Raw genomic sequence first — 57,671 nt, forward strand, 5'->3', positions numbered from 1 at the left:
GCCCTCGGCGGCAAGCTCGAACAGGTCATCCGCACTCGCATGTACGTCACCGACGTCAGCCAGTGGGAAGAGGTCGCCCGCGAACACGGCCGCGTGTTCGGCGACATCCGCCCCGCGACGACGATCGTCGAAGTCGCCCGGTTGATCGACGATGCGGCCCTGATTGAGATCGAAGCCGACGCGATTGTGGAGTGACGGGCGTCGATCGCGTTGACGCGAGCGTACGACTCCGGCGAAGCAGCCGGCTACTGCAGCGGCCATTCGGCAAGGGGGATCACTGACGCCTGGTCGGCCGCCGAACTCGGGCAAGACCCAGGGGTCGCCGTGACGGCGATCGTCAACCGCCCGTTCGCTGGCGCCAAGACTTCGGCCACGATCATTCGGACCCCCTGATTGGGAGAATCCCACTCGTTGCGGGGCTGCGAGACGTCGATTGCGTCCCAGGTCGCCCCTGCGGGCATGAGAAGTCGCAACGAGAGGGTCTCGCCCTCCTGGCGCAGCTCGACGCGGTCGGCGCCCAACTCGTGCGGCTCGGCGCGGGTGATCATCCCCCACCGGACGCGGCTGCCGGGACGCAACCCCGAGAGCTCGTCCTGGACGACGACTTCCCGCGACGGCAGCAGCGCGACCCCGCGACGGGCCGAGGCGAGTTGGTCGCGATACACGCCGGTCAGATCGAGGATCGTGCCAGGGCGTCGCGGATCGGCCGAGAAGTTCGCCAGCGTCGCACGTCCGGCGGCGTGCTGCATTTGGTCGTCGACGACCAGCGTGCCGTGCCCGAAGTTGCTCAGCCGAAAGATCCTCCAGCGATCGGAATCCTGGGCGCTGCTCCATAGGTTCATGCCGCGCGACTCGATCGGGAAGTACTCTTCGCGCCCCAACTCGACCGCCCAGCGGACTCCGTCGGCCTCGAGCACGAACGCGCCTGCGTCCATATGCCCGTGACTGTCCGACGGCGAGCCCCCCTTGATCCCGACGAAGGTCGCCCGCGGGTCGGTCCAACTGCTGCGGTGGAGCGAGACGGGGACCTTCCCGCCGCTGTTCCAGTGGAGCGGCAGCGACGTCTCCTCGCCGCCTGGGTCGTCGACCCGCCACAGCAGCATCAAGGGCGCCAGTCGCAGCGGCGCCGCGCGGCCTAGTTGCGACTCGGCAAGCAGATCCTCCCACCGGCGTCGTTCCCCGCGCAGCCAGTCGCCTCGGTCGAAGCGCTGAGCAAACCACGCGAGGATCGGCTCGGGGAAGTGGCGATCGCCGCTGTCGGAATAGTTGTAGAACTCGCCCGTCGGGCCGCAGGCAAGCGCCAGGAAGCCTCCTGTCTCGGCGAAGCCGGGAGCGGCCGACAATGCGAAATCCGTCTTCAAGGCGCTTTCCAGCGCGTCAATCAACAGCGCGTTGAAGCTCGCCCCGTAGCCCCAGTAATGGGGCCCCTCGGGGTAACCGCCGTGGGGGGCGAATTGCTCCATCGCCGGCACGACGTTCCGAAGGGCGTTGTGCACGGTGCGGGCCGCCAGCTCGGGTTCGTCTTCGCAGACCGCCAGGGCGCCCGCCGTCATCCCCGCGTGGCACACTTGGCCCCAGTTATTCGCCAATCGGGTCCAGCCGTTGTGCCGCGAGTCCAACGCAAGCTTCACCCCTTTGTCGACGATCGCGGTGCGTAACTCGCGTCGCGACTCTTCGTCGAGGCGGTCGTAGAGCCAGTCGTACCCCACGGCCAACGCCAGAGTCATTTCGGCCGTATCGAGAAAGTGAGACGGGTTCCAGTCGCTGAATCGGGCCGCGGCGAGCATCTCGTCGCGGCACCGGTCGACGTACCGCTGCTCGCCGCTGAGATGGTATGCCGTCGCCAACGCCAGCACGCGGCCCAAGCACAACTGCGACTCGTGGAGCAAACGCTTCCCCCGCAAGCGATGCACGACCGGCTTTGCCGCCAGCACCTCGTCGGCGTACCGAATGACCGCGTCGGCGAGTCGGCGTCGCAACGGGTCGCTCTGCGACGATTCGCGCAATTGAGCCAGTTCGGCGCCGCTGGCGAACAAGCGGGGGTGCGTCGGCGGGCAGGCGTCCACCAACTGCCGCACGTCGGCGAGCGAGGCCTGCGGGGGGAACGTTTCGCGGTCGACGGTCGCCGACGTGCAGGGGGGCGCCACGAAGATCGCTCCCGCCAAGGGCCCCAGGATCAGGGCGGCAACGGCGGCGAAGCGGCGTAGGGAGCGATTCATGGCGGCGCCCTCGATCGGTGACACGAGACGCGTCGCAGTGTACCGCAACGACGGTCGCTCGTCCTCAGCCGGCGACCACGATCCACCCGTTCGTTCGCAGGGCGGGAAACAACCACGGGCGCGTCAGTTCATGCCGCCGGGCCGCGTCGAGCCGTAGACGGCGTTCGATGCGGAAGCCGGCGGCGGTCAGGTCGGCCGCCAGTTCACGCCAGCGAAACACGTGGAGGTACATGCTCGGCAAGCCGCGGTAGGGGAACCACTTGTCGCCGACCTCGACGGCGCCCGACCACGGGGCGGTGCAGACGTTTTTGACCAACCACCACGGTCCGTCGGGATCGCGGAGATTGAACCAGTAGTTGTGAACGTGCAGCACCAGCCGCCCCCCGGGACGCAGAATGCGGCGCATGTGCCTCAGAGCCTGTCGCCGGTTCGCCCGGCCGCGGATCATTCCCAGCGTGCTGAACAAGCACATCGCCCAATCGACCGAGGCGTCGCGCACGGCGTCGAGTTCGACGAGGTTGGCCAGCAGACAGTCGATCGGAAGCGACTCGGTCGCGGACTTCTCGCGGACGATCCGCAACATGTGGAGCGAAAGATCGATCGCCAGTCCACGGTGCCCGCCCCGCACCAGCGGCACGAGCGCTCGGCCGGTGCCGCAGCCCAGATCGGCGACGAGCCCCGGTCGATCGAACGCCTCGGCGAGCACCCGCTGGTCGGTTTCGAACAGCGTGTTGAACTCGAATTCGGCGTCGTAACCCTCGGCGATCTGCGGGGCGTGGACATAGTCCCAAGTCCCCCGCGGCACCCCGGCCGGCAGTTGCCACGAAGGTCGATCGGAAGAGGGCATGAGCGGGGCGAGTCGTTCCTGCAGCCGGCCGGCCTCACGGGCGGAGCGGCGCGCATCAATGCACGGAGATTCCTCATGAACTACGCGACCGACGAGCCGATTCACGCCCAGGCGTTGAGCCCTGGTCCCGGCGTCACGAGACCGCGACGTCGGCGTCAGCCTCAGCGTCGGTCGCTTCCTCGGCCGGGCTCGCATCGGCGTCGAGCTTGTCGTCGGCTTCGGCTTCTGCGGCCGCATTCTCGACCTCCGGGGCCGAGGTCTCGCCGGCCGAGGGACCGGTTTCCTCGACGATGGCCGAGCTCTTCGCCTTGTCGGGATCGAAATTGCGACGCTCCACCTTCTTCCCTGCGGCGAGCTGATGGGCCCGATCGGCGATCGCGATTGCGGCCTGCATCTCGTCGCGGCTGAAGTAGGGAGCCCGAACCAGATTGCGCTCGGTGCCCGTCAGCTTTGCGGCCAACTCGTCCCAACTGACGCCGCTGTTGAGATGCCAGACGGCGGCCTGGGCGGCCGCGGCGGGGAGTTCGCCGTCGGCGAAGCCGCGCACCACCTCGATGACCGCCGCTTGTTCGATGAAGTCTTCAATCGGACGGATCACGTACGGTTTGCTTGCCGCGGGATCGCGCAGTCCGTGATCGAGGCAGAGAAGCGGGACGTCGACCAGAACGGTCTTCTCCGGAGGGACGTTGAAGCCGCCGCGACCGCCGCCGCGACCGCCGCCGCCGAATCCGCCGCCGCGACCGCCGCCGCCGCCGCGACCGCCGCCGCGACCGCCACCGCCGCCGCCGCCGACGGCTTGGTTTCCTCCTCCTCCCATCCCGCCGCCCATGCCGCCGCCGCCGAACTGAGCAAGCTGCGCCGGCACGCCGATAAAGGCGTCGGGAATCTGCACGTTGACGGGCTTGTCCGTCGGATTCGACAGGATGATCCGACCGTTGGAAGCGCTGCGGGCGATGAACTTGGCATCAATCTGCCCTTGCTCCATCGCGTCAAACAGGTCGACCGACGGCGCGACGGCTTCGGCCGGGGATGCGGCGCGGGCGGTGAGCGCGGGGGCGAGGAGTTCGGCAGCGAGGTAACTCGCCGCCCAGGCGAGGGCCAAAGTGCGTTTCATGGGGGCGCCGCTTCTCGATATGGCGTTGTAGGGAACGGGACCGAACCTGGACCGCGGGCGTCGGTTCCGACGGGTCGCCCGGGAGATCGGCAGGCTTCAGCATAAACTGCCGAGTCGCGAAATCCAAGAAAAACGGCCCGGTCCCCTGGCGGCCCCGGTGCAATAATTGGGGAGACTGCGGCAAGACGCCGGTTGGCGACCGGCAGTCGCCGGGCGGCCCCCGCCCGGTCGCGGGACCCCCGCGTTTTCCCGGACCATTTGTCGTCCGCGCGCTGTCGCCACGCCCGACCCTCTCCCGCCTCGCGAAGATGTCGACCGTCGCCCCCCCGCTCGCTCGTCGCCCGTGGATCGTCGGCCCCTGGTGGGATCTGGCGTATCTGGTCGTAACGCCGTTGGCGATCGTGCCGGTCGTGCTGATTCTCGTGCGGCAGTGGCTGACCCCCGAGCAAGTCTCGCTCGCAGTCATCGCGTTCGCGTCGTTGGGACATCACCTGCCCGGGTTCATGCGAGCCTACGGCGACCAGGAGCTGTTCGCCCGCTTTCGCCGGCGGTTTCTGCTCGCGCCGCCGCTCTTGTTGGCCGGGGCGCTGTTGTTCACTCCCCCCACGGTGGTGCGCAATGCGCTGGGGATCTCGTGGACGCACCTGCACGGGCTCGAGTTGATCTTGCTCGTGTGGGGGACGTGGCACGGACTGATGCAGACGTTCGGCTTCATGCGGATCTACGACATTCGCCGCGGCGTCAACGACCGCTGGACGGCGCGACTCGACCACTGGCTCTGCCTGGCGATCTTCGTCTGCGGCGTCGTGTTCAGCGACGCGCGGGTCTACGGCGTCGCCAACGGGATGATGCAAGCAGGACTGCCGGAATTCGGGCCCGAGTCGCTCGCCGCCATGCGCATCGCGGTCGCCGGGGCCAGTGCGATCGTCGCCCTCCTCTACGTCGCCAACCTGATCGCCACGGTCCGTCGCGGCGACGGGGTGAATTGGATCAAGCTGTTGTTGGCGGCGATGACCGGCTGGTTCTATTGGTACTGCGGGCGGTTGTCGACGAATCTCATCATCGGCATCGCGATGTTCGAGATCTATCACGCCGTCCAGTACGACGCGATCGTGTGGATTTACAACCGCCGGCTCCTGGCGCGCGCGGGCGAGCGATTCGGCCCTTTGGGCTTTCTGTTCCGCGATCGGTGGACGACGCTCAGTCTCTATTTGGCGGCGATTGCCGCGTACAGCGCCGCTCGCCTCATCTCTGTCGACACGGCCGACTACGTGTTCCGCGGCGGGCCGGACGTGCACCAGTGGCTGGTGGCGCTCTTCGCCACGTCGACGCTGTTGCACTTTTACTACGACGGATTCATCTGGAAGGTCAGCGAGCGACGCACGCAGGAAAACCTCGTCGACGACCCGAGATCGATTCACGCGTTCGAGCATCTTGTGCCAGGGCTCAAGCACGCGGCCAAGTGGAGCCTGCTGACGGCGGCGGCCGCGTGGTTCATCGTCGCTGAGATCCGTATGCCGCAGACCGACGAAGTCGAGCGCGATCGCCGGCGACTGGCCGCGCTCTGGCGACTCGTTCCCGATTTGCCCGAGTTGCAGCTTGTCGCCAGTCGTGCCCGACTGGAAGACGGCGCCGCCGCCGAGGCGATCGCGCTCGCCCGCGAGGCCGTGGCGTTGCGCCCCGAGTCGCACGAGGCGAAGGGGGACTTGGCCTACGCGTTGATGTCCGATCGCCAGTACGCAGAAGCGCGCCCGCTGTTGGCGGCGGCCCGCGCCGCCGAGCCGCGCCGTTGGCGGTACGCCACCGATTTGGGGATCACGCTCGCAGCATTGGGCGAACCTGCGTCGGCCGAGCGTCAATTGCGCACCGGCGTCGCGCTGGCTCCCGCCGAGTTGGAACCGCGGATGCGGTTGGCCGAGTTCCTGCTGGCTCACGGTCAGCCCGCTGCGGCCGTTGAGCAGTTGGAGGCCGCGAGCCGACTCGGGGACGACGATCCGACGACGCAAATCGTGCTGGGCGCCGCGCTGTCGGCGGCCGGCGCCTACGACCGCGCGGCTGAGACGCTGCAGGCCGCCGCGACGGCGAGCCCCGACTCCGTGGACGCGAATTATCAGCTCGGGCTCTTGCGGTTGCGGCAGAACCAGCCAAACCGGGCCGTGGCCCCGCTCAGACGGGCGGTCGCCCTGGCCCCCGATGACTTCGCCAGCCGCATGCAGCTAGGCGATGCGTTCTTCGCCCTCGGCAAGTGGCAGCTTGCGCTGGACGCCTATCTCGAAGCCGCGGCGATCGACCCCGACAGCGCCGACGCGCTGCTGAACATGGGGAGCGCGCTTGTGCAGACCGGCCGACTCGCCGAGGCCGAGGAGGCGTACCGCCGCGGGTTGGAGTTGGCGCCGGAGTCCAAGCCGCTGCGCTACAACCTGGGGATGTTGCTCAACGCGACGGGGCGGACTGACGAGGGTCGGACGCTGCTGGAGCCGTTTTCGTCGAACGGGGCCCTGTAAGTTCCAAGAGCGCGATTTCGGGCGGGCAGCGCCATCGCAGCGGCGTCTTGCCGGCCACGCCGCGAGTGACGTGCAACACCGTCGCCCCGCGGCGAAAGACGCCGCAGGCGTACCGAGCGCCATGCCGACTGGGGCTGGCGATCGGTCCCAGCAGCGGCAACTGCACTTGGCCGCCGTGCGTGTGACCGGCCAGGGCCAGATCGACGTCGGCTCGCTCGCTCCAGCCGAACTGGTCGGGCGTGTGGAGCAGCGCAAGCCGAAACTGCGGGTCCTCGCCCCGCGGCGCGAGCGTCGCCAGATCTGGCGCCGGGGGGAGCCAGGGAGACTCGTTCCCGAACAGCACGACCGGGACGCCGTTCCACTCGGATCGCAGCGTGCGGCCGCTGAGGCATACGAGCCCCGCCTCGGCGAGGATCCGCCGCGTTTGGTTCGGATCGACGAACTCGTCGTGGTTCCCGAGGATGAAGTACACCCCCAAGGGAGCGGTCAACTGGCCGAGAGTCGGCGCCAGCCACGGCCAGCATGCCTCGACCTCGACAATGTCGCCAGTGATGGCGACCACGTCGGGGCGCAGGGCGTCGACATGCTCGACGACCTTCTCGTAAAAGCCGAGCCCGATCTGGCCCGTCATGTGGAGATCGCTCAAGTGGGCGATCGTCAGCCGTTCCAACTCCGGGGGAAGCCGGGGGATCTCGAGCTGCCGGAGGTCGACCGACAGCGTCAACGCCTCATTCCAGGGGAAGACGTCGCAAATCTCGGCCCTGAGGCCTGACAAGGGACGATGGCCCAGCGCGGCGGCGACGTCGGTCGTCTCGCTGGTGTGGGCCCGCTGGACGCGCGGGTCGTAACGGCGAGTTTCCAACAGCGGCTTCACGGCCAACGTCGCGGCGCCGATCACGAGGCAGCCCCAGGCGTACCAGCCGGCCCAGGTCGCGGGCGTAGCCCAGAGTTCCGGCAACTGCCGCGAGCCTGGCCACAACTCCCACGCGGTCGCCAGCGGCAACGTCGCTGCGGCCAGAAAACTCCCCAGCGTCAGCCCGTCGACGACGGGCCGAGGCCCTGCCCACGAATGGATGCGGTTGACGACCCCGAACCAGAAGATGCCGTGACCGACCAGCGCAATCACCACGGCAAGCGCAACGACAATCGGCGACATACTCGTTCAGCGGCGAAACAAGACGGACGATTGGGCAGGCGGCGACGCATTGCGATCGGGCGTATGCCGAACTGCAAGTATCCTACCATCGGCCGCCGAAAAAAACTTCGGCAAGCAAGGGTCGGCCCCATTTCGATCGTCGTCGGTCTCAGCCTGCCGCTCGCAGCCGAGCCTGTTCCAATACGCTTTGGCACGCAGCGGCGACCGCATTGACGCTGATCGCTCGCATTGCGGCGTTGTCGGCCGTGCGGCGCTGGCGCGACGTGCCGTCCTGGTAGTAGGCCTGCACGACGGCGTTCGTAGGGCCGTAGGCTCCGCACCATTCGCCGCGGCTGGGGCCGTGGAGGCTGACCGAGGGAACGTCCGCCGCGACGGCCAGATGCAGGGGGCCCGTGTCGGATCCGACGAACAGCCGCGCTCGGCGCGTGACGGCAGCGAGCTGGGCGACGGTGGTCGCCGGGGCGAGTCGAGCCGCTCCTCCCGAGGTCGCCACGATTTCCTCGGCCATGGTCCGTTCTGACGCCGGTCCCCACACGGCGAGGCTCGGCAGGGCGTACTCGCTCTGCAGCCACCGAGCCAAGGCGCCATATCGATCGGCGGGCCAGATCTTCGAACCCCATCCGGCGCCTGGGTTAAGCACGGCGAATCCGCGGGGGCTCAACCCGGCTGCTCGCACCATGCGATCGGCCAGGGCGCCGTCCTCGCGTCGTTCGGGCAAGTCGAATCGCACCGCGGGGTTCGTCACGCCGAGCGGCGCCAAGATCCCCAAGTAGTGGTCGACGACATGGCCGGCGCGGACCGGGGTCAGCTCGTTGTTGAACCATTTGCTGAGTTCGCGTCCGTCGGTCCCGGCGACCCCGAGCCGCCGCTTGGCGCCGCTGAGGTAGGCGACGACGGCGCTCTTGGTCAGGCACTGCAGGTCGACGGCGATCTCGAAGCGGTGCTCGCGGAGGCGTCGTCGCAGATCGAGCACGGCCGAGGCGCTCTTAAGCCAGCCCCGTTTCAGTTCGATGACGTGATCGACCGCCGCGTGCCCCGCGACGACCTCGGCGTGCCGTCCTTCGACGGCCCAACCGATCGTTGCATCGGGGAAGGCGTCGCGCAGCGCGCAGGCGACGGGGAGCCCGTGGACAACGTCCCCCAGGGCCGAGAGCCGGACGATCAGAATTCGCGGATTCGGGCCCGGCGGAATCGCCGACGGCGCAAGCGAGAGGGCGGACATAGCAGGGTCGGGGAGGAGAGACTCGGGTGCGGGCCGATGCGGGGGCGAGAAAAGTAGCATGCCGTCGCCGCTGCGGCAACGCCGGCCCCGAGGCCGCGGTTGCTAGCACGACGCCGACGAAGCATGATGGCGGGACAGTCCGCCGCTCGCCGCCGCGTGCGGGGGCGAGCCGCCCGGTTTCGATTGGCTTGGCTCGTCGGTCGTCGTCCCTTCCTTTCTTTCGATCGTGATTCCATGCCCCGCCGCGTCGCCGTCTTGATGGGGACTCGTCCCGAGGCCGTGAAAATGGCCCCCGTCGCCGCCGCCGTGCGGGCTCACCCCGAGCTTGAGGCCGTGGTGATCAACACCGGGCAGCATCGGGAAATGATCCAGCAGGTGATCGACCTGTTCGGGATCGCCGTGGACGACACGCTCGAGGTGATGCGTCCCGATCAGACGCTCGCGGGGCTCTCGGCGCGGTTGCTCGAGCGGATCGACGAGGCGCTCGCAAAATGGCAGCCCGAGTTCGTCCTGGCCCAAGGGGATACGACGACAGTGCTGTGCGCGACGTTGGCGAGCTTCTACCGCGGCATTCCCACGGGCCACGTCGAAGCGGGGCTGCGAACCGGGAATCTCCGTTCGCCGTTTCCCGAGGAAGCGAACCGCCGTCTGGTGAGCCGGATCGCCGATTTGCACTTTGCCCCCACTGCGGCGGCGCGCGATGCGCTGCTCGCCGAAGGGACCCCCGCTGATCGCGTCCTGCTGACCGGCAACACGGTGATCGACGCGCTGCACTTGGAACTGCAACGTCAGCAGCGCCCGGAAGCGGCTCGATCGCTGCAAAGCGAGCTATCGGAATTGGTCGGCGTCGGATTCGGCGCCCGGCCGTTGGTGCTCGTGACCGGCCACCGGCGGGAGAACATCGGCCGCGGGTTCGACGAGATTTGCACGGCGCTCGCCACGCTGGCCGCCCGGTTTCGCGACGTGCTGTGGGTCTACCCCGTGCACTTGAATCCGCGGGTGAAGGACGTCGTCCACGCCCGCCTGGGAGAGCTTGAGAACGTCCGGCTGATCGCGCCGCTTCCCTACTCGCAGTTCATCGCCCTGGCCGCGGCGAGTCGGCTGATTCTCACCGACTCGGGCGGAGTGCAGGAAGAAGCGCCGACGCTCGGCAAGCCGGTGCTCGTGATGCGCGACACGACCGAGCGCCCCGAGGGGGTTGCCGCAGGCGCCGTGCGCTTGGTCGGCGCCGAGGCCGCGACGATCATCGCCGCGACCAGCGAGCTGCTCGCCGACGAAGCGGCTTACCTCCGCATGACCGGCATCGCCAACCCCTACGGCGACGGCCGAGCGGCGGATCGGATCGCGGCGGCGGCGGCGGAGTTTCTGGCACGCTGAATCGGACGTTGCCTCGGGCCGCGGCTCGTTCCTGGAATCCGTATTCATCCCCCCGAGTGCGAGCTACAATTCCTACGCGTTCGTCGCGCCCCTGGCGAAAGTCTCGCCGGTCCGAGCCGAAGCTCCGGTCGGCGAGTCCGGCAATACGCATCTCACTTGGAGCCTCCGCCCGTGCATCGTCCCATCGCTGACGTCGTTTACCCCGAACGCCGATTCGGCGGCTACTCGCTTCGCGACGGGACGGTTGAGTTTTACGGGCGCGTGCAGGCCCTGCTTGGCGAGACGGACCGGGTTCTCGACGTCGGTTGCGGCCGCGGAAAATACCACGAGGACCAGTGCCGCTATCGGCGCTCGTTGTGCACGTTGCAAGGTCCCGGTCGCACCGTGCTGGGGATCGACGTCGACGAGGCGGGCGTCACGAATCCTCTGATCGACGAGTTTCGTTTGATCACGGATCTTGACGCGTGGCCAGTCGAAGATGCTTCGATCGACTTGGCGGTCGCGAATTCGGTCGTTGAACACGTCGAGCGTCCGGAGAAGTTCTTCGCCGAAATGCGTCGCGTCCTCAAGCCGGGCGGATACTTGTGCGTCCGAACGTACAACGTTTGGAACTACGTCGGCGTTGCGGCTCGGCTCATCCCGAACCGGATGCATGCGCGCGTCACCGCCAAGGCGCAGGACGACCGCAAGGAGGAGGACGTGTTCCCGACCGTGTATCGTTGCAACACCCGGCGCAAATTGCAGCGGGCCATGCAAGCCGCGGGATTCGACGCGTACGTCTACACCTATGAAGCGGAGCCGAACTACTTAAGCTTCTCGCGCGTGCTGTATCGCATCGGCGCCGCGGTGCATGCGGTCATGCCGCCCCCGTTTCGTTGGTCGCTGTTGGGCTTTGGTCGGGCCCAATAAGCCGACGCGCGGGCCCCGCATTTCAGCGAGCGACAGCGGCAAGGTCAACGACGCCGCCAATTCGGGGACGAATCAGTACGCCCCGCGGGTGAACAAGACCGTCTTCACGGTCCGCGCCAGCAAGTAACAGTCCAACCACGGCGACCAGTGGTGGATGTAGTAAACGTCCAGTTGGACGCGCTCGTCGTAGGTCGTGTCGTTGCGGCCGCACACCTGCCACAGCCCGGTCATTCCCGGCAGGACGCTGCAGAAGGTCTCGAAGTGTTCGCCGTACTTGACGATCTCGTCCTCGACGATCGGCCGGGGGCCGACGACGCTCATGTCGCCGCGGATGACATTCCACACCTGGGGCAGTTCGTCGATGCTCCACTTGCGCATCCATTTGCCCAGCTTGGTGACGCGCGGGTCGTTCTTGAGTTTATGGTCCTGCTCCCATTCCGCGCGCAGTTCCGGGTGCTTGTCGAGGTAGTCGTGGATGACCTTGTCGGCGTTGGACACCATGGTGCGGAATTTCCACGCCTTGAAGCGAGTGTTTCCGCGCCCCACTCGTTCGTGCCCGTAGAAGATCGGCCCTGGCGAAGTGAGTTTAATGGCGATGCTCAGCCCGAGGAACAGGGGCGCCAGCATGACGGCGGCTGCCCCCGCGACGAGCAGATCGGTGGCTCGCTTGACCATCGCCGGGATGGGCAACTGCAGCACTTGGTCGATTTGGAACCCGGCGAGCCCCTCGTTCATTTCGTGTCGATTCCAATGGTCGGGGATTCCCGTGACCTTGGACACGACGAACACATGGGGGACGTTCCCCAGGTGCTCCTCGACGCGGCTCATAATGCGCGAGCCGTCTTCGCTGGTGTCGACGAAGATCGCCCAGAACGCGTGATCGCGTTCGGCGATCGTTCGCGCTTCGCTCCATGGGCCGAGAAAGTCGGTCGTTTCGCGATCGACTTCCAACGCGTGCGGGTCCGTGATCACCCCCAGCGAGCGCAGGCCCAGACGACGGTTGTCGGCGAGCCATTGATGGACTCCGAACGCCGCGGCATCGTCCCCGCAAATCAGCGTCGGGAACCCCCACCATGTTCGCTTGGAAGCCCACTTGCGAGTCAGACTGCGAAATACGGGCGCCGCCAGCAATGCGATGGCGAACGCACATGCCAGGAATACGACGCGCCCGCTGAAATGATCGGAAGTCGGACGCAGCCGAACGGCGTTTATCAACGCGACCATTGTGAGCGACGTGACCAGCCGGCGAATCTCGTCGACGGCCCCCAGCCGCGTTCCCGGATACAGCCCGAGAACGCAGTTAATCAATATGAACGAGGTCGCGACCGCCGGATACCAAACGATGAGCTGCGACGACGGGTCAGCCGGATTGAGCCATTGCAGACCCATTAATCCGCACATGCTGATCGCGAACGCCAGCAGCAACAAGTCTGCGGCCAACAGCGGCAGCGACGTCAGAACGACTTGGCGCAGGTATTCCCGAGAACCGTCGTTGCGAGGTTCCGGCATCTGGACCCGACCGCGCACGCGCTCTCCGTACTTGGGCGTTCGAGACTGTCGACGAAGCGTGCCGCGGAGCATGATCGCTGATTCGGAAAGTCGATCGACGGGCGAGGTCGCGGCGACGGGCGGGTCGACGACAGGGGCGTGGGTGCGATGAGAGCCTGTCTGGCCGTGATCGCTGGTAACATCCTCGGAAACCGGCATGGCTGCAATTCCGTCCTAGGTGCGTCAATCAGAAGGTGAAACGTCAAAGCGAGCCGGCAAGAGCAAGCGTGGTCGTCGGGGGCGAGAGTCAAGCAGGTTCTAAGAGGACAAGTCGCTTCAGTGCGGCGGGGACGCTCATGGCAGAGTGTCGAACAGCAAGCAGCGTACCAACGAACTCGGCTGCCGATGAGTCGTGCGGGATTGCCTGCGATTTCCACTTAAGGGCAATTCACGTACCGTTGCAACGGATCGCTCTGCGGACAGCGAGCCGACGTCGGCGACGACTCGCTCTGAACAACGCCGCATAAGCCGCATATCTTGTGCAACCGGAAGAGGACCGTCGGGCCGGTGGAAGAGCCGAGGGTGCATGCGGCAGCCTGATCGGTCGGACCGCTTCAAGCGTGTCGTGCTGCCCCGCGTTTCGCAGTCGGCAGAGGACCAAGGCGCCCCGTTTCTCGTCCTCCGGCCGCATCGTATTCGAGCCCTTCTAGGCTGTCAAACTCCTGGAACTGCCGGTCGAGCATCGCTTGCGCATTTCTGCGATTGCCTTCCGCACAATCGTTGCCGTCAATTCGGCCGCGCCATGCAGGTCTTGAGTCGAAGCCCAAGCCTGCGTTGCCGCCGAGTTTGCCACCTCCGGCGCGTCCGACGCCGGTGGTCTTTGGTCGACATCCCGTTGAAGAAATGCCACGTTCCCCTCCCCGCGTCGTAACGGCCTCGGGATGCTGACCTCCGGGGGCGGCAGACGGCGTTCAGGATTGCGCAACACAGGATTCCTGGAGCGCTTGCGCGACAAGTCGCCGGCGACGCCGAGATTTCAGCCCTGTCTGGCATTCGTTCCCGCCGCGAGGTTGCGGGTTATACTGTTTGTTTCGGCCCTCGCTGGCGCCGCTGGCAATGGCGCCCGATTTGCCTTGGCTTACGCTCCGCTTTCCCAATTCGCTGCCTGCTCTGGGACACCCGATGCTGCTTCGAGACGCCCCCATTCTTGTCACCGGCCACCGTGGCATGGTCGGCTCAGCCGTCGTCCGCCGATTGCAGCGGGAGGGGTTCGGGCAGATCCTCGCCGCTCCGCGGACGGAGCTTGACCTGCGCGATCAGGCGGCCGTCGACCGTTGGTTCGACGTCAACCGGCCGCGCTACGTGGTCCACGTTGCGGGCACGGTGGGCGGCATCCACGCCAATGCGACCCGCCCTGCGGAGTTCTTGTACGACAACCTCATGATCCACGCCACCGTGCTGCGTGCTGCATGGCGCACCGGGGTCGAGAAGCTGCTCTATCTCGGCAGCAGTTGCATTTATCCCCGTGATTGTCCGCAGCCGATCCGCGAGGAGTACCTGCTCACCGGGCCGTTGGAACGCACCAACGACGCCTACGCCATCGCGAAGATCGCCGGCCTGATGTCCTGCGACGCCTACCGCCGGCAATACGACTGCAACTTCATCTCGGCGATGCCGACGAACCTGTACGGCCCTCACGACAACTTCGACCTGCAAACGTCGCACGTGCTGCCTGCGTTGATCCGCAAATTCCACGAATGTCGCACCGCGCCGGATCGGATCGTGACGGTGTGGGGCAGCGGTACGCCGCGGCGAGAGTTTCTGCACGTCGACGATCTGGCCGACGCCTGCTTGTTCTTGATGGACAATTACGACGCCGCGACGACAATTAACGTGGGGACCGGAGAGGACCTTTCGATCGCGGAACTCGCCGAGACGATCCGTTCGGTCGTCTGCCCGGAAGCCGCCCTGGAGTTCGACCGCAGCATGCCCGACGGCACGCCGCGAAAACTGCTCGACGTGAGCAAGTTGCACCGCCTCGGCTGGCGGCATCGGATCGGCCTCCGCGAGGGGATCGAATCGACTTACGCTTGGTTCGGCGAACACGAACCGGCGCTCGCCCGCTGACGCCGTCCTGCGAGCCTGACGTCCTAAACTGCGAATCACTGTGAAAACCGCGAGCGCCGCCGCTCGCCTCGCCCCGAGAGCCCGCCCATGTCGTCTGATTCCGCCCCCCGCAAGAAGGCCCTCATCACCGGCGTCACCGGTCAAGACGGCTCGTATCTCGCCGAACTTCTGCTTGGCAAAGGGTACGAGGTCTGGGGCGTCATTCGCCGCAGCTCGTCGTTCAACACCGGGCGGATCGACCATATCTATCAGGATCCGCACGAATCGGACGTCCGATTGCGGCTCTGCTACGGCGATCTCAGCGACGCCTCCAGCCTCAACAACCTGCTCAAAAAGATTCGCCCCGACGAGATCTACAACCTCGCGGCCCAGTCGCATGTGAAAGTGTCCTTCGACATCCCCGAGTACACGGGCGACGTCACCGGTCTGGGCTGCGTCCGGATCCTCGAGGCGATGCGCGAATTGGATCTCGAAGCCAGATTCTATCAGGCGTCCTCGTCGGAACTGTACGGCAAGGTCGTCGAGACTCCGCAGAAAGAGACGACCCCTTTCTATCCGCGCAGCCCCTACGCCGCCGCCAAGGCCTATGCGTTCTACATCACCAAGAACTACCGCGAGTCGTACGGAATGTTCGCAGTGAACGGCATCCTGTTCAATCACGAATCGCCTCGCCGCGGCGAGACGTTCGTCACGCGCAAGATCAGCCGCGCCGCGGCCCGGATCAAGCTCGGGCTGCAAGAGTGCCTGTACCTCGGCAATCTCGACGCGAAGCGCGATTGGGGGTTCGCCGGCGATTACGTCGAGGCGATGTGGATGATGCTGCAAGCCGACGTGCCCGACGACTACGTCATCGCCACCGGCGAAACGACCTCGGTGCGCGATTTCTGCAACTTCTGCTTCGAGGAGTTGGAGATGCCGTTGCAGTGGTCGGGGACGGGCGACGCGGAAGTCGGCAAAGGTCCCGACGGGCGCGTGGTCGTACGAATCGATCCCCGGTACTACCGACCTGCCGAGGTCGACTTGCTGCTGGGAGACGCCGCGAAGGCCCGCCGCGATCTGGGCTGGGAGCCGCGCGTGCGAATTCGCGAACTCGCGCAGATGATGGTTCGCAGCGATTTGGCCGTCGCAGAATGCGCCCCGGTTTCACGCTCTGCCGAGTGATCCCGGAGCAGCGGAACGACCCCGTCGACCGTCGTGTCTCGTCGACGATTCGCAAACTTACGGCAATCTGCGGGACGAGGTCGAATGGATTCCCAAGGCATCGCGACGTTCCCGTCAAGGTCGCTGTTTCGACGCGTTGCCTCAGGAGGCGGGTGGTCGATTGGAAGTCGCGTGATTTCGATTCCAAGCCTAGTGCTCTTGCACTTGGTTGTCTCAAGGCAGTTGACGAAGGGACAGTACTCTTCCTACCTATTGGCCGCTTCGGCCGTGCCGCTTCTTGCGGCGTTTGCCTCGTTGGGTTGCCCGCACACTTTACTGCGGGCGCTTCGCAGCGGCGGAGCGTCGTGCCGCTTGAACGCGTACACGGTCGCCCGCTCAGGCGCTGCGTTAACGCTCATTGGCATAGCCCTGGCCGCGGCAGGACTCTTTGCGATTGCATGGCGACTTCCCGCCGCCGAGAAGTGGGATGCACTGCGGAGTTCGACCGGCATGGTCGCTGCGTGGTTCAGCTGCGCAGCGGCGTCGCTAGTGATTGCGACAATCCTGCAAGGTCTGGACGATTTCCGGGCCGCGGCATTGGTCGGCGGCCGAAACGGCGGGATCGTCTCTAACGGACTGATGCTTGCGACCGTCGCTGCCCTGGCCTGGTTCGACGCAGTTTCGGTGGAGCGACTGTTGTTGCTTCACTGCTTGGCGGCGGCTGTCGGAACTTTTCTAGGAGCCGCCATCGTCAAGATGCGGATTCGGACCCTTCCGCAGTCGCCCGGGAACGAGCCGGTCTTGAGCGACGGCGCGGAACTGACCCAAGCTTGGTTTTTTCGCGAGAGTCTGCCGAATCTCTTCAACCAGTTAATTGCCCTGGCGATCACGGAATTCGACGTCCTGTGGGTCGGCGTTTTCGCCGATGAAGCGGCGATTGCCGACTACGGCGTCGCCCGGCGTCTAACTTTGTTCGTCACTGCTCCGTTGCTGCTCGCATCCGTGGCTTTGGCGCCGTTTGTCGCCGAGCTTCATTCCCAGGGGCAGCGAGCCCGACTGGAACGCATGCTCCGCGGTACGGCGACGCTTTTGGCGGCGCCGTCCCTGTTGGGGCTCGTCGGGTTGCTCCTGGCGCCCGAAACGATCATTCGCTGGACGTTCGGCGACGCCTACGTCGCGGCCGGTGCGGCGATGCAGATTCTATCGGTCGGATGCATTGTATTCGTCCTGAGCGGCAGCAATGGATTGACGATGACGATGACAGGCCGGCAACGGGAACTCCTGGTGTGCAGCATCTTAAGTTTTGTTCTATACTTACTGACCTTGGCGATCTTGCTGAGGGCCGGATGGGGAGCGGAAGGCGCTGCGTGGGCGTTTACGCTTCAAATGGTTCTTCAAAACACGGCCATGACGTTGCTCGTCAAGCGCCTTGTCGGCGTCTGGACGATCCCGTTCACTTCGATCGCGACGATCCGCCAGGAACTTGGCATGATGATAAATCGCCTCGCGCCGGGCAGGAAGCAATGATGAAGCTTCCGCTTCAACACCGCATACGAAACCGACTGCGGTCGACTTGGCTTCGCGAGGCGGTCGTTTCTTATCGGCACCGCGGGCTGTTGCCGCAAGACGTGTTCTTGGCGTCGTACCCCAAGTCAGGCACGACTTGGATGGCGTTCATGTTGGCGCAGCTTCTGTGGAAGGCCGGCCGAGAACAACGCATCAACGACAACCGCTTCTTGCCGGCAATCGGCCAACAGAGTTCCGCAGAGCGCACTTTGCCCGACGGCGGGCGCCTCGTTCGAACCCATGAGCGATATCGTAGTTGTTATCGCAAGGCCGTCTACGTCGTTCGCGACGGGCGAGACGCGGCGACGTCGATGTACTACCAAGTTCAGCGAGTCATGGGCATGCAGGCGACCTTCAGCGAGTTCTTGCCGATTTATCTTCGAGGGCGCTTGACCGGCGCAGGAGCTTGGCACGATCATGTCAATCAGTGGCGTGACGCACCTCGATTCGCCGGCGGATCGTTGCTGGTCGTTCGATACGAAGACATGAAAAGCGACGTTGCGAACGAGCTGCGTCGGACCGCGGAGTTTCTTGGCGTCGAAGCGACCGAAGCGGAGATTGCCGACGCGATCGAGGCTGGCTCCATGAACGCCATGAAGGGCGTCGAGCAACGCAGCGAGGGGGTCAAGCACAATGAGCAGAACGGTTCCATCCCTGTCGTCAGAAAGGGAGTCGTCGGAGATTGGAGAAACCACTTCTCCGAGGAAGACCTTGTCGAGTTTTACCGATACTCCGCGACGGCCATGGAGAAGTGCGGCTACCCGAGTTCAATAGACGCCGCTCACTACGCACAAATTGACTGACCTCGCCGCTGTTACAGAGACGCAGTTATGCTAGCTGTAGCCAATTCGACTGAAAGCTTGCTGGTCTTCGCCGGGTGGGCGTTCGTCGTCGTGCCGATCATGCTCATCGTCGTGCCCTACTGGCGCGGCAAGGCCGATTTGGTGACGGCCTGGAGCTTCGCGCTGCTAGGTTGCTCGATCTTCATGGGCATTGCCGCCCTTGAGGCCGTTGATCCGCCGGCCCGCGTGTTCGAGAACTACATCTCATTTGAGTTTCCCGACTCGTACTACAAAGCGACGCTCTTACGGAACGTATTCTTTTTTGGGTGCTTGCTGCTGTTCTACTATGCGATGCCAATCGGCAAGAAGTTCGCATCGCGTCGCTTCACTCGCAGCGCACCTTGGTCGTCGATGCTGTTTGGGGTCTTGCTGGTCTTGTGCACAGCGACCGTCGTCACTGCATTCGTGGCGATTGAGGGAAACATTCCCGTCCTACGTGAAGTGTTCTTCAATCTAGGCCATAAGGCGGCGACGTTTGGCGTCGCCTTCGCGTTCTACTCGTGGTATCGCAATCGCACGTCGCCGGTGGCGCTCATAGTGTTTGCCGTCGTTCTGGCGGCCGCCGCCGTGTACGCCATGCGGACCTCGTCCGGACGACGATTGCTGCTGTGCATCGCAGCGGCTCCGATTGTGGTCATGTATTGGACGAATTGGCGCTACCGAAGTTCGGCTCGCGTCATGCTCGTGGGCGCCTTGGCGACAAGCGTCGTCGTCATCGTCGCGCTGTGGTATCAGTGCTTCCGATTTTTCGATCGCGGTCAACTAGGCCAAGAACGGACGCTGGCCAACACGGTCGCAGCAATGAAGCAAGTCACGCTCGCAGACGTTGCCGCCCAGCTCGACTCTTGGAAGCCAAAACTCGCCCAGGGCGTGTTTTTGTATGCAATGGTGACGAAGCGGCTCGTCGAGGATCAGGGGCTCGACGTGCGCCCGCTGAACACGTTGCAGTTTGCGCTGACTTACGCGATTCCCAGAAGGTTTTGGCCCGAAAAGCCGCAGCCGTTTGGCGCTATCATCGTGACTGACGTTTTGAAGCTGCCTCAGAAGACGAATTGGGGCCTCGGTGTCGCCGGGCAAGCCTATTACGAAGGAGATTGGTATGCGCTGCCTGTCTATGCCATTGTTCTGGTCCTGCTCGTGCGCTTGATTGACGAGCCCATCAAGCGCGAACCGAACAATCCGTACTTTATTGCGACGGTAGCTTCCTCAATGATGTTCGTCATTACATGGTTGAGAGGCGATCTGGGCGTCCATACCGTCGAAGTCGTCGAGTGCCTCGTCTTCCTCTGGGTCATTCAGCGACTGAGCGCCCAGGCGGGCGGATCGCGAGTCGGGGCCTATGCCGCCGATTTCGGCAACGCCTTCTCCCAGCGACTTCTTCGCAACCCGAGAACGGCCTGACGGCGTGTTTAGAAAATGAACATCGCAAGCTGACCCCCGACGGTTGGAGGGTTGGGATCGATCCGCAAGTCCGTGCTCCCTTCTACAGGCTAAAATCACTTGATGTTGGCCACGAATCGCAGTGATCTAGGCTGCAGATTGGCAGTGCGCGTTTGTTGATGCGTCAAGCAAAGCTGAGTAAACTGTCAGCATGCCCCGTGCAGCGATAGCTGGGGGAGAACAGTCGATCCGCTTTCTCGCTGAACAATCAACGATGCGCAATCACCCGATGATCCGTAACGTGCTCCGCAGTTTGTACGCGGCGTGCGCTCTGAGTTTTGCGGCGCACGCGTGCGCCGCCAGTCGCCCCAACATCGTCGTCCTTTTTGCCGATGATGCAGGGTACGCAGACTTCGGTTTCATGAACCAATTGACGGGGCAGTCGACGGAGTTCAAGACTCCGCATCTGGACGCCTTTGCGCAGCAAAGCGTCCTCTTCTCCAACGCCTATGTGACTTCGTCCGTATGCGCCGCCTCAAGAGCGGGATTGCTGACCGGACGATATCAACAACGATTCGGGGTCGATTACAACATCGCGAACTCGAATAGCCCAAACGACGGCATCCCCGTATCCGAAGTGTTGCTTCCGCAGGCGATGAAGTCGCTAGGGTATACGACAGGAGTCATCGGCAAGTGGCATATCGGAGCTGAAGTTGCGAAACAACCACAGAGTCGCGGCGTGGACGATTTCTACGGCATCTGGGAGGGAGGGACCGACTACTTTTACGATCCAACTCGCACCACGGGACTCGTCAGGCGCGGGACCGCAGCGATCAATTGGGCGTTGGAGGCTTCGTATAACGGTGTGCCCGACGATCCTGTGAGGGGGCGTCACTTCACTGACGCTCTGGGGGACGAAGCGAGTCGCTTTATTGCCGAACACGCAACGGGGGACGATCCGTTCTTTCTCTACGTTCCCTTCACCTCGCCGCATAGCCCGTACGACTTCGCCAAGTCTGACGACTTGGCTCAGTTCGATTCGACCTCGCTGACTGGCTCGCGTAAGAACGCGGCCGCATTGACTTACGCGCTGGATCGCAATGTCGGCAACATTCTCAGCCGACTGAACGATCCCAACGGCGATGGAGAGTTCGGTGACTCGATCGCCGACAACACGATTGTCGTTTTCTTGAACGACAACGGCGGCGCCCCCCCAGGGGCGGCGGGAATGATCCACAACAACGGCCCGCTGCGCGATTACAAGGGATGGGGCTGGGAGGGCGGGATCCGTGTTCCGATGCTCGTCAAAATGCCTGGCGTCGCGGCCGGGACGTCCAATCAAATGGTCAGTTCTCTCGACCTTTTTCCGACCTTTGTCAGCGTCGCGGGGGGGACCCCCTCTGCCGAGCTTGACGGCGTCGACTTGACGGCGCACTTGACCGGCGTTGAATCCGGCTCGCTCCACGATGCACTCTATTGGCGTGGAGGCCAAAATTACTGGGCGATCCGAAAGGGGGAGTTCAAGTTGGTGAAGGGAGCGATCAACGCTTTTCCGCAGCTTTACAAGCTCAACGCCAACGGGTCGGGAGAATCGACGATCGTCAACAATCAGTTTCCGGACAAAGTCAACGAACTCCTGCGGGACTACGTCGATTGGGAGACGACGCTACAGAAATCCCAGCAAACGACGCTTTTCAACTATTTCAACCGATTTGACGCGTTTCGCCATCGAAACAATGGTCCCGCCAACGACAAGTGGCGCGACAGCGGCGTCTGGCAGAACGACGCCAACCCGACGACCAACGTGACTTTGTCGCGTGAAGACTCCTACGCGAACGCCGTCCTTGTCTTTCAAACCCGCGACGACGCTAGCTACGTCTCCGAGAACAACTTCTCGCGTTCTTCCGGGTTGTCGCCGACCAACATCGATGCTGGACATGCCAATCGACCGGGTTTAGCCGAATTCATGCTCAACCGATTGCGGCTGACCGGAAACTTTCAAGGCACGCAGAACCGAGACGGGACCCTTACAGGTTTCCCGATCATGTTTACCAAGAGCCTGAGCGGCGAGGAGCCGCGATTGTCGCTGGAGGCCACGAAGTCGCCCTCGACCGGCTCGAATTCCTTTGCGTTCAACATCAACATGGACGTCGTGTTGCACGCCGATCTCACAATAGACGGCGACAGCGATCTGACGTACCGGCTCAACGGTCAGATCCGCGACTTCTACGCACCGCGATCGCTCGTCAAAAACGGGTCAAGCAAGGCGACCTTAACGGGGTTCAATACTTACTCTGGGGACACGACGATCGTTGCGGGCGAATTGCGGATCGAAGGAGCTAATGCCGCGTTGGCAAATACTGCGAAGGTCACTGTCGGTCCGGCTGGCAAGATCACGCTCGCCAGCGGGCTGGTAAGAACGCCGATCCTCCAAACCGCGACGGCCGAGAGTTTCAAGTTCACCGGCGGCAGGCTGCAAACTAACGCCGTCAACGGGGACCTGGCTATTGAAGGGGGCGTGTTTGAAGTCGGACTGGGCGTTGCCGGAATCGTCGCCACGGGAGACATAACCCTCGCGTCAGGAGCCATTTCGTTCGAACTTGGGGGGACAACTCCGGGGACCGGGTACGACCAACTCGTCGTGGGAGGCGCCGTCGCGCTCGCCGGAGGCATGAACGTAACGCTGGCCAATCTAGGAGGAGGAACGTTTAGCCCGTCGCTGGGCCAGACGTTCAACATCCTTTCGGCGGCCGAAGGCGTGAGCGGGACGTTCTCATCGTATTCGATGCCAAGCCTAGCCCCTGGACGCCATTGGGTGATTCGCTACGCACCCAAGTCGGTCTCGATTCAGGTCGCGGCTGGTTTGACCGGCGATCTGAACAACGACGGCATCGTCAACGGAGCCGACTTGTCGCTTTGGAAGCAGGCATTCCCTACGAATCCTGCCGGGGACGTCAATCTGGACGGAGTCACCGACGGCCTCGATTTTCTTGCTTGGCAGCGCAACGCAGGAAGTCAACTCGTTCCCAGCGCCGTTGTCGTGATTCAAGTTCCGGAGCCGTCGTCCGCTCTCCTCACGTTGCTTTTTGCAGCCGTGGCAGTGTTCGCCAATCGTCGCACGCAGCATTTCGCGTCAATAACCGCATAAACGGATCAAGCCGTGCATTACTGCATTACGGCGATTCGGTGCGACGATGCAGTCTAGAAGTGCGAGGCGCTTGATTCGCGTAGTACAGGATTCTCGCAATCCTCACGAGAGCGTCGAAGCTGTCCCGTACAGTTGCGTCAACCCGCCTCGGCTGATGCGGCAAGGAGTAAGGCTCTCTCTGGGAGGGGCATGGCGATCTAGCCCCCGGCCGAGGGCGTCTCGCGATCATTTCGGAACTCGTTTTGCAATCCGAGCTTGCTGGGAACGGTTCGCACTCGATATGGCGGCGATCACCCCCGTGCAGTTCATCTCGGCTTGTTGCCATTTCACACACAAGAATGTGCCAGAACTCTGACAATACGCAGGAAGTTCGGCGCAAGAACAAGCCGTCGTGCACTCGTCGCGTATTCGTGGCAGGCGCGCTACCGCCCCCCGTTACCGGCATGACGGCGCTTACGGCCAAGGTCGCTGCCGAGCTTGCCGACAAGTGCGAAACCACGCTCGTCAACTGGTCCGCCGGTCGAGACGTACGCGGTCTTCGATGGAAAGTGGTCAGGTGGAGGGGCGTTCTGAGAACGGTCCGCGCTCTCTTGTCCGGCGGCAGGATCAAGGACGCTGATTTCTACTACGCAGTAAGCTCCGGAAGCGGACTGTTCTACGACATGCTGCTAGTCGGCCTCGCAAGAGCGCTTGGGCATCGTCCGGTCTTGCATCACCACGTCTACTACTACATCGATCGCTTCGATTGGCGGGCGAAGCGGCTCTTTCGCATCGCGGGCGGAGGGGCAATACACGTCGTGCATTGTCCGCTCATGGCCGAGGACCTGAGGCGACGCTATCCGGAGTGTCGGCAATGTCTCACCCTGTCTCCTAACGTTGCATGCGAGATCATTCCCTCGAACGCTCCTCGTCTGCCTCGTCCCTTTACGATAGGTTTTCTCAGTAACTTGACCCGTGCCAAAGGTTTGGACGACGTTGTCGAAACGTTTGCCCGACTCGTCGCCGCCGCACCGCAGGCGAGGTTAGTCCTTGCGGGACCGTGCAATACGGCAGATGCGCAAGAACTCGTGGATCTCGCGCTAAAAAGGTGGCCGGACAATGCCGAGTATCGGGGGCCGGTGTACGGCGAAGCCAAGGAAGGGTTCTTTCGCGGCATTGACGCGTTTGTCTATCCGACACGCAGCGATTCCTGGGGTATCGTCGTTTCCGAGGCCCTAGCGTCCGGCGCCCCGGTTGTTGTACGATCGCGAGGGTGTCTGCCCTACATCGTGCAGGGCAAATGCGGGGTTGTCATCGACATTGACGATGACTTCGCAATCGCCGCCGCTGAAATCCTCGCGAGGTGGTCTCGCGAGCCCGATGTCTTTAACGAGGCGGTCGGCGCAGCGCGGCGCCGCAGCACTGAGCTAGATGCGGAAGCGACCAAGGAACTCCAGAGTTTTGCAGCGCGCTTGCAGAATCTCGCGTAAATCGGCCTGTTCGAAGAGTTCGCCATTTGGACGAGTCTACTTGGTTGTGGATACTGGACTGAAGACGTCTGAGGCGAGTTCTGAGCAGCATCCTTTCATAAGCCGCATCGTGTGCGGAACGTGCGGTTTGTCCCGCCGGTAGAGTGTTAACCTGGGTTCAGCCCGAAAGCTGCATGGCCAATGCGACGGAAGCATGCAATTGCCAGCTGGGCGCTTCATCATCGAAGCGGCGTCGTCCGCAAAGGCGCCGCCTTTGTGCTCAAGGCGCCGAGGGCGTTCGCTCGTATTTGTGCAGACGGCGGAAGCTATCGCAGTCGTCCCCCGGCGCTCGCCAACTCTGTCCCTAAGAGCGGCACGCACCTGCTCGACCAGATTCTCGAAGCACTCCCTGGTCGGCGGAACTTCGGAGAGTTTTTGTCGTCGATGACAAGTTCATTTCAGTTTCGTCGCCGCTCGCCGGACGAATCGAGCGCCGCTCTCCGTACAGCCGTTCCAGGCGAATTGGTGCGCGCGCATTTGTTTTTCGATCCTGCAGTCGCTGCGGCGATCGCCGAGACGCGGTACGTCCACTACTTCATCTACCGAGACCCGCGCGACGTGGTGCTCTCCGAGGCGCACTACCTGCGTTCGTTGAATCGGTGGCACCGTTTGCACCCGTTCTTTCGTGATGCGCCCTCCTTGGACGAAGCGATCGCGATCAGCATCCGCGGGTTGCCGGAACATGCCGAGAAGCTTTACTACCCGCCGATCGGCGAGCGCTTCGAGCAGTACGCCGGTTGGATCGGTCGTGACGACGTGTTCGCCGTGAAGTTCGAGGACCTCATCGGACCGCGGCAGCCGGAACTGATTGCCGCGATGGCAGAGTTTTACGTCCGTCGGAGCGAGACCCCCGTGGACGCTAGCGAACTCGCAATGGCGATGCAGGCGAACGTCGATCCCGGGCGATCCCATACTTACCGCAAGGGACGCTCCGGCGGATGGCGCGAGAGGTTCAGCCCGGCCAACTGCGTCCTGTTCGAGGAGCACGCTGGAGCGGTGCTCGCCAAGTACGGATTCGAGCCTTTTTGACCATCCCCGGCGTGTCAGGCTCGTGCAGCCTCCCATCTCGGCATTATTCACAACCCCCTTGGACTAGGATTGCTATTTGCCGTGCGCCTCTTGATCCACGACTACGGCGGGTATCCGTTCCCGATGCAACTCAGTCGCGAACTCGCGGCGCGGGGACACATTGTGCGCCACGTCTACTGCAGTTCGACCGAAACGCCCCGCGGGAATACAGAAAGGGCGACCGCGGGTAGCGGCGAGTTCTCGCTGCAGGCGATTAACCTGGGGGGCGTCATCCCCAAACGCAGCTACCGTAAACGGATCGCCATGGAGCGACGTTACTCCGGGCTGATTTGCGCCGCTTGCGACGAGTTTCGCCCCGACGCCGTGTTGTCGGCCGACACCCCTTCGATTCCGCAACATCGGCTGGTGCGACGTTGCCGGAAGCGAGGCGTTCGCCACGTGTTCTGGGTGCAAGACCTCTTCGGGGTTGCCGCGCACAAACTGCTCAGTCGTCAGGTTCCGGTGGTGGGGGGAATCGTCGGTCGGTACTTTATGCGGCTCGACCGCGAGTCGGCGCGCGGCAGCGACGCCGTGGTTCTGATTACCGAGGACTTTCTGCCGCTGTTTCGCGAGTGGCGGATCCCGGACGAGCGGATGCACGTGATCCACAACTGGTCTGTGCTTGACGAACTGCCGCTCCGGCCGCGCGACAACGCTTGGTCGATTGAGCAAGGGCTTGGAGCCGGCCCGCGCGTGATGTACACCGGCACTCTCGCCATGAAGCATAACCCGGCGCTGCTGTTGGAGTTGGCCAAACTCCTCGACCAGCGCGAGGCGGGCGAGATGATCGTCCTGTCCGTGGGCCAGGGCATCCAATGGCTACGCGAGGCTGCGGCCCGCGAGGGGATCCGCTCGCTGCGGTGCCTTCCCTTCCAACCGTTCGAGCGAATGGCCGACGTCCTCGGCAGCGCGGACGTGCTTGTGGCGATCCTGGAACCCGACGCCGGCGTCTTCAGCGTTCCCTCCAAGGTCCTCAGCTACATGTGCGCCGGTCGGGCGATTCTCGGGGCGATGCCGGCCGACAATTTGGCGGCGCGGTTGATTGTCGAGAACGGCGCGGGGCTGGTGACCGATCCGAGCGATCTGGCTGCGTTCCGCGCGGCGGCGGCGGCATTGCTTGACGACCCCGATTCGTTGCCGGCCCGGGGCGCCAGCGCCCGCCGCTATGCCGAGGAGAATTTCGACATCCTGCGGATCGCCGACCGATTCGAGGCGATTCTGGCGGGATAGAGCGCCAATGACCAAGCGCCAATGATCAAATCCCAATGACCATTTGTCATGGAGAGCTTTGGCGGGGTCCCGGCCGTCCCGTTCAAAACACCGGCCCCAAGCTCTTTAGCCGGGCCTCGGTCTCGGCCATCAGGGCGTCCTCTGCGGCTTCGTCGGGCGCCTCGTACGTGACGCTGAACCGCAGGAAGGCGCCCGCGTCGTCCCACGGGACCGTGCAGATCGACTGCTTCGTGATGAGGTACTGGCTGCACGCCTCGGCGTTCTCGAATTGCGTGCCGTCGGCCAATCCCCGCGGGCTGGGGGTGTAGAGGAAGTACGATCCCCCCGGCATTTCGCACTGGAACCCGCACCGCTGGAGCGCGGCGACCATCTTGGTCATCCGTCGGCGGTACTTTTCGCGGATGCGGCGCGGAATTTCCGGTTCGTCGAGCGCCGCGGTCGCCGCCATTTGGATCGCCCGAAACTGCCCGCTGTCGCAGTTGTCCTTCACGTCGGCGAACGCCCGCACGATCCGCTCGTTGCCGCAGATCCAGCCGATCCGCCAGCCGATCATGTCGAACCCCTTGGACATCGAGTGCATCTCGACCCCCACCTCCTTGGCGCCGGGGACGGCCAGAAAGCTGTTCGGCTCGCGGTCGAACGACAGCAGTCCGTGGGCCGCGTCCTGGACCACGACCACTTGGTTGTCGTGAGCGAACTGGATCGCGCGTTCGTAGAACTCGCGGCTGGCCGTCTTGCCGGTGGGGCTGTTGGGATAGCAGATCACCAGCAGCTTGGCTTTGGCGCGGACGTCGGCCGGGATGCCGTCTAAGTCGGGGAAGAAGTCGTTCTCCTTGAGCAGCGGCAGCTTGTACACGCTCCCCCCGTAGTACGTGGTCAGCGTTCCCGCGACTGGGTAGCCGGGGACGGTCATCAGCGTCACGTCGCCCGGGTTGATGAACGCCGCCGGCAAGATCGCCAGCCCCGATTTCGAACCGATGCAGTGGTTGATCTCGGTCGCCGGGTCGAGCGTCACGCCGTACTCGCGCTGCATGAACCGCGCGACCGCCTGCTTGAACTCCGGCGGACCGTTGTCGGCGTAGCCGCGGTTTTCCGGCTTGCGGATTTCCTCGGCCATCCGGTCCAGCACGATCGGGTCGGCCACGCCGTCGTTTTCGCCGATGCCGAAGTCCAACAACCGCCGCTGGGGATGCTCGGCCAGCGCCTGGCGCTTGGCCCGCTTGATCTTCTCGAACTTGTAGATCGAGGTCCCCTTGCCGTATTGGGCTCCGCCGATGCGGTCGGCGAACAGCGACTGAAAATACGGATCGGACATGGCTGTCAACAATGCATGCGGGAAGGAGAAAACCAGCGGGCCCGTCAGGGTACCCCAAGCGTCAGTCGCCCAAAAGGGGCGACTGGGCGTCGCGTGCCCGAGGCCGCTGGTTCGTCTGGTGCGGGGCGCCATGGCCGCAGTGCGAAGCGCCGCGGTCTGGCGAATTCCCGCAGGAAACAAGCTTGTTCGCGTCGGCCGCCCTCCGTTCGCGTGCCGCCCCGGCGGGCTCTGTTGAACATCCCCCTCGTTCCGACAGTTCGCCTCCCGGGTCGTGCCATTCAGCCGGCTGTGATACGATCTTGGTTTGGTTTCGCCCTTTGTTTACTAGCTGCGCTAGGATGCCCGTCATGAGCGTCGACCCCTACGCCCCGTGCCCGTGCGGCAGCGGCAAGAAGCTGAAATTTTGCTGCTCGGACTTGGTTCACGAGATCGAGAAGATCGACAAGCTCATCCACGCCGATCAGCCGCGGGCGGCGCTGGCGCGGTGCGAGCAACTCTTGACCAAGGAGCCGAACCGGGCGTCGCTCCTCGATCTGGCGGCGATGCTCAAGTTGTCGCTCGAAGACGTCGACGGAGCCGCCGCGATCGTGCAGACGTTTCTGGCCGCGCACCCCGACAGCCCCACGGCCCACGCCCAAGCGGCGCTTGTGGCGACGGCGCGCGAGGATGCGGCCACGGCCGTCGGCGAACTGCAGAGTGCGTTCGAACATTGCGGCAACGACCTGCCGCAGCGGGTGTTCGAGGCGATCGGCGCCGTCGGGCACGCGCTCTTGCTGGCTGGCGATCTCGTCGCGGCTCGAGCTCACCTGCTGATGTACGCCGGACTGGCGCCGAACGACGACAACGAAGCCGTCGAATTGCTGCTTCGGCTGAACCTGCAATCAGGCTTGCCGCTGTTGTTGCGTGAGCCGCTGACGCTCGTCAAAAAGCTCGCCGATCCGCCGAAGCCGATCGCGGCCGACTTCGCCGCAGCGATGGAACTTGCCCAACGCGGCCGATGGCGGCAAGCCGCGGCGGCGTTCGAGACGTTGCGGGACCAGATCGGTTCGCTGCCGGCGGTCGTTTACAACCTGGCTCTCTGTCGCGGGTGGAGCGGCGACAAAGAGGGGTTCGTCGATGCACTGCATGACTACGCGGCGCTCGACGTGCCGTACGACGACGCCGTCGAGGCTGAAGCCCTCGCCCAATTGGTGCTGCCGCGCGAGGACGCGGCGCTCATCGAGACGCTGTGCCTGTCCTATCATGTTGAGGACGCCGACGTTGCCGCCGAGCGGTTGCTGGCGGACAAACGGGTCGAGATCTACCCCGTAGATCCGGAAACGTTCAAGAGCGACGAAGACACGCCCCCCCGCGAAACCTACATCCTTCTCGATCGTCCCGTCGCGACCGCCGGCGTCGACATCGAACTGGGGCAGATTCCCAACGTGCTGGCGTTTCTGTCGTTGTACGGCAAGCGGACCGATCGTCCCGCTCAGCTCAAGGTCACCACCGACGACGATCAGCTGTTCACCGTCGTCACGGGACTGGTGACGGAGATCGTCGGCGACGCGCTCGGTTCGATCGACTCGCGCGAAACCCTGGCTGAGAAGTCGGCGAGCGAGGAAGCGCTCAGTTGGCGATGGCGGCTGCCGGACGACACGCCCTCGAAGCACCGGCGACAACTCCTCGCCGAACGTCGGCGACGGGCGATTCTCGACGATTGGACCTCGGCGCCCTTGGGGAATCTGGGCGACCTGTCGCCCGAGGCGGCCGCCAGCCAGCCGGAGTTGCAGGTCCGGCTGGCCGCCGCGGTGCTTATCATCGAGCAGGCCTCGGCCGACCCGGCCGAGCGCTCTCTGTTCGACGAACTGCGTAGCCGACTCGGCCTGCCCGCCGCAGAGCCGATCGATCCCGCGACAATTGATTGGCAAGCTCTCCCCATGGTCCGCGTGCCGCGGTTGGAACTTGCCGCACTGGACGCGGAGTCGCTCAGCGGCCTGCTCGATCGCTGCACGCTGGCCGGGGCGCCGATCGCCACGCTGGCGGTGGCCACGGAACTCGCTGGGCGCGATGAACCGCTTGCCGTTCGCCGGCGGGCTTTCCAGCAACTCGTGCGCAAGGTTTCGCACCCCGACGCCGCGATCCCGTGGATCGAGCAGGCCAAAACGCTCGCCGCGAGCGAAGGAGCGAAGCTCGGCGAATGGTTGCTGATGGAGCTGCAGGTCCACATGGAACGGGGCGATTTCGACGGGATTCAAGCCGCGCTGCGGGCGATCGGCGACCGTGAGGCCGCCGAGCCCGAAGCGGCTCAAGCTGCGTATCGCATCCTCTATCAATCAGGTTTGATCGCCCCGCCGGGCGAACGCACCGACGTGGCCGAAGCGCCCCTTCCGGTCGCCAGCGGTTCGAAGCTATGGACCCCCGACGGCGACGCTCCCGCCCCCGCCGGACCGGCCAAATCGGCGATCTGGACCCCGTAGCCCGCAGCCGCTCGGACCGGACGAATGAACCGCCTGAACGGAATTGATTGAAACGGGAACTCGTCGACCGTCAGGTGCGAGCTCTCTGCGTTCCTCCGCGGCCTGTTCGATGGCAATCAGTGACGAAGATCGCCAGTTCCTCGCTCGGGCATTCGAGCTAGCGCGCCGCGGGGAGGGGTTCGTCGAGCCGAACCCGCTGGTCGGCTGCGTTGTGATCCAGGGCGGTCAAGTCGTGGGCGAAGGTTGGCATCGCCGGTTCGGCGGGCCGCATGCCGAGATCGAGGCCCTCGCGGCTGCCGGGGACGCCGCCCGCGGGGCGACCGCGTGCGTCTCGCTGGAACCGTGTTGCCACCAAGGAAAGACCCCCCCGTGCGTCGGGGCCTTGCTCGCCGCCCGAGTGGCGCGGGTCGTCGTCGGGGCGGAAGACCCCAACCCCGTCGTCTCGGGCAAAGGAATTGCCGCGTTGCGGGCCGCGGGAATCGCCGTCGATCTTGCCGACGACTGCGACGAGGCTGCGGCGCTTGTCGCTCCTTTTCGCAAGCTGATCACGACCGGCCGGCCCTGGGTGATCGCCAAGTGGGCGATGACGCTCGACGGCAAAATCGCCGCGATCGACGGTTCGAGCCAGTGGATCACCGGCCCCGAAGCGCGGGCTGCGGTTCACGCCCTTCGCGGTCGCGTCGACGCGATTGTGGTCGGTCGGGGCACCGTCGAGCGGGACGACCCCCTGCTGACGGCTCGGCCTGCTGGTGCGCGGACGGCGACGAGGATCGTGCTCGACGCCGGGGCGAATTTGCCGCTCACGAGCAAACTTGCCCGCACTGCGGGCGAGGCCCCGGTGCTCGTCGCCGCGGCGAGCGACGCCCCGGCCGAACGGGTCGCGGCGCTCCGCTCTCGAGGAATCGAGGTGCTGCTGCTGCCGGGAGCGGATCAGGGCGCCCGGCTCGAGACGCTCCTAAACGAGCTAGGTCGCCGGCAGACGACCAACGTGCTGGTCGAGGGGGGAAGCGCAGTGCTCGGCAGCCTGCTCGCCTGCGGGGCGATCGACGAGGTCTTCGCCTTCGTTGCCCCGAAGCTGCTGGGAGGGGCCGCCGCCCCCGGCCCGGTCGGCGGTCCGGGGCTGGCGACCATCGCCCACGCGGTCCCGCTCAAACGGCTTCAGCTAAGCCGCCTTGGCCCCGACCTCCTTCTCCGGGGCCACGTCGCCCCTGGTGTGTGCGCCCGCTAGCCGGCGGCGCACACGCCGCCGGAGAACCGCGGACAAGCCCTGCCCTGCCCTCCTCGCCCCAGGCTCGGGTACGAACGCCGACGACGGTCTCGGTGCTTGCGACAAGGCTCCAGCGGCTTCGTCGCGTCCCCCCGCTCGGCGCCAATTTCAGCCTGACGATTCGTCGTTTGGCCAGCCCGCGCCGCTAGCATTTCCGCTCCATTTTTGGCGGACATTGCGGGTCGTAGCGATCGTGCCCGTGGCAATTTCGCAACTCTTTTCAGCGGAGGTCCAAAACCGTTTTCAGCCGCCCCGGCCGTTGATAGAGTGCGAGGAAAGGGGACGTTCGCCCTGCTCGCCCGTGGGCGCCGCAACGGGCGACTCCTCGACTGTTCGTCGACTATCGAAGGGTTGCGTTTCTCCCCGTCGCCGGGCTCGCTGCAGGCTTGCTCGACGACCGTACGCAATGTGTTGGTTCGCTTGCCATGATGTTCTCCCCCTCGCCCAAACCCGATGACGTCGACAGCCTGCTGCTCAACGCGCAGCTTCGCGACGCGCTGGAACCGTTGTTCGACGAGTCGATCGGTCGTGTCAATGCCGAGGTCATGTCGACCGGCGATGAAAACGAGTTCCTGCAGTCGATGCTCGAGTGGGAACGGGCGCCGATCTTGCCGATCTGCGAGTGGTTCACCCCCAAGCTCGATCTGCCGCATCCCGACGATCTCAGCGACGACGTCCTCCGCGTGAAGCTCGCCCAGGTGATCGACCGACTGTTCGAGCGCCGGATCGTGCTGGACTTCACCGATCATCTCAGCGATCGGCAACTCTACTGCCTCGTCTTTCGCGACATCCTCCCCGCGCACGAGAAGATGATCGACCGCCGCAGCAACTACCTCCACTGGGATTGCGCCAACGTCGACGGCGATCCCGAGTTGTGGTTGCGGTACTACGCGACCGAGGACGAGCGCGCGGCGTGGGCCGAGGACAACGACGGCTATTTGCCGCAGATCGAGGACCCGCCGTTCCCGCGCGACCTGCCGCGGGCGCCGCTGTAGCAAGGGCGGTCCGGCTCAGTCGGCCAGTCCGCGGACCCGTTCGATCAGTTCGCCGAACGGAGAGGTCTCGACGCCGGTGAACGGGTCGAAGATCGACTCGCGCGCGGCGGCCGCTTGCTGGAGCGTCGCGGCAAGCGCTTCGACTCCGTCGCGCAGTTCCTTCGGTGCGGCGACCCGCGCGCGTTCCGCCGGCGTCAACGCATCGTAGTACAGCCGCACGAACTCGTATTGCTGGGCGAGGCGTTCCAGTTCGCTCGTGATCCGCGCGGCCGTGGCCAGCGAGAGTCGCTCGTCGGCGATCACGATTGCGGCGTTCACCTCGCGGAGCCCGGCGTGGTAGCCGTCGATTCGAGCTCGCAGTTCGGCGAGATTGACTGCCACCTCCGCCGGGGGCGCGGGCGGCGTCGGCGAAGCTGCGGACAGGTGACGCACCACGATCGCCCGAGCGGCAGGTTTCTCAGTCGCCGCTCCGTCGGCCGGAGCCGCCAGCGTGGGGATCGGTCCGCCGATTGCAACGTGCGGCCGCGGCTCCTCGAGCACGTCCCATTGCGGCGTCTCGGGTTGCCAATCCGCAGGGTTCAGGTCCTCGGGCGGCGAAATGCTCGCGATGATCGATGGCGCCGTCGGCTTGTCGCCGGACGAAGCTTCGTTCCGGCGAGGAATCGCGGCAACCGACTCAACGGCTGAGGGGGCGGCAGGCGCCGGAATCGTGGGCTTCTTGACGAGGCGAGCCGCAGGAACGGGTGCAGGTTCTTGCTGCGGCGACGGTTCGGAGGGAACCTCCGGCGGCGACGCGACCTCGGCGACCGCCGGAGCCGTCTCGGCTCCGAATCGCGGCGTCGTCGGCAGTTTCTGCGACGAGCCGGGCATCGACAAGACGATCGCTTGATCCAACCACGCGGCCAGCGCCTGCTGATCGGCGGCGCTCCGGGGCGATTGCCGATAGGCCTCGACCGTCGTTTCGAGCGCCGAAATGCGACTCTCGTACGCGGTCTGATCGTGGCGATACGCCAGCTCGAATTGCAGCCGCGCGTCGGCTTCAAGCGCTCGGAGATCGGCCTTCGGCCATTGCGCCTGACGGTCCGCGGCGACGAACCCGCCGATGATCGCCACGGCGACAAACGAACTGACGACGGCGATGATCCGTTCGCCGGTGGAAGATTTTCGCATGGTGCGCTGCTTGGATGGAGGAGCAAGAATCGACCCCGGGCCGGTCGGCCGCGCGCCGGTCGCTCGGAGGCCGCTTAAAACCTAGAATGGCCCAGCCCCAAGTCAAAAACGCTCCCCCCTTCGCGCGTCGTCATGAACCGCACGCTTGCCAAGCCCTTGCTGATCGTCGCGGTCGTGCTGGTTGTGCCGCTGGCGGTCCTGGCGGTGCAGGGGGAGTCGTTCGCGCCGACGCTGGCCCGGTGGCAGGAGGACCCGCCGTCCCCCGGGACGCTTGCGGTGCTGGTCGTCGCCTTGCTGGCCAGCGACGTGGTCCTGCCCGTCCCCTCGGGGCCCGTCAGCACGCTGGCCGGCGCCAAATTGGGGATCCCCCTCGGCGCCGCAGCGTCATGCCTGGGAATGACCGCCGGGGCCGCCGTCGCGTTCGCCCTGGCTCGCCGCTGGGGCCGGCCGCTGGCCGAGCGGCTCTCGGCCCCCGAGCGGCTCGCCGAACTCGACGACGCGTGGAGTCGCCACGGAGCCTGGCTTTTGGCGGCGACCCGCCCTTTGCCCGTGCTCGCCGAGGCGGGGGCGCTGCTGGCTGGGGCGATGAGTATGTCCTGGGCCGCCTTCTTGCCGCCGGTGTTTGTCGTGAACGGCGTCCTGGGGATCGTTTACGCCGCCCTGGGCGACTTTGCCCGCCAGCGGGAGTGGCTCCCCCTGGCGGTGGCCGTCGCCGCGGCCGTCCCTTTCGTGCTCCTGGCGGTCGTCCGTCCGCGCCGCACGCCCCAGCGCGGGCCGCAAGATTGAGAGCATCGCAAGCCAAGCGCAGGCACTCCCGCGGTCACGCTGGCTCCAGCGCCGCCAGCGATTGCCGGACGTGTTCGTCGGAGGCGAACAGGGCCGAGAACATGTGTCGGATCACCCCCTCGCGATCGATGACGAACGTCACGCGCCCCGGCAGGATTCCCAGCGCCTTGCGGGCGCCGTACAGCTTCTGCAACCGCCCGTCGCGATCGCTGACCAAGTGAAACGGCAGCCGATGCCGGGCGGCGAACGAGCGGTGCGAGTCGTCGCTGTCGCCGCTCACGCCGATCACTTCGGCCCCCGCCTCGGCGAACGTCTCGAACGAGTCGCGGAACGAGCACGCCTCTTGCGTACACACGGTCGTGCCGTTCTTGGGGTAGAAAAACAGCACCACCGCTCGCTGGCCGCGGAAATCGCTCAATCGCAGTTCCACGCCCGCGGATGTCGTAACAGCAAAATCGGGAGCGACGTCGCCAACGTGAAGTTTCGCGGTCATGGTTCGTTCACCTTGATCAGATCGTCGATCGATCAGCGGAGTTGCGGCGAGTCGCGTGCTTCGCGGGTCCACGACGGCCCGACTTGAACGATGCAGTGACGTCTGCATGCGGTGGTCTGGGAATTCCGTGAACATCCATGCTGCCGAGATTGCTCAGTCGTCAGCCGCCCGCTGTCGCTCCGAACGCCGCCAACAGGCGGTCGGCGGCGATCTCGGCGGGGAGAACGCCCGCGACGACCTGGGCTTCCAATTCCTGTCGCAGCGCCTTCACCCTCGGGTGGTCCTCGAACGCCGAGTGCAACCGTTCAGACACAATCCCGCGCAACCAGTGCAAATTCTGACGCTGTCGACGCTGGTCGAGTTCGCCGCTAGCCCGGCGGCGAGAGACGCACGACTGGACCGCCTCCCATACGTCGCCGATCCGTTGGCCCTCGCGGGCGCTGCAGGTCAGCACCGCCGGCTGGTCGTTGCGGGGGCGTCCGCTGATCGATTCGACCGCGCCGCGATACTGTCGGGCCGCGACCTCAGCCGCGGGCTTCATCGGCCCGTCGGCCTTGTTGACGGCGATCACGTCGACCAGTTCCAAGAGTCCGCGCTTGATCGCTTGCAGCTCGTCCCCCGCCGTGGGGAGCATCAGCGCGAGAAAGCAATCGGTCATCTCGGCGACCATCGTCTCCGATTGACCGACTCCCACCGTCTCGACCAGCACGACGTCGAACCCGGCGGCTTCGCATACCAGCAGGCTTTCGCGGGTCTTGCGGGCGACGCCCCCCAGCGTGCCGGCGCTGGGAGAGGGCCGGATGTACGCGGCGGTCGCTGCGGAGAGGGCGCCCATCCGCGTCTTGTCTCCCAGGATGCTCCCCCCGGTGACGGTGCTCGACGGGTCGACTGCCAGGACGGCAACGCGGCGATTGGCCGCGACGAGATGCTGCCCCAGAACGTCGATGAAGGTGCTTTTGCCGACGCCAGGGACTCCCGAGATGCCCACCCGGACCGAACCCCCCGTCGCCGGCAGCAACTCGGCGAGCACCTGCTGGGCTAGGACGCGATGCTCCGGCAGGCTCGATTCGACGAGCGTGAGCGTGCGGGCCAAGGCGCCGATCGATCCGGCGCGAACCCCTTGCACGTAGTCGGCGACGGTCATCTCCCGACGCCGAGCGCCGCCGGGCAGGGAAGGGGAGGGCATGGGCGATTCAGACTGCTGGGGGCGACGCTGCGCACACGAGGCGAGACCTCCCCAATTTACCCTTCCTCAGGCTCGCCCCACAGGGTCGCCACGACCCGCCGTCGGCCTCCCCGGACGCGGTGCTCGCACAGATAGATCCCCTGCCAGGTCCCGAGCAGCAACTGGCCAGCCCCGACGGGGATCGACAGCGAACAGCCCAAGAGGGCTGACTTGACGTGGGCCGGCATGTCGTCGGGTCCCTCGCACGTGTGCCGGTAGGGGAAGTCCTCGGGCGCCAGGGCCGCAAACGAGGATTCCAGATCGGCCGGGACGTCCGGATCGGCGTTTTCGTTGATCGAGAGACTGGCCGAGGTGTGCTGCAGAAACAGGTGGAGGACGCCGACCTTGAGGTTTCGCAGCTCTGGCAGGCCTGCCAGTATCTCGCGGGTAACGAGGTGGAACCCCCTCGCAGCGGGGGAAAGTTCAATTGTCCGTTGCAGCCAGAACATGGACGTATGTCCTGCCGAGACGATCGGCGTGGGGCCCGGTTGCGGGTTTCTGGGGGACCTAGTCTTCCCAGAACCTACATATTCACACAACTCGCGACAGGGCTTGGTATTATGGCGAAAGGTCAAGGGGAAAAAGCTTGACTAACGAAACTTGGTGGCAATAATCCGTTGATCGACTTTGTGCGCCGCAGCGCGAGGGGATTCTCGCTCCCGCGGCGCGTCCCACCGGATTACGCCTGATCGTGCTTGGGTCGGCCTGGGTTTCGAGTGTCGACCAGCACGTTTTGTCCTCGCGGCTCGCCTGAACGGCGTTGGATTTCCGCAGGACGCATCATCCCGTTCCCAGTCGCTCGGCGGCGACTCAGCCAAGGATAAGTGCATCCATGCCCGATCCCAAGCTCAAAAACGTGTTTGAAGCCATCTTGAAGTATGGCCACGACGAGGACTTCGCCCCTAAGGCGGGCGAAGACTTCAAGGCGACCCAGGCTCCGGCCGGCTCGCGTGAGAAGCTCGAAGTGCTTGCCGACCGCGTGCGCTCGGGCCAGCCGTTGTGGCACGAGGACGATCGCTGCGATTACAGCGGTCTGACCGGCGCCGTGCGGCCACGCGATTGAACCGGTTGCACCTTCGCCGCGTCAGAGCGGCGCGCTCCACGCGACATTACGAGTCACACAATGGCCCGCCGCAGCGGCTCGCTGCGGCGGGCCATTTCTTTTGCTTTGCACACTGCGCCCGAACGCTCGGGGCGGCGGTTCTTATGCCGAGCGCGCGAGGGTGAGCGGCTGGTCGCCCACGGGCGGAGCGGCTTCGGCAGCCGCGGCATGCGGCTCCAATTCGTCGCGGAGGACCAGCATGTCTTTCGGGGCTTCGATCCCCAGCCGGACCTTGTCGCCGGCGACGCGGACCACGGTGATGACGATCGAGTCGCCCAGCCGAATTCGCTGGGCTTCTTTTCGGGACAAAACAAGCATGGGGGAAACCTCCGTGTCGCCCGCGGCGGGGTGGTATGAACGTGCGTATACTATAGCCGATCGCGGGGCGGCGGCAAGCGCCGAATCGGCAGTAGTGAACAAAAATACAGAAAAATCGAGGCCGCGACGCTGCCGGGCGTCCGTTCGCGTCGCTTGTCACGGGGGACGAAGCGTTCCGGCTAGGCGGCGCAGTTCAGGCAGGATTCCAAGGCGGGGGGCTCCAACAGGCGGGTCCGCAGCAAGCGTTGCCCGTCGGCGCCGTAAAACAGGATCGTGTTGCCGTCCGCTTCCCAGATCGCCGTCAGTCGCACCGCACGCGGGCCATGCAGGCTGAAGTACAGCCCGCATGGTCGGCCGGAGCGGGTCAACACCCGTTGATCAAGCGGGCATTGGCGGGGATCAAGGGATTCAAAACGGCTGAGGGTCTCGGCGATAAAGGTGCGAATTTCTTCGGGATTGGCGAGTCGAACGGTGCTTTCAAGCATGACCTTCGCGTGAGGCGGCGGTGTGATGGCGGGAATCGGGTCGCCGTGAGGGATCTGGCGGGGCGTTGACGGCGAGTTTTCCGACAGCGCGATTTAGGCGATTTGGCGACAGTGTACTCTATCGGTAGGATGTGCGAGCTAGCTCCAGGCGCGACGCGCACATTTCTTCACGAAGGGTGCAGGTGCGCGCACCTGCGCGAGCGATGACGCCCTAGAAACGGATGAGCGGCTTGAAAACAAGCGATTCGTTTCCTCGCCGGGGATTCGTTGTGTTGCAATCACGGCCGTGGCGCATGGGGTGAAGAGGCCAAAGGCAACGACGGCAAACGTTCTCTGCCGATCGATGCCGGCAACGCCGCTGCGCTCCTCGCGCAAACGAGAGCAATCCTGCCGCAATGGCGAGCGGACGGATGTCAGCGCAGGCCTTAATCGCCGGCGCTTAGTCAGCTAGAAATTGTCGAGCTGACAAAGCGTTAGGACCGGTCGTCGGGAAAGATTCCTGCGCCGAAGCCTTCGTTGATGTTGCCGAAGCCCTGCGAGAGATGGGGCGCCGGCGCCGGGGCCGGGCGCGACACGGGCGTTTCAGCCGGGCCACCGCCACGCGGGGCGTGCGGGCCGCGACGATCGTGGGCTGCGTCGGTTCGTTTCTCCGCCGACCGGTCCGCTTCGCGGGGCGGACGACGGGCCTCGCCGTAATCGATGTCGAAGTCGTCGTACCGCGAGACGTAGCCCGGCTCTTTCGCCCGGATCAACTCGGTCTCGTACTCGCGAATGACATGTTCCTGGATCATCTCGCGACATGCCGAATTGATCGGGTGGGCGATGTCGGCGTAGAGCTTTGCGCGGCCGTCGGCGTCGGTCGGCATGTGTTCGAGCGACAACTGCCGTCCGCACTGGCTGCAGTACGGGGCGCGGAGATGATTCTTCGCGTGACAACTGGGGCAGTGTGCCGTCAGTTTGCGGCTCGGCATGGCGACGAAGGGTCCGCTCGAGCCCTCGATGATCTTCAGATCGCGGACCACAAAGCAGTTGTCGAACGTGATCGAGCAAAACGCCTTGAGACGCTCCCCGGGTTCATCCATCAGTTTGATGCGAACTTCGGTGACTTGCACGGCGAATCTCCTTGCCTGGCGGCGGGCCTAGGGGCACGTCGCTGTTGCGTAAACCGTCCCGAGGCGCTGACCGCGGAAACATGCCGCGATCCGGTGCGCGTGGTTTGCCGAGCGGCAGATGGCGAAGTATGCGGACCCACTGCCGGTCATGGCATGGGCGAGGACGTCGAGTCGGGCCGCCGCAGCGGCGATCGCGGCGACGGCGGTACAGAGCCCCTCGGCCGCCGCTTGCAACCGATTGACGACGAGCGTACGGAATCGCGACCAAGCGCCGGCGCGCCAAGCAGCGGCCAAACGGTCGGCGGAGGAGCCGGAACGGCGGTCGGCGTGTTCCGGGGCGCTGCCGCGCGCCAGGCCGAGGGCGGCGTACGCGGCCGGGGTCGAGACCCCTTGCGGAGGTTTGACGATAACAACCGGCAAGCGGGGGAGCGCCGCGAGCGGTTCGACGATCTCGCCGCGACCCCGGCAGCAGGCAGGCCCGCCGGCGAGAAAGAACGGGACGTCGCTTCCCAGTTCAGCCGCCAGTCCTGCCAGCCGCGGTCGGTCGTAGCCAAGCCCCCAGGCGGCGTTGGCCAGCACAAGGGCGGCAGCGGCGTCGCTGCTGCCCCCTCCGAGACCCGCAGCCATGGGGATCGACTTTCGCAGGAGGAAGCGGCCCTGCGGCTCGATCCCCGCGGCATCGGCGAGCCGTCGCACGGCTCGGCAGGCGAGATTATCGTCCCCTGCCGGAGCGAGCGGGGCGTCGCGCCGCCAGGGGAGGGCGGCGAACGAGAACGGTTCGCCGGTTCCGAGGGATCCCGGGGAGTATTCGAGCCGATCGTAGAGGGCGACCGGCGTCATGACGGATTCCAGTTCATGGAACCCATCGAACCGACGGCCGAGAATGTCGAGGCAGAGGTTCAGCTTGGCTGGCGCCAAGACGCTGCATGCTGAACCGTTCCTGCGGGCGAACATGTTGGACGCCTTCGTTCGAGCGGTCGCGCGATCCACGAAAGGGATCTGTGCGCAGCGACCTGCGTCAGGTGGTGTATTCGCGTTGTTCCCCTCGACGAAGCCCGGCAACCACTCGTCGGAATGGCAGACACGCCAGCGAATGGCCGCATGCACAAGTCACGTACTTGCCGGATTGCGCCGCCCCAGATCGCAACTCGGTTCGCGGAAGGATTTTAGCGCGTTTGAAAAAACTGGTCAACATGAGCCTTGACTCGATCGCTCCGGATTTGTAACCCGAGCGACGGGTCGTCGGAATCGCGCAAATGCGGTCGATCATGGCGAAAGACTCCATTTGCGATGATCCGAGGAATTCCGCATGCGGGTCATCCCCCCGGGGCGGGGGGCCGCAAGCCTTGCGCAACTTGGCAACGCGAGTGCCGAACTTGCGGCACCGGAGGAGCGTCAGCCGGGAGGCGTGCGGTTGGCGGCGGCCTGCTGCTTGCCCGCGTCGAGCAGCGACGTAGCGACGGCGATCACCTCGCGCTGGACCTCGTCGGCCGAGCGGGCGGCGTCAATGACATGAACCGCAGGGCCCATTCGCCGGGCCTCGGCGAGAAAACCGGCCCGGAGACGCTCGCGGAATTCTTCGCCGCGCCGCTCCATACGATCGAGCGAACGGTCCAAGCGGGCGTGCGCCGCCGCGGGGTCCATGTCGAGCAGGAAGGTGCAATCGGGGGTCGTTCCGGCGGTGGCGATCCCTCCGATCGAGCGGATTTGCTCCACATCCACTCCCCCGGCGTGGCCTTGATAGACGATATTGGCGAGCAGGAATCGATCGCACACGACGACCCGCCCTGCGGCTTGGGCCGGCGCAATGACCTCGGCCACCAACTGGGCCCGCGCGGCCATGTAGAGGAGCATTTCGGTCCGAGGGGCGATCGGCTCGTCGTCGCCGCTGGCGAGCAAGATCTCGCGGATTCTCTCCCCCACGGGCGTGCTGCCCGGGTCGCGGCAGACGACCGGTTCGACCCCGCGGCCGGCGAGCCACTCGCAGAACCGCCGCAACTGGGTCGACTTGCCGACGCCGTCGATGCCATCGAAGGAGAAGAACACGGGGCGAGCCTCGCAACAGGGCGGGAAATGCGCGGATTCGTTGTACAGGATGCGCCAGCGACCGGCGAGGGGCGTGCCGCTTGCGGCTGGGCATCCGCGGTTGGTAAACTGGGTCTCGCGCCGTGCGGGTGTAGTTCAATGGCAGAACGAAAGCTTCCCAAGCTTTAGGCGAGGGTTCGATTCCCTTCACCCGCTTTTGCTTTTCTTCGCCCCGAGCGTCGGCTGGGTTTGCCGTCGTCGATTGACGACGGAGGCGTTTCCCCTTGGGGGGGGCCTGGACTCGCGTCGTTCGTCACGCGGTCGGAAGTCCCGACGCGGCGGTCACGACGGTCCGCTGAGGGTTTTGTCGAGTCCAGGCAAACAGGGATTCGGCGGCTTTCGGCCAAGCCGACACGTTTTGTTGCGCCTGAGGATGCGGTGCGTCAGCCGCGGTTTCCACGGCGATCCAACAGCGCCAGAAACGCCGGTACGAGCACGGTTCGCACCACGAACGTGTCGAGCATGATCCCCAGCGACAGGGCGAGCCCCATCTCCGCCATGCCGCGCAGCGTGCCGGTGAGCATCGACGCGAACGTCCCGGCCATGATGACGCCGCAACTGGTGATGATTCCCCCGGTCTCGACGAACGCCCGGCGGAGGCCTTCGAGGGGACCGTGGGCGCGTTGCTCCTCGAACACCCGGGTGACGAGGTAGATGTTGTAGTCCTGCCCCACGGCAGTGAGGATGACGAACAGGAACACGGGGACCTTCCAATCGAGCCCCGGGTGGGCCGCGCCGTACCATGCCCCCAGCACGATCTGCACGATCCCCAGCGTGACGAAATAGCTGAGCACCACGGTGCTGATGAGGTATAGGCACGCAAGCGGGCGGCGCAACAGGGCCAAGAGCACGGCGAACACCGCCCCGGCCACGAGCCATTGGATCCGGGTGCGATCGCTGAGCGTCACGCGCTCGAGATCGCGGATCCCGGAGCTGGGGCCCGACAACTCGAACTGGGCCTCGTGCCAGTCGGAACCGGGGTCCGCGGCCAATGCGGCCAAGGCGCGTTCGATCGTCCCGACCAGGGCCACAGCATCGGTCGAGAAGGGCCCATGGGCGAGCACGACGAACAGCCGCGTGACGCGCCCTGCCGCGTCGCCGGTTTGCGACACGAACGTCGCCTCGGCCAAGGGGCTGCCTGCCACCGCGAGCGCGGCGAGCCCCTGGCTCGAAAAGACGCTCACCTCGCCGGCGCGCTCCCCGGCGGGGCGGTAGATGCTGCGTACGCGCTCGACGCCGGGGAGATCCTCCAGCGTCTTGGCGAGACTCGCCACCTTAATTCGGCCGTCGACCCCCGCCAAATCGGCCTCGGGACGCTTGGCCACGACGACCAGGGGACCGACCTCCCCCGGCAAAAAGTGCTGCTGCAACAGTTCGGTGCCGCGCCGGCTGACGCTGTCGGACGAGAGCTCGCCGAAGATGTCGTACGTGACCCGGACGTTCCAGCCGATCGCCGCGAGCGGCGCCGCGACGAGGGCGCTGGCCGCCAGCACGCGGACCGGTCGACGAAGCACGGGGTCGGCGATCCGCTGCCAGAATCGCCGCTGCCAACTCTGCCGGCGGTCGCTGCCGCGATTGGCCCCGACCGCGGCCCCGAGCCGGGTGGCGAGCAGCGCCGGGGCGAGCGTGACGCATACGGCCAGCGCGACCAGCAGGCTCGCGGCGATGGCGGGACCGCTGTAGGCGAATTTGCCGAATTCGGCAAAGGCCATCATCGCCAGCCCGACGACGGTGGTCAGCGCGCTGGCGGAGAGGGCTAATCCGACGTGGCCGAGCGCCTCGGCCGCCGCGGCGACTTGCTCGCGTCCGGCGGCGCGCAGTTCGCGGAATCGCGAAATCAAAAACAGGCAGTAATCGGTACCGGCGCCGAACAGCAGCACGACGACGAAGATCCGCGTCGTCGTGAAGACCCGCACCTCGGGCCAGCCGGGGCGACTCTGCGACCACGCGGCCGCGAGGGCCAAGAGATCGAGCGACGCGACGACCGCGACGGCGATCGCCGTCAGCGGCGCCGCGGCCAGCGGCAGCGAGCGGTAGATCAGCAGCAGCGCTCCGACGACCATCGCCACGGTGGCCCGGTCGGTATTGCGGAGGCTCTGCGCCGCTGCGGCAAGCATGTCTCCGCCGATCGCGGCTGACCCCGAGACGCCGACGACCAGCCCCGCGGGGCGCTGGTCGTCGATCTCCTCCAGGGCTTGGGTCGTCGCCTTGAGCACCCGCATGTTGTCGACCGCCATCAGGTCGTTGGTCAGGCGGACGACGACGCGCTGGGCGTTTCCGGCGGGGCTCTTGAGCATTGGCCCGACGACCGGGGTCGACACGGTCCACGGCTGATCGACCAGCGGCAAGTTCGGGATGGCCGCCACCTGACGAGCGGCGACATGCAGAAACTGGCGATCCTCGGGGGTCATCTCGCCATCGGGACGGGCGAACACAAGCACCAGTTGGCTTCGCGAGGCGTCTTCGGGGAACGCCTCGGCTGAGAGCGCCGCCGCCCGGGCAGTGGTCGTCGAGGGGGGGAGCTGATCGAGATCGCCGTCGTTGGCGACTTGGCTCCAAGGGGGCGCCGCGAGCCGAAGCGCCGCCACCATCGCCAGCCAGGCGCCGATCACCAGCCAACGGCGGCGAGCGACGAACGATCCGAGGTGAAAGAAATCCATCGCGACCAGCGGGGACGGCAGGGGAAGCAGGCGCTCGACTCATCGTATCCGTCGCAAGGAGCCGAGGGAACCGGCTTAAGCGGGGCCTGACGATCGTCTCCTCGCGGTTCGGCGCCTGTATGCGATCGCGCGTCGTGGTGCGCGCAACAAAAACGCCGGGGCGGCACGTGGCCGCCCCGGCGCTGAGCGAGACGATGGCGAGATTCGACGGCGAGCGCTACTTGTCGTCGAGATCGATGTCGAATTCGTCGAGATTCAGATCGAGCGAATCGGACGTCGCGCCAAGATCCTCCGGCACAGCGTCGACGACGGTTGACGCGGCGGGCGCCGGCGCCTCGGCGATCTTGGCCGACTTGCCCTTGTCCTTGGCGGGCTTGGCGGCCTTGGGCGGCAGGGCCTTCTTGACGTTGGCCTGCTGCATGCGAATCAACCGCCGGTCGGCACGCACCGGCACTCCGTTGATTACGGCGCCGAGCAATCGGATGCCGAGGTTGTCGAGCAGTTCGGCCGCCTTGTGGATCTTCGGCAGCTCGCTGTGATCGCGGAGGACCGTGAGGATGGCGCTGTCGACGAGCCGTCCGAGCGCCAGGCCGTCGGCGACCTGCAGGATCGGAGGACCGTCGATGATGATGAAGTCGAACTGCGTCCGCAGTTGGTCGACGATCGGCTCCAACTGATCGGTCGCCAGATTGTGGACGGCCTGCGAATCGACCACGCCGGCGGTGAGCAGGTACAGGCTCTCGGTCTGCGTAGGACGCACCGCATCGGAGAGATCGATCTCCGAGCGGAGCACCTCGCTGAAGCCGCCGTCGAGCGGCAAACCGAACAAGGCGTGGAGCGAAGGCGCCCGCAGGTCGCTGTCGACCAGCAGGGTACGACGACCGGCCCGGGCCAAGCTGAGAGCCAAGTTGGCGGCCACAGTCGTGGCGCCTTCCATCGTCTCGGGGCTGGTCACCAGTATGATTTGCCGACGCATTTTCGTCGAGGCGTGCATCAAGGTCGCCCGCACGCTGTCGACTGACTCGGCCACTTGGGCCGAGACGAGGTTGCCGCCAGCCAGCGACTTGCGGGCCGTGGTCGCGGGGAGCACGCCCAAGACGCGAATCCCCAGACCTTCGTCGACGTCGGAGGGACCGTTGAGTCGTCGCTTGCGGAAATCGGTCAACGCGACCCCGTAGCAGGTGAGGGCCAACCCGGCGAGGGCGCCGACGGCGACGATCGCAATCCGTTCATAGGTGTTGATGTTCGGCTGGGCCATGGCTCTCTGCATGATGCGCACTTTTTCGTGCCGATTCGCGTCGCCGGCGGCCGCTTCGCGAGCTCTCTGCTCGATGTTGAGCTGCTGAAGGCGGAACTCCAGTTCCTTGACGACTTCCTGGTCGTTGGCAATCTCGTTCTTCAGAATCTCGATCGCCGGGTCGCGGGAGCCGAGCGTCATGAGCGTTTCCTCGGAGGTCCGCAGCTTCTCCTCGAGTTCCTGCTTCTGCACGCTGAGACGCTCGACGACCGCTTTGTACTGGACCATGGCCGATTGAAAGCCGATGTTCGGCATGCGGGCGTATTTTTCTCGCAGCTCGCGCTCGGCTTTCGCCCGATACTGCTGTTCCATCATGGCGATCTGTTCGCGGGACTGCTGCAGTTGCTGAACTGCGGGCGAATTCTTGCGCTTTTCTTGCGCTTGTCGCGCCATGATATTGCGATCGATTTCGAACAACTGTTTGCGATAGTCGACGATCATCGGGTCTCGATCCATCGTTTCGCTGACGGCCGCCTCGACGGCCGCTTGGCTGTTCGCTTCGCGAACGGCGATCTCTTTCATGACCTCGTTGTTGAGCAGCTCTTTGTCGACTCTGGCCAATTCGGCGCGAACAAAGTCGATCGTGCGCATCAATTGCATTTGTTCGATCTCGGCCGTGCTTGAATCCCCGCCTTGAGCGACGTCGATTTTGCGCTTCAGTTGGGTCATTTTGTCGCTCAGTCGTTTCTGCAGGTCGCGCTGGACCTGGGCGAGGTCGTCGTAGGAGCGGAGTCGCTCGATGCGTTCCTTGATGACGACTTCTTCGTAGTAGGCGTCGACGATCGCCTGGACGACGGTTTCCATTTCCTTGGCGTCTTCGGAACCGTCGTATCGCACCTCCATCACGTTGCCGGAGTTCGGGAAGCTGACCTTGAGCTCCTCAAGCATCCACTGCACGGGATCAGGTTGGTTCTGTTGAACGGCCGCAAGCTCGGTCATCGACTTCGGAGCGAAGGCCTGTTGCAGGACGAGCGAGCTCTTGACCAGCGTGAGCTGGGCGAATTGTTCCTGCTTGAGCTGCTCGGAGTTCAGGCGGACTTGCTTCTCGAACGGATTGTTCGAATCCCCGAACTGCATCATCAGATAGGCCGTCGTTCGAGACGAAGCCGGGAAGAGAAACCAGAGGGCGATGGCGACCAGAGTCGCGACCAGAGAGCCCAACAGCAGGGCCGTCAACCAGCGGCGTCGCAACCCGTTGACGAGCCACGTCTGATTGAACCCGCCGTACAAGAGATCGTTGGCCGGCGAAGGCGTCATGCCATAACCGGCCGGCAGGGGAAACGACTGCTCGGCGGTCGTCATCGCGCCCGCACGACCGGGAGAAGGCGTCAATGCGTCGGGGTGCGACAGGTCGGTGTGGGATGTTGCCATCGATTGCCTCGCTCAGGAGAAAAGTATCCGCAACGTGTCGAGACGGGAGCCGACGGACGGCACCCGAGAGGGGGCTGCCTGTCGTCGCCCTGCGTCTTCGTCGAACGATGCACCGCAAGGGGAGCGTTTGGACGTCCTCTCGCAATCCCCGGGCCGGAATCCCCAGGCTGGGAAAACCGCCGAAAAATGCAACCTTCTCGGGGGGACGTCCCGCACCGGTCGCGATTGTTCAACCGAGGCGTTGCCTCGATGCAACGCGTCGGGCCTCAGGAAACCGTCTCGCTCGCGGATCCGTGCCGCGAGGAATATCGTGTGCAAAAACCGAACCGCAGCGGTTACGGCCAGGGGCCGGCTGCGGCTGGTGATTTGCCGTCTTGCACGTTGCGCGGCGTCGCTCGCCGGTCAGGCGGTGGCGGCTCCGGCGGCGAAGTGGTCGTCCGCCTCCATCGGGATCGTCAACCGCGACAGGATTGCCAGTTCCAAGGCAAGCAGCCCCATGCCGATGACCATCATCGCGTAACCGGCGCCATCGTGAATGACAGTATGCAGAGTCCCTTCCTGCTGGGCGGAGGGGAACGCGATGTAAAGCAGTCCGGTCGCCACGATTCGGATGATATTGCTGGCAAGCGCGATGGGGATGGCGCTGACGAGAATCGCCAGACGGTCCCACCAGGGGCGATCGACGAGCAGGGCCATGGCGACGCACATGGCGCCGAACACGGTGAGCATCCGCAGGCCGCTGCACGCCTCGGCGACGATGAGGGGCTGCTCCAGCGAGTCGATTTTGATGCTTTGGCCGATCTTGACGGCGCCGACGCCCAAGGTCTGGAGAATGACGGTGCTTGCCCAGCTTGCCCAGCTGAGCAATTTGATAAGAAAGGTGTTCTCGACCTGGTAGGGCAGGGGAAACATGAAGACCAGGAAGCCGCACGCCGGCCCGGCCCACTTCAGCAGCGAGGTTCCCCCCACCATGAGGCAGATGCCCAAGAGAACGCTAATGAAGGAGAGCCGATCGAAGAAGTTCACGTTGTCCCAGGAGGCCAAGAGGCGCACTCCGAGCGAGACCGCGACCACGGCCAGCCCGATCCACCGCTGGGACGGTTCGGTTTCCGCGAGCGGGCGTCGCCGCTCCCAGAACAGATAGCAGGCGATCAGCGGGACGATCCAGCCGTGGGAATAGAGGTCGTTCGACCAGTAGGACGAAGCGAACTTCAGCATGTTCCCGTAGCAGATCACCGTCAGCGCAACGAGACCGCCGAACGCGTACCAGCCGAGGCGGGCTTCTTGCTCATCAAGGGGAATGTCGTCGGACCAGTCCAAATCCGCCGCATTGCGGCCAGCGCCAAAGCTCATCGAAGGTACTCGGGGACGAGGTCGCAGGAATCGACAAGCCGCCGCAGACCAGCACGGTCGGACGGCCGACAGCAAGGGGCGCCAGCGGCGCGGCGACGGATCTGGAGAGTCTGTCGCTGAAATTGAGAATACGCGTCCTGCCCAGCGCTGTCAAACAGTTTGACGCTGCTCCTGGCGACTGCAACTTGCTTATTCATCAAGCACTTACGACGTGGCGGAACGACTGTAACGGTCCTCCCGATGACGCTGGCCACATGGCGCGAAAGCGGATGAACGGGCGACTTTTCCGGCTCGCGGCGCAAGCCAGATCGAGCGCCGCTCCGGCGCCAGCAGGGCTTGCAGCGCACGGCCGAGAGCTCCCACTTTTGCCAGCGATTTCCGCACTCCGCCCAAAGTCGGTGTTAAAGCGTGACGATTATAAGCATTGTAACCGTCGTACCGGTCCTACCGGCTGCGCGTACGTGCTTGTCGGGGAGGGGTCTCCCCGCGGCATTCGACGCAACTCGCCAAGCACGCTAGCGAGATTCGATTCATGAAGGCGAACACAACGATCCACCGCGGCCTGACTCTGGCGATGTTGGCGATTCTCGCCTCGTCGACCGGCTGCACGGCGTACATGGCGCAACGCTCGCCTGTGCCCGCCGACGTGCCGCAGCCCCCCGCCTCGAGCCCCGTGCCGCGGGAACTCGAAATGGTGACGCTGCCGCGGTATGTCATCGAGCCCCCAGATATTCTGCTGGTCGAAGGGGTGAAGCTGGTTCCCAAGAGCCCGCACCGCATCGAGACGTTCGACGTCTTGCTCGTCCGCGTCATCGGCGCGTTTCCCGAACAACCGATCGACGACGCCTACTCCGTCGACGCCGACGGTACGGTGAATCTCGGTCCGACTTACGGCCGGGTGAAGGTCATCGATCTGACGATCGAAGAATCGGAAGACGAAATCCGCAAACAGCTCTCGAAGATTCTCAGCGACGTCGACGTCTCGGTCTCGCTGATCTCGTCCGCCGGGGCGCAGGCGATCACCGGACAGCACTTGGTGGCGATGGACGGTCGGGTGAATCTCGGGACGTACGGCTCGGTCTACGTCGCCGGCATGACGATCGAACAATGTCGCGCAGCGATCGAGGAGAAGCTGAGCGAGAAACTGGAAGATCCTGAAATCTTCGTCGACGTTCTCGCCTACAACAGCAAGGTTTACTACGTCATTACCCAGGGGGCCGGACTCGGCGACAACGTCGTGCGGTTCCCGATTACGGGGAACGACAAGGTGATCGACGCGGTGGCCAACTTGGGAGGCATCTCGCAGGTGTCGTCGAAGAAGATGTGGATCGCCCGCCCCGCGCCCAACGGCGTCGGCTGCGAACAGATTTTGCCCATCGAATGGGACAAGATCTCCCAGGGCGCCGTCACGGCCACGAACTATCAACTGATGCCCAGCGATCGGTTGTATATTGCCGAGGATCGCATCACGAGCTTCAACACCATCGTGGGCAAAATCCTCAATCCGTTTGAACGAATTGTCGGTTTCGTCTCGCTTAGCACCTCGATGGGCAACCGAATTGTCCGCTTCGGCCAACCCAACACGTTCTAGCCTGAGTGACATTGCCGCCGACGAGCCGCGGACGGCTGCTCGTCGGCGGGCTTGATCCGGACGCCTCCTTCGTTGTTCTGACGATCCGCCAGCTTGCAGCCGGCAGATCGCCTGGGATCGAGTCGGAGTCTGATTCGTACTTCACACTGCAACACTGCAAACGGATTTGCCGCGGCCCCGCTCCTGACCCAGCGACTTGCCGCCTTTCGGAAGGAACCCACGCTATGCGACGCAAGCCGCCCCTTGGCGCTCCTCTGCGAGTTTCGTTGCTGACCTCCGGCGGCTTGGCCGTGTTGTTGGCCGGAACGGCCGCGGCCGTGTCGAACTGCGGCCCCGCGCCGTGCGCAGCCGACGGGACATGCTTGCCGAACCGACCAAGTTGGGGTTGGTACAACACGCGTTGGCGGGCTTGGCCGGGAGAACAGCCCGGCTTGACGCCGACCCCGGCCGGCGGAGCCAAGGGGGAGGACGAATCGCCTGACTCTCTGCCCGGATTGATCCTTCCCGATCCGACGAAAGAGGACAAAGCCGGTTCGGAGAAGACGGACCAGAAGTCCCGCGGTGGCGTCGGAGTTCCGGACGAAGGTGCGCTTCCCGATCCCGAAGCCATGCCGGAACTTGATCCCTTCAGCCAACGCGACGAGCGGGGCGCCCCTCAGGTGCAGCTCGGTTTGCCGGCGGCGCGAGGCGTGGTGACGGCCCTGCCGCACGTTTACGACGACCAGTATCCGGCGCCTTCCTACGTGCAGCCGCTGCCGGCGGTGATCGACAACCCGGCGGTCGCTCGGCCGGCGAGCAACCTCGCTCCGCTGGGAGGGCCGAATTTGAACAGCGAAGACGCTCCGCCGGCGCTGCCAGCCAGCCTGCAGAGCATGCTGCCGCAGTCGCAGCAACCTGCCGTGCCGTCGCCGGTCGCTGCCGCGGTTCCCTACGGCCGGGCGTTGTCGCCTGTGCGGCCGGCACAGCCGCAGCAACTGGCTCCGGCGGCGCCCGTCGCCTTGGGACAGCCGGCGAGCGTGACGCCGTCGCAGACGCCGATTCGGCCCGTCACGTGGGAGACCCCCGGCGGGATCGCGCTGGTCAACCCCGCAGCGGCCGTCGAGGTCGAGGCGGGAGCCGAGGGGACCAAGCGGGCGATCTACTACGAAGTCTCCGACGCCTCGCCGGATACGGCGAGTCAGACCAAGTGACGTGCGGCAACGTACGTCAGTCTAAGGGCGAGTTCACTCGACGACCCTCGGCCGCTTGCGGTCGGGGGTCGTTGGCGTGTTAGTGCCAGGAGGCGGATAAGCCTCTCAGCGAAAGTCGCGGCGGCGACTGCCTGTCCGCTGTCTTCCGTTTCGCTGCCATTTTGGCGCCCGTGCGGCGGCTTCTGAGCCGGTTCGGCCAAGTTGGCGGCTGTCGTTTTGGCGGCGTCGTCGGGATCGGCTGAGCAGGCGTGTTCGCAACTTTTGCGGGGACAATGTGTTGCGAAAACGCCGGTATCACCGGCCTCGTGCTTGGCCGATCGGCACGACTCTTGCTCCTGGTCTTGTTGCAACCACAACTCGCCTGCACGGCGGACCGCGGCCGCCCGACGGGCGACCCGTTCGGTTGTGATGCCAAGCATTTCAATCGAGCCGTCAAGGCGCCAGAAACGAAGGAGGAATCTGCCATGTCCAACGCCATTGCCAAGAACCGTTTGCGGGAGTTCGTGCCCAGCACTTGGGGCGAATTCAATACGATGATCGACCAATTTCTCGGCCCCACAGGCCTGCGCGGCGTTCAGCCGTTCTACGTCCCGGGGAGCATGTGGGAGGACGAGAACGCGATTCACGTCGAACTCGACGTGCCGGGCGTCGTCAAGGAGAACGTCGAATTGACGTTTGAGAAAGGGACGCTGAAGATCGTGACGCAGCGCTCCGCGCCGTCCGAAGAGCGCAAAGGGCTGGTCGACCAACGTCGCTACGGCCAGACGACTCACACCGTGACGCTTCCCGAGTCGGTCGACCCGGACAGCATCTCCGCCGAGCTTGCCGACGGCGTGCTTCACGTCACGGTCGCCAAGCGGCCCGAAACGCTGCCGAAGCGGATCGAGATTAAGTAGGTCTTCGCCGTTGCGAAAGTCCCCCTAACGAGCGGCCGCGTTGCTCCTGCGAGCGACGCGGTCGTATTTTTTGCGCGCGAGCGCTCCGCTTCCCTGCAATTCGCGGCTCCGTTGGTTTGGCGACGCGCGAATAGAACGGCGCGACGGAACCGGCTCCCTCCCGCGCGTTCGGCTGAGTACAATCTCGGCATGATCCAAATCATCGACAATTACGACTCATTCACTTACAACCTCGTCCAGCGGCTGGGGGAAATCGACCCGCACCTCGAGATTCAGGTCGATCGCAACGACCAAATCACGGTCGACGAGATCCTCGCCCGCCGACCGGACCGAGTCATTATTTCGCCCGGGCCCTGCACTCCCAACGAGGCGGGGGTGTCGCTGGAATGCGTCCGACGGCTTGCCGGTCAGATGCCGCTGCTGGGAGTCTGTCTCGGACACCAGTCGATCGGCCAGGCGTACGGCGGCGAGATCGTCCGGGCCGATCGCTTGATGCACGGCAAGACGGACCAGATTCACCACAACGGCGCCGGATTGTTCGCCGGGATCGTCAATCCGTTTCAAGCGACCCGATACCACAGCCTGGTCATCAAACCCGAGACGCTTTCCGCCGAGTTCGACGTCAGCGCATGGAGCGACAACCCTGCGACCGGGCGTCGCGAAATCATGGCGATCGCCCATCGCATGCTGCCGGTGTTCGGCGTGCAGTTTCATCCGGAAAGTTTCCTCACGCACGCGGGGTTCGACATCTTGCGGGCGTTCTTGGCAGCGTGACGCTCTTGCCGCCCCCCGCGTCGCTCGCATAACGCTTGAGCCGCCGAAGATCTATGCTCACCGTCGACGAGGCTTTCCTGACGCTTGCCGCGCACGTGGCGCCCGCGCCGCCGCGGGACGTGCCATTGGGGGAATTGCTCGGCCTGCAGCTTGCGCAAGACGTGGCGAGCGATTGCGACTCGCCGCCGTTCGACAAGTCGGTCGTCGACGGTTATGCGATTGCGCTCGCCGACGCCTCGCCGGAACTGGCGGTGCTCGAGCAAGTGATCGCGGGCAGCGTGCCGAGCCGGCCCCTCGCGCCGGGGGGGACGATTCGCGTGATGACAGGGGCGCCGATCCCCGCTGGCGCCGACGCGGTCGTGAAGTGGGAAGATTGTCGTGAACTGGCCCCCGAGCGGATCGCCAATCCTGCGGCGGGAGTCGCGGCGGGGCACTGCATCTTGCGGCGCGGGACCGCGTTCCGACGCGGCGACGTGTTGCTCGCCGCGGGGAAGCGGCTGACGCCGCTGGACCTCGCCTTGATGGCCGAGGCGGGGTGCGCGTCGGCCTCGGCGATTCCTCGCCCGCGCGTCGGCGTGCTGCCGACGGGCAACGAGCTTGTGGCCCCGGGCGAGCCGCTCGGTCCGGGGCAGATTCGCAACAGCAACGGACCCATGCTGCTTGCTTCGCTGGCCGCGGCGGGGTGCGCGGCGGTCGATCTAGGCGTTGCTCGCGACGACCCGGAGTCGCTGCGCGCCGCGATCGAGCGCGGACTTGCCGAGTGCCAAGTGCTGCTCGTCTCGGGGGGCGTCTCGGCGGGGGTGATGGATCTCGTTCCCGGCATGCTTGCCGCGTTGGGCGTCCGCGAGGTCTTTCACAAACTGCGGATGAAGCCGGGCAAGCCGCTGTGGTTCGGCGTGAAAGACGCAGCAGCGCGGCAGTACGTATTCGGCCTTCCTGGCAACCCGGTGAGCACGCTGGTGGCGTTTCGGCTGTTCGTGTCGCCGACGCTCGCGACGATTGCCGGAGCGCCGTTTGCTCCTCCTGCGAGGAAGCCCGGCGCGTTGATCAAGTCGATGAAACATCGGGGCGAGCGTCCGACGTTTCACCCATGCCGATTGGCGCCTGCGGACAAGGGCGACCTGTTGCAACTCGAGCCGCTCGCCTGGCAGGGCTCGGCCGATTTGGCGACGCTCGCCCGAGCCGATTGCCTGGGGGCGTTTCCCGCGGGCGACTACGAACTGCCCGCCGGGTCGCCGGTCGACGCAATTCTGCTGTAACGCGTTGGCTGTTACGCCAGCTCAGTTCGCTTGGTCGCCACCATGGCCAAAAGGCCCTTCTGCGGATCGGCGAATTTCTTGAGCCCCTCGGCCATCAAGACGTCGTGCAGTCGTTGTTGATCGACCTTGGCGGCAATCTCGTCGAGCACTGCGGCGGGGGGGAGTTCGTCGATGGTGCGCGTGAAGGTGCGTCCGCTCGCTTCGACTGCGTCGTTCGTCGCCGGAGGATTTGTCTGGATGTCGCTCCCCGCGAGCGCCGCGACGTACTTCCACGGCGGATCGGACGGTTTTTTCGTCCCCGTGCTGGCGAAGACGATCTCCTGGGCCAAGGGCGTCGGATGGTCCTGCCAGAACGCTTGGTTTTCGCGCCAGATCATTTTCACGTTGACGATCCCCGTCTCGCCCTGGGCCGCGGGCGAGAGCTCGGGGACCTGTTGTTCGGTGTAAACGTCAAGCCGCGAGATGAAGATGCTGTAGACGCTCTTGAACCGATCGAGCGAGCCGAGCCGATGGGCGCCGCGCCACACGGCGTCGCGGGCGGCGCGATATTGGTCGGCGGTGAAGATCAGGGTCACGTTGAGCGGAACCCCGCGCGCCGCCAGCTCTTCGAGGGCGCCGAGCCCCGCCGGGGTCGCGGGGACCTTGATCATGCGGTTTTCGTGTCCCGCGGACCACTTGGTTCCCAATGCGACGTACTCGGCTGCTCGCGCGCTCGTGCTGAGCGGGCAGTCGGCGTCTTCCAGCAGCGGGTCGAGCTCGAAGCTCACGTAGCCGTCATTGCCCTGCGACTCCTGCCAGACTGGGTGAAACACGCCCTGGGCGGCCTGAACGACTTCATCGGTCACCGTCCAGGCGACGTCGGCGTCGCTCCGATCGCCCTGCTGCAGCAGTTCCGCGATGCGATCGTCGAATCGGCCGGTCTTGATCAGATCGCTGATGATGATCGGGTTCGAGGTGGCGCCCGTAGCCCCCAGGGCGCGGTTCTTGGCGACCAAGTCGGGGTCGACCGAGTCGAGCCATAACTTCGTCCCGGAGGCGATCAGCGATGCTAGCGGCGACGGCATGGGCGAGAGCTCCTCAATGCAGGCACAGGGTACGGACAATCGCCCGGCGGCGATCGTTGCCGCCATTCTCTCCGGCTCGACCGAGAGGGCAACCGGGCTGCGGCGGGCAAGATGGGCGCTTCGGTCGGAGTTTGCCGGTCGGCGCCGACCATGCCAATTCTTCCGCGGGGCGGGTTTTTGACGATTCTGCCGGTAATTCCTATTTGGCGGGCTCGCCGCGGACGATTTATCAGTTGGGAAACTACCGGCGTCGACGCGCGCCGTTCGGGGGGACCGTATCGCGAGGAGATACTGCGGTGAGAACCATCTACTCATTCACGACCGCGACGCTGGCGACAGCGAGCGCCCTGCTCTTCGCCTTGCCTGTGCAAGCGCAGGAGGACTTGGCGCCGCCCGCCTCAAGTCTCTACGACGAGGATTTGCCTCCCGTCGAGTCGCTTGAGCCCGAGGCGATCGAATCGAGTTCGTCCTCCCCCGGGGGGAAGGACTACGGGGTTTTCGCCCCGCTATACCCGGGGATGAGCGAAACCGATCGACTGATCGAAGGCTATCCGGCCTTGATCGAGAGCTCGGGAACGTGGTTGCGACGCGGCTTTTGGTTCACCGAGGTCGACGCGGTGCTGGTGCAACGTCGCACCGGGTCGCGCTCGATGGTGCTGGGGCGGGAACTCGGGGCCGGCACGCCGTTCGGCGCCGCGCTGCCCACGTTCAACAACATCCTGGAAGTCAACAACGGCCCCGGGGCCGAAGCGCTGCCCCGCATCAAGGTCGGGCGTTTCCTGTTCCGCGACGAGTACAACCGCGACCATACGGCCGAGTTCGTGTGGTACGGCGCGGGGGCTTGGAACCAAGCCGCCTCGATCTTGGCCGCGACCCCCGACGGCCTCTCGGTCCCCTCGAACATCGACCGCAGCAACAACCTCAATCTCGCCGGCGAACTGCCGATCAACCAGTCGAACATTTCGTTCGACGGCGCCCGCTCGATGGCGATCGACTACCGATCCGAACTCGACAGCTTTGAATGGAACTACCATGTCAAGGATCGGATGGAACGCGACCAGATGATTCTGCGTCCCGACGGCGAGTGGGTGCGGCGGGCGACCCCTTCGGTCACGAGGTCGTTCCTGGCCGGCGTGCGGTATCTCAACACCAAGGACTCGCTGCTGTGGACCGCCACGGGGATCCCGACCACCGCGGCCGGCACGAACCGCGGCGACGGCTCGTACGACATCGCAACCGACAACAATCTGTTCGGGACGCAGCTCGGCTTCACCTACACTTGGGAGCGGGAACGCTGGTCGTTCGGCACGGTCTGCAAGGGGGGCGGCTATTACAACTACATGCAACTCGACTCGACTTGGCAGGTGCTTGATCAGGACGACGCGGTCCGCGCCAGCGGCGACGTCCACACCGACGGCAGCAATCTGTCGTTCGTGGGCGAATTCGCCGCCTTCATGAAGTGGCACTTGCGTCCCAATTTGTCCGTCCGCATGGGAGCGGAACTGCTGATGATCGAGTCGCTGGCGCTGTCGACGAGGAATCTCAACTTTGTCAACGGGGGCTTCGACCCCATCTCGCACGCCGGCGGGAACGTTTTCATGGGGACCTCGATCGGTCTGGAGACCTACTGGTAACCGCCGCTGCGTCGGGCCGCGACGGATTGCGGCATTGCGTACCAGCGCGGGGCCGCGGCGGCGTTCGATTCAGGGCCGGCCAGCTTGCCCAGTCCGCAAAAACGCCTGCCCACGGCGTTCCTCCCCGGCTCGGGGGCTTGGTCGGCGTAGACTCGCTGGCCGATTCGGGATAGCCTAGCTACTTGCACCACCTGGGCTTGCGCGGCGAAACGGCCGTGACGAGTCGCCGCGGGCTCCGGGCGGTGCGGCTGGTCCCCCTCCCTCGACGCTGGCGCCGACGCCCTCCTGGCGGTGGTCGCGCCGCTCACGCCGTGCGCCGCTGATGAATCGCCCTTCGTTCCTCGCCCGCAAGACGTTCGGGCTCTCGAACTACTTTCTGCTGGCGATGGCCGCGGCGTTCGTCGTCGCCCTCATGCCGCGCGGCGTGAGGATGGCGATCAGTTCCAATTCGAACAAGGCCGAGGACTGGCTCCCCGACTCCTACGCCGAGTCCAGCGATCTGAAGTGGTTCCGCAGCCACTTCGTCGGCGAGCAGTTTGCGCTCATGAGCTGGGACGGCTGCACGCTCGGCAACGCCGAGAAGCTGAATCTGCTGGCCAAGAAGCTGGTCCCCAGTCCCGAGTCGCTGGCCAGCGCCGATCCCAAATCGGCGACCCTGCAGCGCAGCAAGTGGTACTCGCGGGTGCTGACCGGCCCCGGCGTCATCGCCGAGTTGACCGCTCCGCCGTTGTCGCTGTCGCGGGGCGAAGCGATCAAGCGGCTCGAAGGGGCGCTCGTCGGTCCGCGGGCCAAGGACGCCGCCGGCAAGGAGTTGGGGAACGATTCGCGCGTCACCTGCCTGATGGTGTTCCTCACTCCCGAGGCGACGCACGACAACCGTACGATGCGGGCCGCCGTCGAGATGATCGAGCGCACCGCGATCAAT

Annotated in this window: 45 protein-coding genes and 1 tRNA gene (2 of these 46 only partly in view); 26 read left to right on the top strand and 20 right to left on the bottom strand. The window is 65.1% G+C overall.

Features of this window, described 5'->3' with window-relative positions; genetic code table 11:
• A protein-coding gene (locus KF688_12150; protein MBX3426424.1) for a RidA family protein crosses the window boundary here: on the top strand, positions 1 to 195 show its end. The gene continues 222 nt to the left of window position 1, outside the view; the window shows 195 of its 417 coding nt (coding positions 223–417); its start codon lies beyond the left edge, outside the window; the stop codon is at positions 193 to 195.
• A gap of 50 nt (positions 196 to 245) precedes the next feature.
• On the opposite strand, the gene KF688_12155 is transcribed toward KF688_12150, so the two are convergent.
• The 3 genes from KF688_12155 to KF688_12165 form a co-directional block, all read right to left on the bottom strand.
• On the bottom strand, positions 246 to 2,219 hold the full coding sequence (locus tag KF688_12155; protein MBX3426425.1) for a heparinase II/III family protein: 1,974 nt from the start codon (positions 2,217 to 2,219) through the stop codon (positions 246 to 248).
• Between the two features lie 64 nt (positions 2,220 to 2,283).
• On the bottom strand, positions 2,284 to 3,066 hold the full coding sequence (locus KF688_12160) for a class I SAM-dependent methyltransferase (protein MBX3426426.1): 783 nt from the start codon (positions 3,064 to 3,066) through the stop codon (positions 2,284 to 2,286).
• 133 nt (positions 3,067 to 3,199) lie between these two features.
• Positions 3,200 to 4,180, bottom strand: a complete 981-nt coding sequence (locus KF688_12165) for a hypothetical protein (protein ID MBX3426427.1) — start codon at positions 4,178 to 4,180, stop codon at positions 3,200 to 3,202.
• 308 nt (positions 4,181 to 4,488) lie between these two features.
• On the opposite strand from KF688_12165, the gene KF688_12170 reads away from it, so the two are divergent.
• Entirely contained in the window at positions 4,489 to 6,684 is a 2,196-nt protein-coding gene (locus KF688_12170) for a tetratricopeptide repeat protein (GenBank protein MBX3426428.1), read from the top strand.
• Here KF688_12170 and KF688_12175 read toward each other — a convergent pair.
• Both KF688_12175 and KF688_12180 read right to left on the bottom strand, forming a co-directional pair.
• Positions 6,614 to 7,840, bottom strand: coding sequence for a metallophosphoesterase (locus tag KF688_12175; GenBank protein ID MBX3426429.1), 1,227 nt, complete (start codon positions 7,838 to 7,840; stop codon positions 6,614 to 6,616). The two genes, KF688_12170 and KF688_12175, sit on opposite strands and share 71 nt — an antisense overlap.
• Positions 7,841 to 7,988: 148 nt before the next feature.
• On the bottom strand, positions 7,989 to 9,062 hold the full coding sequence (locus tag KF688_12180) for a glycosyltransferase family 9 protein (GenBank protein MBX3426430.1): 1,074 nt from the start codon (positions 9,060 to 9,062) through the stop codon (positions 7,989 to 7,991).
• A gap of 234 nt (positions 9,063 to 9,296) precedes the next feature.
• Between KF688_12180 and wecB the strand changes: the two genes are divergently transcribed.
• Together wecB and KF688_12190 are read left to right on the top strand one after the other, a co-directional pair.
• Entirely contained in the window at positions 9,297 to 10,439 is a 1,143-nt protein-coding gene (wecB, locus tag KF688_12185; GenBank protein ID MBX3426431.1) for a UDP-N-acetylglucosamine 2-epimerase (non-hydrolyzing), read from the top strand.
• Between the two features lie 171 nt (positions 10,440 to 10,610).
• Positions 10,611 to 11,348 (top strand): class I SAM-dependent methyltransferase, encoded by a 738-nt coding sequence (locus KF688_12190; protein ID MBX3426432.1) that lies wholly within the window; start codon positions 10,611 to 10,613, stop codon positions 11,346 to 11,348.
• Positions 11,349 to 11,420: 72 nt separating this feature from the next.
• Here the strand turns inward: KF688_12190 and wbaP are convergent, their stop codons facing one another.
• On the bottom strand, positions 11,421 to 13,055 hold the full coding sequence (gene wbaP / locus KF688_12195) for an undecaprenyl-phosphate galactose phosphotransferase WbaP (protein MBX3426433.1): 1,635 nt from the start codon (positions 13,053 to 13,055) through the stop codon (positions 11,421 to 11,423).
• A 963-nt stretch (positions 13,056 to 14,018) separates the two neighbouring features.
• Here wbaP and KF688_12200 point away from each other — a divergent pair.
• The 9 genes from KF688_12200 (at position 14,019) to KF688_12240 (ending at position 26,845) form a co-directional block, all read left to right on the top strand.
• A complete protein-coding gene (locus KF688_12200) occupies positions 14,019 to 14,963 on the top strand; it encodes a GDP-L-fucose synthase (GenBank protein ID MBX3426434.1) in 945 nt (314 codons plus the stop codon).
• 87 nt (positions 14,964 to 15,050) lie between these two features.
• Positions 15,051 to 16,124, top strand: coding sequence for a GDP-mannose 4,6-dehydratase (gmd, locus tag KF688_12205; protein MBX3426435.1), 1,074 nt, complete (start codon positions 15,051 to 15,053; stop codon positions 16,122 to 16,124).
• A 351-nt stretch (positions 16,125 to 16,475) separates the two neighbouring features.
• Positions 16,476 to 17,630, top strand: coding sequence for a polysaccharide biosynthesis C-terminal domain-containing protein (locus tag KF688_12210; protein ID MBX3426436.1), 1,155 nt, complete (start codon positions 16,476 to 16,478; stop codon positions 17,628 to 17,630).
• Entirely contained in the window at positions 17,630 to 18,472 is an 843-nt protein-coding gene (locus KF688_12215; GenBank protein ID MBX3426437.1) for a sulfotransferase domain-containing protein, read from the top strand. The genes KF688_12210 and KF688_12215 overlap by 1 nt, the downstream gene beginning before the upstream one ends.
• A 27-nt stretch (positions 18,473 to 18,499) precedes the next feature.
• A complete protein-coding gene (locus KF688_12220; GenBank protein MBX3426438.1) occupies positions 18,500 to 19,912 on the top strand; it encodes a hypothetical protein in 1,413 nt (470 codons plus the stop codon).
• A gap of 253 nt (positions 19,913 to 20,165) precedes the next feature.
• Positions 20,166 to 23,039, top strand: a complete 2,874-nt coding sequence (locus KF688_12225) for a sulfatase-like hydrolase/transferase (protein ID MBX3426439.1) — start codon at positions 20,166 to 20,168, stop codon at positions 23,037 to 23,039.
• A 443-nt stretch (positions 23,040 to 23,482) separates the two neighbouring features.
• Positions 23,483 to 24,508, top strand: coding sequence for a glycosyltransferase family 4 protein (locus KF688_12230; GenBank protein ID MBX3426440.1), 1,026 nt, complete (start codon positions 23,483 to 23,485; stop codon positions 24,506 to 24,508).
• Positions 24,509 to 24,763: 255 nt separating this feature from the next.
• The gene (locus KF688_12235; GenBank protein ID MBX3426441.1) at positions 24,764 to 25,576 is read left to right on the top strand and encodes a sulfotransferase domain-containing protein; all 813 of its coding nucleotides are present in this window, start codon (positions 24,764 to 24,766) and stop codon (positions 25,574 to 25,576) included.
• Between the two features lie 81 nt (positions 25,577 to 25,657).
• Positions 25,658 to 26,845, top strand: coding sequence for a glycosyltransferase (locus KF688_12240; protein ID MBX3426442.1), 1,188 nt, complete (start codon positions 25,658 to 25,660; stop codon positions 26,843 to 26,845).
• Positions 26,846 to 26,927: 82 nt separating this feature from the next.
• Here the strand turns inward: KF688_12240 and KF688_12245 are convergent, their stop codons facing one another.
• Complete coding sequence (locus tag KF688_12245; GenBank protein ID MBX3426443.1) at positions 26,928 to 28,160, bottom strand: LL-diaminopimelate aminotransferase; 1,233 nt, start codon at positions 28,158 to 28,160, stop codon at positions 26,928 to 26,930.
• Between the two features lie 347 nt (positions 28,161 to 28,507).
• Here KF688_12245 and KF688_12250 point away from each other — a divergent pair, with 347 nt between their 5' ends.
• The 3 genes from KF688_12250 (at position 28,508) to KF688_12260 (ending at position 32,881) form a co-directional block, all read left to right on the top strand.
• Positions 28,508 to 30,619 (top strand): hypothetical protein, encoded by a 2,112-nt coding sequence (locus KF688_12250; protein MBX3426444.1) that lies wholly within the window; start codon positions 28,508 to 28,510, stop codon positions 30,617 to 30,619.
• A gap of 109 nt (positions 30,620 to 30,728) precedes the next feature.
• The gene (gene ribD / locus KF688_12255) at positions 30,729 to 31,847 is read left to right on the top strand and encodes a bifunctional diaminohydroxyphosphoribosylaminopyrimidine deaminase/5-amino-6-(5-phosphoribosylamino)uracil reductase RibD (GenBank protein MBX3426445.1); all 1,119 of its coding nucleotides are present in this window, start codon (positions 30,729 to 30,731) and stop codon (positions 31,845 to 31,847) included.
• A gap of 464 nt (positions 31,848 to 32,311) precedes the next feature.
• Positions 32,312 to 32,881, top strand: a complete 570-nt coding sequence (locus KF688_12260; GenBank protein MBX3426446.1) for a hypothetical protein — start codon at positions 32,312 to 32,314, stop codon at positions 32,879 to 32,881.
• 15 nt (positions 32,882 to 32,896) lie between these two features.
• Here KF688_12260 and KF688_12265 read toward each other — a convergent pair whose 3' ends face one another.
• A complete protein-coding gene (locus tag KF688_12265) occupies positions 32,897 to 34,051 on the bottom strand; it encodes a hypothetical protein (protein MBX3426447.1) in 1,155 nt (384 codons plus the stop codon).
• A gap of 132 nt (positions 34,052 to 34,183) precedes the next feature.
• On the opposite strand from KF688_12265, the gene KF688_12270 reads away from it, so the two are divergent.
• Positions 34,184 to 34,837, top strand: coding sequence for a VTT domain-containing protein (locus tag KF688_12270; protein MBX3426448.1), 654 nt, complete (start codon positions 34,184 to 34,186; stop codon positions 34,835 to 34,837).
• Positions 34,838 to 34,871: 34 nt separating this feature from the next.
• Here KF688_12270 and KF688_12275 read toward each other — a convergent pair whose 3' ends face one another.
• The 3 genes from KF688_12275 to KF688_12285 all read right to left on the bottom strand — a co-directional run bounded on the left by KF688_12275 (position 34,872) and on the right by KF688_12285 (position 37,004).
• Positions 34,872 to 35,330: a peroxiredoxin gene (locus KF688_12275; GenBank protein MBX3426449.1), complete on the bottom strand. Its 459-nt coding sequence runs from the start codon at positions 35,328 to 35,330 to the stop codon at positions 34,872 to 34,874.
• 160 nt (positions 35,331 to 35,490) lie between these two features.
• The gene (gene meaB, locus KF688_12280) at positions 35,491 to 36,516 is read right to left on the bottom strand and encodes a methylmalonyl Co-A mutase-associated GTPase MeaB (protein MBX3426450.1); all 1,026 of its coding nucleotides are present in this window, start codon (positions 36,514 to 36,516) and stop codon (positions 35,491 to 35,493) included.
• A 56-nt stretch (positions 36,517 to 36,572) separates the two neighbouring features.
• Complete coding sequence (locus tag KF688_12285) at positions 36,573 to 37,004, bottom strand: secondary thiamine-phosphate synthase enzyme YjbQ (GenBank protein MBX3426451.1); 432 nt, start codon at positions 37,002 to 37,004, stop codon at positions 36,573 to 36,575.
• Positions 37,005 to 37,387: 383 nt separating this feature from the next.
• On the opposite strand from KF688_12285, the gene KF688_12290 reads away from it, so the two are divergent.
• Positions 37,388 to 37,618: a hypothetical protein gene (locus KF688_12290; protein ID MBX3426452.1), complete on the top strand. Its 231-nt coding sequence runs from the start codon at positions 37,388 to 37,390 to the stop codon at positions 37,616 to 37,618.
• A gap of 141 nt (positions 37,619 to 37,759) precedes the next feature.
• Here KF688_12290 and KF688_12295 read toward each other — a convergent pair whose 3' ends face one another.
• The 5 genes from KF688_12295 to tmk form a co-directional block, all read right to left on the bottom strand.
• Positions 37,760 to 37,975, bottom strand: a complete 216-nt coding sequence (locus tag KF688_12295) for a carbon storage regulator (protein ID MBX3426453.1) — start codon at positions 37,973 to 37,975, stop codon at positions 37,760 to 37,762.
• 179 nt (positions 37,976 to 38,154) lie between these two features.
• Positions 38,155 to 38,460, bottom strand: a complete 306-nt coding sequence (locus KF688_12300; protein ID MBX3426454.1) for a hypothetical protein — start codon at positions 38,458 to 38,460, stop codon at positions 38,155 to 38,157.
• A gap of 473 nt (positions 38,461 to 38,933) precedes the next feature.
• Positions 38,934 to 39,572: a SpoVG family protein gene (locus KF688_12305; protein ID MBX3426455.1), complete on the bottom strand. Its 639-nt coding sequence runs from the start codon at positions 39,570 to 39,572 to the stop codon at positions 38,934 to 38,936.
• Between the two features lie 27 nt (positions 39,573 to 39,599).
• Positions 39,600 to 40,526: a 4-(cytidine 5'-diphospho)-2-C-methyl-D-erythritol kinase gene (ispE, locus tag KF688_12310; protein ID MBX3426456.1), complete on the bottom strand. Its 927-nt coding sequence runs from the start codon at positions 40,524 to 40,526 to the stop codon at positions 39,600 to 39,602.
• Positions 40,527 to 40,967: 441 nt separating this feature from the next.
• On the bottom strand, positions 40,968 to 41,618 hold the full coding sequence (gene tmk / locus KF688_12315) for a dTMP kinase (GenBank protein ID MBX3426457.1): 651 nt from the start codon (positions 41,616 to 41,618) through the stop codon (positions 40,968 to 40,970).
• 124 nt (positions 41,619 to 41,742) lie between these two features.
• On the opposite strand from tmk, the gene KF688_12320 reads away from it, so the two are divergent.
• Positions 41,743 to 41,813: transfer RNA gene (locus KF688_12320), tRNA-Gly, on the top strand.
• Positions 41,814 to 42,040: 227 nt separating this feature from the next.
• Here the strand turns inward: KF688_12320 and KF688_12325 are convergent.
• The 3 genes from KF688_12325 to KF688_12335 all read right to left on the bottom strand — a co-directional run bounded on the left by KF688_12325 (position 42,041) and on the right by KF688_12335 (position 48,338).
• Positions 42,041 to 44,317: an MMPL family transporter gene (locus KF688_12325; protein ID MBX3426458.1), complete on the bottom strand. Its 2,277-nt coding sequence runs from the start codon at positions 44,315 to 44,317 to the stop codon at positions 42,041 to 42,043.
• A 217-nt stretch (positions 44,318 to 44,534) separates the two neighbouring features.
• Positions 44,535 to 46,985, bottom strand: coding sequence for a polysaccharide biosynthesis tyrosine autokinase (locus tag KF688_12330; GenBank protein ID MBX3426459.1), 2,451 nt, complete (start codon positions 46,983 to 46,985; stop codon positions 44,535 to 44,537).
• Positions 46,986 to 47,387: 402 nt separating this feature from the next.
• Positions 47,388 to 48,338 carry an exosortase/archaeosortase family protein gene (locus tag KF688_12335; protein MBX3426460.1) on the bottom strand — a complete coding sequence of 317 codons (951 nt, stop codon included), beginning with the start codon at positions 48,336 to 48,338 and terminating at the stop codon, positions 47,388 to 47,390.
• Between the two features lie 532 nt (positions 48,339 to 48,870).
• On the opposite strand from KF688_12335, the gene KF688_12340 reads away from it, so the two are divergent.
• The 5 genes from KF688_12340 (at position 48,871) to KF688_12360 (ending at position 54,048) form a co-directional block, all read left to right on the top strand.
• On the top strand, positions 48,871 to 49,929 hold the full coding sequence (locus KF688_12340) for a polysaccharide biosynthesis/export family protein (protein MBX3426461.1): 1,059 nt from the start codon (positions 48,871 to 48,873) through the stop codon (positions 49,927 to 49,929).
• A gap of 224 nt (positions 49,930 to 50,153) precedes the next feature.
• A complete protein-coding gene (locus KF688_12345) occupies positions 50,154 to 51,119 on the top strand; it encodes a hypothetical protein (protein ID MBX3426462.1) in 966 nt (321 codons plus the stop codon).
• A 464-nt stretch (positions 51,120 to 51,583) separates the two neighbouring features.
• On the top strand, positions 51,584 to 52,015 hold the full coding sequence (locus tag KF688_12350) for an Hsp20/alpha crystallin family protein (protein MBX3426463.1): 432 nt from the start codon (positions 51,584 to 51,586) through the stop codon (positions 52,013 to 52,015).
• A gap of 189 nt (positions 52,016 to 52,204) precedes the next feature.
• Positions 52,205 to 52,789 (top strand): aminodeoxychorismate/anthranilate synthase component II, encoded by a 585-nt coding sequence (locus KF688_12355; GenBank protein ID MBX3426464.1) that lies wholly within the window; start codon positions 52,205 to 52,207, stop codon positions 52,787 to 52,789.
• A 53-nt stretch (positions 52,790 to 52,842) separates the two neighbouring features.
• Entirely contained in the window at positions 52,843 to 54,048 is a 1,206-nt protein-coding gene (locus KF688_12360) for a molybdopterin molybdotransferase MoeA (GenBank protein MBX3426465.1), read from the top strand.
• Between the two features lie 11 nt (positions 54,049 to 54,059).
• Here KF688_12360 and KF688_12365 read toward each other — a convergent pair whose 3' ends face one another.
• Positions 54,060 to 55,112: a transaldolase gene (locus KF688_12365; GenBank protein MBX3426466.1), complete on the bottom strand. Its 1,053-nt coding sequence runs from the start codon at positions 55,110 to 55,112 to the stop codon at positions 54,060 to 54,062.
• 296 nt (positions 55,113 to 55,408) lie between these two features.
• Between KF688_12365 and KF688_12370 the strand changes: the two genes are divergently transcribed.
• Both KF688_12370 and KF688_12375 read left to right on the top strand, forming a co-directional pair.
• Complete coding sequence (locus KF688_12370) at positions 55,409 to 56,746, top strand: BBP7 family outer membrane beta-barrel protein (GenBank protein MBX3426467.1); 1,338 nt, start codon at positions 55,409 to 55,411, stop codon at positions 56,744 to 56,746.
• 322 nt (positions 56,747 to 57,068) lie between these two features.
• Positions 57,069 to 57,671, top strand: the 5' end (the start) of a protein-coding gene (locus KF688_12375) for an MMPL family transporter (GenBank protein ID MBX3426468.1). 2,511 nt of this gene lie beyond the right edge of the window; 603 of the gene's 3,114 nt are visible here — the first part of the coding sequence; its start codon is at positions 57,069 to 57,071; its stop codon lies off the right edge, out of view.

It is taken from the genome of Pirellulales bacterium (genome assembly GCA_019636345.1).
GTDB lineage: Bacteria > Planctomycetota > Planctomycetia > Pirellulales > Lacipirellulaceae.

Excerpts from the sequence above, each read along its gene's own strand:
- KF688_12285 (MBX3426451.1), bottom strand. The coding sequence starts at position 37,004 with ATGTTCTGGCTGCAACGGACAATTGAACTTTCCCCCGCTGCGAGGGGG.
- KF688_12360 (MBX3426465.1), top strand. The coding sequence starts at position 52,843 with ATGCTCACCGTCGACGAGGCTTTCCTGACGCTTGCCGCGCACGTGGCG.
- KF688_12170 (MBX3426428.1), top strand. The coding sequence starts at position 4,489 with ATGTCGACCGTCGCCCCCCCGCTCGCTCGTCGCCCGTGGATCGTCGGC.
- KF688_12335 (MBX3426460.1), bottom strand. The coding sequence starts at position 48,338 with ATGAGCTTTGGCGCTGGCCGCAATGCGGCGGATTTGGACTGGTCCGAC.
- KF688_12290 (MBX3426452.1), top strand. The coding sequence starts at position 37,388 with ATGCCCGATCCCAAGCTCAAAAACGTGTTTGAAGCCATCTTGAAGTAT.
- KF688_12270 (MBX3426448.1), top strand. The coding sequence starts at position 34,184 with ATGAACCGCACGCTTGCCAAGCCCTTGCTGATCGTCGCGGTCGTGCTG.
- KF688_12250 (MBX3426444.1), top strand. The coding sequence starts at position 28,508 with ATGAGCGTCGACCCCTACGCCCCGTGCCCGTGCGGCAGCGGCAAGAAG.
- gmd (MBX3426435.1), top strand. The coding sequence starts at position 15,051 with ATGTCGTCTGATTCCGCCCCCCGCAAGAAGGCCCTCATCACCGGCGTC.
- KF688_12295 (MBX3426453.1), bottom strand. The coding sequence starts at position 37,975 with ATGCTTGTTTTGTCCCGAAAAGAAGCCCAGCGAATTCGGCTGGGCGAC.
- KF688_12175 (MBX3426429.1), bottom strand. The coding sequence starts at position 7,840 with ATGTCGCCGATTGTCGTTGCGCTTGCCGTGGTGATTGCGCTGGTCGGT.
- wecB (MBX3426431.1), top strand. The coding sequence starts at position 9,297 with ATGCCCCGCCGCGTCGCCGTCTTGATGGGGACTCGTCCCGAGGCCGTG.
- KF688_12165 (MBX3426427.1), bottom strand. The coding sequence starts at position 4,180 with ATGAAACGCACTTTGGCCCTCGCCTGGGCGGCGAGTTACCTCGCTGCC.
- KF688_12265 (MBX3426447.1), bottom strand. The coding sequence starts at position 34,051 with ATGCGAAAATCTTCCACCGGCGAACGGATCATCGCCGTCGTCAGTTCG.
- KF688_12200 (MBX3426434.1), top strand. The coding sequence starts at position 14,019 with ATGCTGCTTCGAGACGCCCCCATTCTTGTCACCGGCCACCGTGGCATG.
- KF688_12245 (MBX3426443.1), bottom strand. The coding sequence starts at position 28,160 with ATGTCCGATCCGTATTTTCAGTCGCTGTTCGCCGACCGCATCGGCGGA.
- KF688_12325 (MBX3426458.1), bottom strand. The coding sequence starts at position 44,317 with ATGGATTTCTTTCACCTCGGATCGTTCGTCGCTCGCCGCCGTTGGCTG.
- KF688_12160 (MBX3426426.1), bottom strand. The coding sequence starts at position 3,066 with ATGCCCTCTTCCGATCGACCTTCGTGGCAACTGCCGGCCGGGGTGCCG.
- KF688_12330 (MBX3426459.1), bottom strand. The coding sequence starts at position 46,985 with ATGGCAACATCCCACACCGACCTGTCGCACCCCGACGCATTGACGCCT.
- KF688_12365 (MBX3426466.1), bottom strand. The coding sequence starts at position 55,112 with ATGCCGTCGCCGCTAGCATCGCTGATCGCCTCCGGGACGAAGTTATGG.
- KF688_12155 (MBX3426425.1), bottom strand. The coding sequence starts at position 2,219 with ATGAATCGCTCCCTACGCCGCTTCGCCGCCGTTGCCGCCCTGATCCTG.
- KF688_12350 (MBX3426463.1), top strand. The coding sequence starts at position 51,584 with ATGTCCAACGCCATTGCCAAGAACCGTTTGCGGGAGTTCGTGCCCAGC.
- KF688_12230 (MBX3426440.1), top strand. The coding sequence starts at position 23,483 with ATGACGGCGCTTACGGCCAAGGTCGCTGCCGAGCTTGCCGACAAGTGC.
- wbaP (MBX3426433.1), bottom strand. The coding sequence starts at position 13,055 with ATGCCGGTTTCCGAGGATGTTACCAGCGATCACGGCCAGACAGGCTCT.
- ribD (MBX3426445.1), top strand. The coding sequence starts at position 30,729 with ATGGCAATCAGTGACGAAGATCGCCAGTTCCTCGCTCGGGCATTCGAG.
- ispE (MBX3426456.1), bottom strand. The coding sequence starts at position 40,526 with ATGTTCGCCCGCAGGAACGGTTCAGCATGCAGCGTCTTGGCGCCAGCC.
- KF688_12215 (MBX3426437.1), top strand. The coding sequence starts at position 17,630 with ATGAAGCTTCCGCTTCAACACCGCATACGAAACCGACTGCGGTCGACT.
- KF688_12260 (MBX3426446.1), top strand. The coding sequence starts at position 32,312 with ATGATGTTCTCCCCCTCGCCCAAACCCGATGACGTCGACAGCCTGCTG.
- KF688_12225 (MBX3426439.1), top strand. The coding sequence starts at position 20,166 with ATGCGCAATCACCCGATGATCCGTAACGTGCTCCGCAGTTTGTACGCG.
- KF688_12355 (MBX3426464.1), top strand. The coding sequence starts at position 52,205 with ATGATCCAAATCATCGACAATTACGACTCATTCACTTACAACCTCGTC.
- KF688_12345 (MBX3426462.1), top strand. The coding sequence starts at position 50,154 with ATGCGACGCAAGCCGCCCCTTGGCGCTCCTCTGCGAGTTTCGTTGCTG.
- KF688_12300 (MBX3426454.1), bottom strand. The coding sequence starts at position 38,460 with ATGCTTGAAAGCACCGTTCGACTCGCCAATCCCGAAGAAATTCGCACC.
- KF688_12275 (MBX3426449.1), bottom strand. The coding sequence starts at position 35,330 with ATGACCGCGAAACTTCACGTTGGCGACGTCGCTCCCGATTTTGCTGTT.
- KF688_12180 (MBX3426430.1), bottom strand. The coding sequence starts at position 9,062 with ATGTCCGCCCTCTCGCTTGCGCCGTCGGCGATTCCGCCGGGCCCGAAT.
- KF688_12220 (MBX3426438.1), top strand. The coding sequence starts at position 18,500 with ATGCTAGCTGTAGCCAATTCGACTGAAAGCTTGCTGGTCTTCGCCGGG.
- KF688_12340 (MBX3426461.1), top strand. The coding sequence starts at position 48,871 with ATGAAGGCGAACACAACGATCCACCGCGGCCTGACTCTGGCGATGTTG.
- meaB (MBX3426450.1), bottom strand. The coding sequence starts at position 36,516 with ATGCCCTCCCCTTCCCTGCCCGGCGGCGCTCGGCGTCGGGAGATGACC.